This window comes from Desulfovibrio sp. ZJ369 (genome assembly GCF_011039085.1).
Classification (GTDB): domain Bacteria; phylum Desulfobacterota; class Desulfovibrionia; order Desulfovibrionales; family Desulfovibrionaceae; genus Desulfovibrio.
In genome coordinates this window covers 1-41244 of record NZ_JAAKEI010000021.1, presented here as the reverse complement: position 1 = coordinate 41244, position 41244 = coordinate 1, and the positions used below count along the sequence as shown (strand labels likewise).

33 protein-coding genes and 3 pseudogenes are annotated in these 41244 nt (G+C 58.8%); 2 read left to right on the top strand and 34 right to left on the bottom strand.

Features of this window, described 5'->3' with window-relative positions:
- The 28 genes and pseudogenes from G7Y51_RS08445 to G7Y51_RS08310 form a co-directional block, all read right to left on the bottom strand.
- Positions 1-146 (bottom strand): Arm DNA-binding domain-containing protein (locus G7Y51_RS08445; protein WP_165176464.1); only part of this gene is annotated, 146 nt, incomplete at its 3' end.
- A gap of 357 nt (positions 147-503) precedes the next feature.
- Positions 504-1145: a hypothetical protein gene (locus G7Y51_RS08440; RefSeq protein ID WP_165176462.1), complete on the bottom strand. Its 642-nt coding sequence runs from the start codon at positions 1143-1145 to the stop codon at positions 504-506.
- The gene (locus G7Y51_RS08435) at positions 1142-1546 is read right to left on the bottom strand and encodes a DUF4150 domain-containing protein (protein WP_165176460.1); all 405 of its coding nucleotides are present in this window, start codon (positions 1544-1546) and stop codon (positions 1142-1144) included. Before G7Y51_RS08435 ends, G7Y51_RS08440 begins: the two co-directional genes overlap by 4 nt.
- 10 nt (positions 1547-1556) lie before the next feature.
- Positions 1557-2192, bottom strand: a complete 636-nt coding sequence (locus G7Y51_RS08430; protein WP_165176458.1) for a DUF3540 domain-containing protein — start codon at positions 2190-2192, stop codon at positions 1557-1559.
- Complete coding sequence (locus G7Y51_RS08425) at positions 2189-3271, bottom strand: pentapeptide repeat-containing protein (protein ID WP_165176456.1); 1083 nt, start codon at positions 3269-3271, stop codon at positions 2189-2191. The genes G7Y51_RS08430 and G7Y51_RS08425 overlap by 4 nt, the downstream gene beginning before the upstream one ends.
- Positions 3268-7149 carry a DUF2169 domain-containing protein gene (locus tag G7Y51_RS08420; protein WP_165176454.1) on the bottom strand — a complete coding sequence of 1294 codons (3882 nt, stop codon included), beginning with the start codon at positions 7147-7149 and terminating at the stop codon, positions 3268-3270. The genes G7Y51_RS08425 and G7Y51_RS08420 overlap by 4 nt, the downstream gene beginning before the upstream one ends.
- 3 nt (positions 7150-7152) lie before the next feature.
- Positions 7153-8208: a hypothetical protein gene (locus tag G7Y51_RS08415; RefSeq protein ID WP_165176452.1), complete on the bottom strand. Its 1056-nt coding sequence runs from the start codon at positions 8206-8208 to the stop codon at positions 7153-7155.
- Positions 8209-8218: 10 nt separating this feature from the next.
- A complete protein-coding gene (locus G7Y51_RS08410) occupies positions 8219-8887 on the bottom strand; it encodes a hypothetical protein (protein ID WP_165176450.1) in 669 nt (222 codons plus the stop codon).
- Between the two features lie 27 nt (positions 8888-8914).
- Positions 8915-9577: a hypothetical protein gene (locus G7Y51_RS08405; RefSeq protein ID WP_165176448.1), complete on the bottom strand. Its 663-nt coding sequence runs from the start codon at positions 9575-9577 to the stop codon at positions 8915-8917.
- Positions 9577-11133, bottom strand: a complete 1557-nt coding sequence (gene tssI / locus G7Y51_RS08400) for a type VI secretion system tip protein TssI/VgrG (protein ID WP_165176446.1) — start codon at positions 11131-11133, stop codon at positions 9577-9579. The genes G7Y51_RS08405 and tssI overlap by 1 nt, the downstream gene beginning before the upstream one ends.
- Entirely contained in the window at positions 11130-11390 is a 261-nt protein-coding gene (locus G7Y51_RS08395; RefSeq protein WP_165067381.1) for a hypothetical protein, read from the bottom strand. The genes tssI and G7Y51_RS08395 overlap by 4 nt, the downstream gene beginning before the upstream one ends.
- A 33-nt stretch (positions 11391-11423) precedes the next feature.
- A complete protein-coding gene (locus G7Y51_RS08390; protein ID WP_165176444.1) occupies positions 11424-12005 on the bottom strand; it encodes a hypothetical protein in 582 nt (193 codons plus the stop codon).
- The gene (locus G7Y51_RS08385) at positions 12002-15553 is read right to left on the bottom strand and encodes a type VI secretion protein IcmF/TssM N-terminal domain-containing protein (RefSeq protein ID WP_165176442.1); all 3552 of its coding nucleotides are present in this window, start codon (positions 15551-15553) and stop codon (positions 12002-12004) included. The genes G7Y51_RS08390 and G7Y51_RS08385 overlap by 4 nt, the downstream gene beginning before the upstream one ends.
- Positions 15550-16452 (bottom strand): DotU family type IV/VI secretion system protein, encoded by a 903-nt coding sequence (locus tag G7Y51_RS08380; protein WP_165176440.1) that lies wholly within the window; start codon positions 16450-16452, stop codon positions 15550-15552. The genes G7Y51_RS08385 and G7Y51_RS08380 overlap by 4 nt, the downstream gene beginning before the upstream one ends.
- A gap of 1 nt (position 16453) precedes the next feature.
- Entirely contained in the window at positions 16454-17842 is a 1389-nt protein-coding gene (tssK, locus tag G7Y51_RS08375) for a type VI secretion system baseplate subunit TssK (protein WP_165176438.1), read from the bottom strand.
- Complete coding sequence (tssJ, locus tag G7Y51_RS08370; RefSeq protein WP_165176436.1) at positions 17842-18465, bottom strand: type VI secretion system lipoprotein TssJ; 624 nt, start codon at positions 18463-18465, stop codon at positions 17842-17844. The genes tssK and tssJ overlap by 1 nt, the downstream gene beginning before the upstream one ends.
- 7 nt (positions 18466-18472) lie before the next feature.
- Complete coding sequence (locus G7Y51_RS08365) at positions 18473-19249, bottom strand: hypothetical protein (protein ID WP_165176434.1); 777 nt, start codon at positions 19247-19249, stop codon at positions 18473-18475.
- Positions 19246-21912 carry a type VI secretion system ATPase TssH gene (gene tssH, locus G7Y51_RS08360; RefSeq protein ID WP_165176432.1) on the bottom strand — a complete coding sequence of 889 codons (2667 nt, stop codon included), beginning with the start codon at positions 21910-21912 and terminating at the stop codon, positions 19246-19248. Before tssH ends, G7Y51_RS08365 begins: the two co-directional genes overlap by 4 nt.
- Positions 21913-21998: 86 nt before the next feature.
- On the bottom strand, positions 21999-23141 hold the full coding sequence (tssG, locus tag G7Y51_RS08355) for a type VI secretion system baseplate subunit TssG (protein ID WP_165176430.1): 1143 nt from the start codon (positions 23139-23141) through the stop codon (positions 21999-22001).
- Positions 23138-24871, bottom strand: a complete 1734-nt coding sequence (gene tssF / locus G7Y51_RS08350; RefSeq protein ID WP_165176428.1) for a type VI secretion system baseplate subunit TssF — start codon at positions 24869-24871, stop codon at positions 23138-23140. Before tssF ends, tssG begins: the two co-directional genes overlap by 4 nt.
- Positions 24868-25293, bottom strand: a complete 426-nt coding sequence (tssE, locus tag G7Y51_RS08345; protein WP_165176426.1) for a type VI secretion system baseplate subunit TssE — start codon at positions 25291-25293, stop codon at positions 24868-24870. The genes tssF and tssE overlap by 4 nt, the downstream gene beginning before the upstream one ends.
- A 31-nt stretch (positions 25294-25324) precedes the next feature.
- Positions 25325-25804, bottom strand: a complete 480-nt coding sequence (locus G7Y51_RS08340; RefSeq protein WP_165067344.1) for an Hcp family type VI secretion system effector — start codon at positions 25802-25804, stop codon at positions 25325-25327.
- A 170-nt stretch (positions 25805-25974) separates the two neighbouring features.
- Positions 25975-27444 (bottom strand): type VI secretion system contractile sheath large subunit, encoded by a 1470-nt coding sequence (gene tssC, locus G7Y51_RS08335; protein ID WP_165176424.1) that lies wholly within the window; start codon positions 27442-27444, stop codon positions 25975-25977.
- Between the two features lie 9 nt (positions 27445-27453).
- Positions 27454-27942 (bottom strand): type VI secretion system contractile sheath small subunit, encoded by a 489-nt coding sequence (gene tssB / locus G7Y51_RS08330; protein ID WP_165176422.1) that lies wholly within the window; start codon positions 27940-27942, stop codon positions 27454-27456.
- A gap of 174 nt (positions 27943-28116) precedes the next feature.
- On the bottom strand, positions 28117-29664 hold the full coding sequence (gene tssA / locus G7Y51_RS08325) for a type VI secretion system protein TssA (RefSeq protein WP_165176420.1): 1548 nt from the start codon (positions 29662-29664) through the stop codon (positions 28117-28119).
- A gap of 179 nt (positions 29665-29843) precedes the next feature.
- The gene (locus G7Y51_RS08320) at positions 29844-30308 is read right to left on the bottom strand and encodes a type II TA system antitoxin MqsA family protein (protein WP_165176418.1); all 465 of its coding nucleotides are present in this window, start codon (positions 30306-30308) and stop codon (positions 29844-29846) included.
- 2 nt (positions 30309-30310) lie between these two features.
- Positions 30311-30558: pseudogene (locus tag G7Y51_RS08315) on the bottom strand (type II toxin-antitoxin system MqsR family toxin).
- Positions 30559-30627: 69 nt separating this feature from the next.
- Complete coding sequence (locus G7Y51_RS08310; RefSeq protein ID WP_165176416.1) at positions 30628-30864, bottom strand: helix-turn-helix domain-containing protein; 237 nt, start codon at positions 30862-30864, stop codon at positions 30628-30630.
- Between G7Y51_RS08310 and G7Y51_RS08305 the strand changes: the two genes are divergently transcribed.
- Both G7Y51_RS08305 and G7Y51_RS08295 read left to right on the top strand, forming a co-directional pair.
- On the top strand, positions 30863-31156 hold the full coding sequence (locus G7Y51_RS08305; RefSeq protein WP_206214285.1) for a helix-turn-helix domain-containing protein: 294 nt from the start codon (positions 30863-30865) through the stop codon (positions 31154-31156). The two genes, G7Y51_RS08310 and G7Y51_RS08305, sit on opposite strands and share 2 nt — an antisense overlap.
- Positions 31157-31412: 256 nt before the next feature.
- Positions 31413-31931 (top strand): annotated as a pseudogene (locus G7Y51_RS08295) (IS630 family transposase); the annotation flags it as partial.
- Between the two features lie 207 nt (positions 31932-32138).
- On the opposite strand, the gene G7Y51_RS08290 reads toward G7Y51_RS08295, so the two are convergent.
- The 6 genes and pseudogenes from G7Y51_RS08290 to G7Y51_RS08265 form a co-directional block, all read right to left on the bottom strand.
- Positions 32139-33386 (bottom strand): relaxase/mobilization nuclease domain-containing protein, encoded by a 1248-nt coding sequence (locus G7Y51_RS08290; RefSeq protein ID WP_165176410.1) that lies wholly within the window; start codon positions 33384-33386, stop codon positions 32139-32141.
- Between the two features lie 1030 nt (positions 33387-34416).
- Positions 34417-34716: pseudogene (locus tag G7Y51_RS08285) on the bottom strand (flagellin); the annotation flags it as partial.
- A gap of 500 nt (positions 34717-35216) precedes the next feature.
- The gene (locus G7Y51_RS08280) at positions 35217-36149 is read right to left on the bottom strand and encodes a hypothetical protein (RefSeq protein WP_165176408.1); all 933 of its coding nucleotides are present in this window, start codon (positions 36147-36149) and stop codon (positions 35217-35219) included.
- A 43-nt stretch (positions 36150-36192) separates the two neighbouring features.
- Positions 36193-38577: a glycosyltransferase family A protein gene (locus tag G7Y51_RS08275; RefSeq protein ID WP_165176406.1), complete on the bottom strand. Its 2385-nt coding sequence runs from the start codon at positions 38575-38577 to the stop codon at positions 36193-36195.
- On the bottom strand, positions 38567-39142 hold the full coding sequence (locus G7Y51_RS08270; protein ID WP_165176404.1) for a hypothetical protein: 576 nt from the start codon (positions 39140-39142) through the stop codon (positions 38567-38569). The genes G7Y51_RS08275 and G7Y51_RS08270 overlap by 11 nt, the downstream gene beginning before the upstream one ends.
- 391 nt (positions 39143-39533) lie before the next feature.
- A complete protein-coding gene (locus G7Y51_RS08265) occupies positions 39534-40181 on the bottom strand; it encodes a site-specific integrase (protein WP_241160179.1) in 648 nt (215 codons plus the stop codon).
- Positions 40182-41244: the final 1063 nt, after the last annotated feature.

The following is a 41244-nucleotide window of genomic DNA, read 5'->3' as shown; positions in this document are numbered from 1 at the left end:
TTTTGCTTGCCCGCGAAGCGGTACGCCAAGCGCCACGATTTTTTGCCCGTGGGCGTGACGTAGAGGAACAGGCCCCCGCCGTCCGAGTGCTTCTGAATCTTGCCGTTGGCTATGACATGCCGTATGAATGTGTCGGTCAGTTTCATCCGGCCACCTCCAGAGTGGTGTTTCTTGGTACGGCTGGACTGACTGCTACCAACATATTTCTGAAAAAACCTTTTGATACAAGGTAGTACAAAAAATATGCCGGTAGCTGAGAGGGGAACCCCGCTCAGTTTCCCAAGGTCGGGGGCAGCACTGCCCGACCTTGGGAAACGCCGTCATTGACAGCCCAGACCTACCAAAAGACTACCAACACGTCTACCAACGGTTTTTGTGGATTCTGGAGGATTTGGGTGGATGGCATGAAGCAAAGAGAGATATTTAACATAATGAAATAGCATGTTAAATAGATATTTTTGGACTTCTTGGGATTTATTGGGTAACTTCAAAAGCAAAACGCTCTAATCCGCCACCGCCTTTTGCCGGGACTCCTTTTGAATATGGCGGCGCAGGGCCTCCTCAGCCAAAGCGTCGCTGGCGCGAGTGCTCCGGCAGCGCCGCATGGCCGCCGGGCTTTCAAAAGCCAGGGTATAGCTCTCAAAATTTTTGATCTTGTAATAGGAGACGGTCACGTTGGGGTAGACCTTGCGGTAGGCCCGTTCCGGACGCATAAAACCGCCGGGTCCGCCGTCGGCAGGGGGAACGGCGAGATCCGTGCCTTTGATCCCGTAGCGTTCGCGGGCCCGGGCCAGGATGGTCGCGCCGTCTTCCCCGCTGGCGTAAATGCCCACGGTTTCCCCGGTTTCCGGGCAGGAGGCCAGATAGACATGGGTGAACAGGCGGTGACGCTTGCCCGCGGTAAAGGCCTCCACCAGATACGCATCCGCCCCTGTCCTCTCGGTCCTGGTGAGCAGATAGCCCTTGCGTTTCAGGGTTCGTCGAATCTCGCGCGGCGGCGTTTCCAGTGTGACGCCGAACACCTGGTATTCAAGAGGCTTGAGCTTGCTGAAGGACGCCGTTCCGGCCGGGAGCGCAACAAAGGTCAGCAGCAACGCCAGGAGCAGCGCCGGGAGAGCGCCTGCGGGAAGGCGGCGGCCCTTCATCGCAGCACCGTCACAAAGGTCTGGCTGGGCGCAATGCAGGTGGACGTGCCGTTGGGCGTCATGCCCATGGCGTTGCAGCCGCCCGCGCTGGTCAGGCGCATAACCGGCGTGCCGCCCACAATGAGCGAGGTGCTGCCGGAAATCCACATGTTCTGGCCCTTGATCATGTGTGAAACCACGCCGGTGCCCGCGCCGGGCTCGTCGCCGGAGCTCGTGGCGATGCTGGCCATCTGATTGACCGCAGGAGTGCCGCCCATGAGCACTGTGGCTACGGCCGAGGGGCACATGGAAGTCATGCCGGTATTGGGATAGGGCGTGGGCACCGGGCCCGCGGGCGTGGGCGTGAGGCAGGTGTCGGGCATGCCCATAGTCTGGCCCGTGCCCATCGTCAGGGCGAACATGGCGCACTCCTTATGAAATATGGACCTGCGGCGCGTCAATGCGCACGATTTCCGCGGCCGTCTGCTCAATGCCGCCCGCCTGCACGGCGGCCTGCCCGCTGACCGACAGGCGGCTGCTGGCGGCCTGGGTTTCATCGTGCCCGCGCACCAGACGGACGGACGAGCCCAGACGGGCCGTAAGGCGCTCAAAGGTCTGTTCCAGACGCTGGCCCGCCGCGCGCAGCGTGCGCGCCAGCAGGCCGCACTCGCCCAGAACGGCCTGGGCTTTGGCGGCGCGCACCTCAAGCCGGGCGGCGTCCAGACCGGTCTCGGGCGCGGTCAGGCGCAAGGCTGTGGCGCTGTTGAGCCGCAGAGGCAGCGGCGAGTTCAGCGTTGCGCCGTGGGGAAAATGCAGGACGGCCTCGCTTTCCCCGCGCGTGAGCACGGCCAGCACAAAAGCCCGGCCGTCGGGCAGAGGAGCAAAGAGCACTTCGTCGCCCTTTTGCGGAGCCAGCAGGCAGGAGGCGGCCGGTTGCGCGTGCCAGCGGCAGCCCCGGCCGAGCAGGATCAGGCTTGCGCGGCCGGCCTCCAGCACGCAGCCCGTTTCCAGTGTGGGCGCGCCGGGGGAGGCGGCGCGGATATGGAGATCAACGGCGGTTGTATTCATGGCTTTTTCTCCGTGAAAGAGGGGGGAAAGATCAGATGCCAGTCTTCGCTGCGGGCGCGTTCGGGATCCTCGCCGTGCGCCAGGGCGGTTTTGGCTCCGTCAAGAAGCGCGTTCTGGATCAGGCAGCGGTGCATGCGGGCCGCCGTGAAGTCCGCGCGGACACAACAGGCCCGCCGCAGGTCGGCGTGCGAAAGGTCGGCGCGAAAGAACACTGCCTCGTCGGCGCGCGCGCCGTCCAGTACGGTCCCGGTCAGAATCGCATCGGAAAAGTCGGCCCGGCGGCAGTCGGCGCCGCTGAGATCCGCCTGCATGAACATGGCCTCGAAAAAGCGGCCGTCCGCCAGCAGCGCGCCGGGCAGGGCGGCCTCGCGGAACAGGCATTGGGCCGTTTGCGCGTGGGAGAAATCCGCGCCGTCCAGCCTGGCCTTCAGAAAATTCACGCCCGTGAGCGCGGCGCGGCTGAAACTGGCCCCGCGCAGATCGGAAAAGGTGAACTGCGTGTGGCTGAGTTCCATGCCTGAAAAATTATATCCCGGCAAGGCAGAGGAAATGAGGCAGGTTTTTTCCAGACGCGCGCCCCGCAGCAGGGCCTGGGCCAGATCCGTTTCCAGAAAGGAGCTGGTGCTGAGATCCGTGCGGCTGAAATCCGCGCCCGCGCAGCGGCACTTCCGTATCATGGTGCGCACGCAGCGGGCCTGCGCGAAATCCGCGTGCGAGAAATCGCAGTTCTGAAACGAGCAGGTGTGGAAGCTGCTCCCGCCGAAGTCCGCGCCGCTGAAGTCGCCGTCCTCGACCGAGACCCGCTCCAGACGCATGTCCCGCAGCCTGCCGCCGGGCAGGCGCATAGAGTTGAAGAAAACCCCTTCCAGAACAATGCCGGAAAAGTCCGCTCCCGTGCAGTCGCAATCCCTGAAGGCCGTCCGGCTGATGTTCGCCCCGGCCAGATTGGCTCCGCGCAGGTTCACGCGTTCGAACCAGCCGCCGGCAAGATCCGCGCCGGAAAGGTCAATGCCCGACAGATCAAGGTCTTCCAGAAACTGTTCCTCAGCAATGGCGTCCAGCACGTCCTGACGGGTCATCGGCTCATCTCCGTTTTGCGGAGCAGATGTTCGGCCCCGTCCAGCAGGGTGCGGGCGAGATTGGCCCCTTGCAGCGCGGTTTCGCCCATGACGGTTTTATAGAGTTCCGCGCCGTAGAGATTGGCTTCGCGCAGATCCGCCCGCACCAGGCGCGTGCGGCGCAGGGAAGCGCCGGGCAGGCTGGCGCGGCGCAGATCGGCTTGCTCAAGATCGCTGTGCCGGATTTGCAGCTCCGGCCCGGTGCAGCCCGCCAGCACGGCGCGCGGCATTTCGCAGTGATCCACGCAGGCAGCCGCCAGGGAGCAGGCCTCAAAATGCGCGGCGGGCAGCCGCGACTGGCGGAAGGAGGCTCTGTCCAGCCGGCACTGGCGGCAGGCAAAGCCCGTCAACGCGCTGTCCAGGAGCACGCGCAGATTTTCGCAGTCGCTGCGGACAAAGCGCAGGCCGTCGCCCGTGCAGGAAGTGAAGGCCGTTTCCAGAAAAGCCCCGTCCTCGAAAGTGAAGTTGCTGATTTCCGACTTGATCAGAGCGCATTTGCGCAGACGGCAGCCGCGGAAAAACACCTCGCGCAACACGCTTTGCGTCATGGTGAACAATTCAAGGCTCAAACCCGCGAAATGCCCGCGCAGCATACAGTCCTGCATGCCGCCCAGTTTGAAGGCCGCGTCTTGCCAGTCCACGTCTTCAAAAACGCAGTCCCGCCACTGGACCAGCTCGGCACGCATACCCCGGGCGCGCGAGGCTGTGAAGCCGCATTCCGCAACGCTGCAGAGTTTGAGGCTTGCCCCGTCCAGAGCGGCCTCGCGGCAGTTGACCCTGGTGAGGGCGGCTTTTTCAAACACGGCCCCGGTAAGGTCGGCCCGGCTCAGATTCACATCCTCAAGAAACATGTCCCGGAAGGCGCAGTTGCTGAGGTCGCAGCCGGAAAGATCCAGCCCCTTGAGCGTCAGGCCCTGCGTGTCGCCCCCGCGCAGCCGCGCCAGGGCGAGATCCGGCGTCATGGCCTGGGGATTGAGCACAGCCTCGGCGCCGGGCACATCCTTCACCCAGGCCGGGGCGCGTTGGGCCGGGCTTTTGCTCCACAGGGCCCGGACTTCGGCCAGTTGGGCGCGGCCCTGGATCTGGGCGGCGCGGCCTTTTTCCAGAGTGGCCATGTAGTCTGCTTTGAGTTCCTGCATGGCCTGGGCGTCGGCCGGGCGGTTCAGGCGGCGCAGCAGCGCGCTTTTTTCGTCGAAAATCTTCAAGGCCTGCGGGTCGGGCGGCGGCACGTCCGGCATGGTTGCGGCTTCCGGCATGGAAGGCAGGGGCGGCAGGCCCCGTGCCGCCAGCAGCGCGTTGGCCTCACGTTCGCCTTGGGCCATGCTTTTTTCAAAGTCGCTCCTCACGGCCCCGGCCGCGGCGCGCAGTCTGTCCGACTGCCGCCGCACGATGCCCGTCGCGTCCGGGACGGGCAGTTTCAGGCTGAAGGCGGGTCTGCCGTGTTTGTCTTTGCCCAGGCTCAGGCCGCCCTCGCTTTCAGCCGGGGGCAGGGCCACGCCGCGTTTTTCCAGTTCAGCGCGCAGCCAGGCCCGGATGTCGAGCCCCAGCGCGCGGGCCGCCCCCAGGTGCGGCGCGGCGTATTTTTCCGGCCAGGCAAGGGCTTCCAGACCGGGCACAAGGGCGGTCCAGGGCGCGGCCAGTTGCGCGGCGCGGGCCGCATGCGCGCTTTCGCCGAAAGCGGGCGACACAGGGGGCAGCCCATCCTCCGCTTCTTCCACGGGCAGCGGCGGCACGGGCCAGAGCGCGCAGGGCGCGTTTGCGAGGGCCTCGCGCACCGCGTCCGGCGGTTTTGCGGCGGGCGAGGTGGCGATCAGCACGGCGCACAGATCGCCGGCCTGGCCGTACAGAAGCCAGGCGGCCAGCGGATCCGGAGCCAGCAGCACGGGCTTGGGCCGCGTGCCGCCCAGCAGTTGCGCGCCCTCGCGCGAGCCCGGAAACACGGTTTCCACGCAGGGCAGAAAGGCGGCGCAGGGGTTTTCAGCCGTGGGCAGGGGGCGCACCGCCAGGCGCACGCAACGCGCGCCCTGAAAATGCCCCAGCAACAGTCCGGCGGGCAGGGGGGGCGCATCGGCGGGCAGGACGTCGGCCTCCAGTCCCCATTGCGCGGGCTCCAGGCGGCAGGGCGAGGGCAAGAGCGCGGGCATGGCCTTGCCGATGTCCGCCGGACGCAGGCCCGCCCGCTCCAGGAGAGCCGCTGTCTCGTCCCCGTCCGCCGGATGTCGCGCCAGCAGGGCCAGGGCGGCCTCGCTCCAGAGTTCTTCGGGCGGCAGGGCCTCGTCCTGGGGAATATCCGTATGGCCCGCCTCTGCCAGAGCCTGGCGCGAGGCGGCGGGCAGCGCGGCGAATTTTTCGCGCAGGTCGTGCATGGCCGCGGCGCTCTGCGCCTCGCTCCCGGCTATCAGGGCGTCCATTTCCCGCATGTCCGCCTCGGCTCTGTCCAGTCCGGCCAGCATGGAAAGGACGGAGTCGCGCAAGGCGTCCATCTGGCGCGGGTCGATTTTGACCATGTGCCCGAAACGCCCGCGCATCCGCTGCATGCACTGGCGGGCGTCCTCAATACGCTCCAGAGCCGCGGCGGCCTGCTTTCTGGCCCGGGCGATGCGGCCCGCGCCGTGCGCGGGCAGAACGGGCGCGCTGCCCAGGGCGCGATCCACGGCCAGGGCCACATCCTCCTCGGCGGTGCGCACCGCGGCTTTGGCCTTTTCCACGGCCGCCAGGGCCGCGTCGGGGATTTGGGGCGCGGCGGGCCGGACACGACGCAGACGACGCTTCTGCTCCTCATACCAGTGCGCCGCGTCCGTGGGGGCGGCGTCCGCTTCCTCCACCACCGGGAAAAGGCGGATGATGTCGCTGTGCTCGTCGTCGGCTGTGGGCAGCACCGCGCGGTAGAGGACCAGACCGCGCTCAATGCCGGGGAAAAGCCAGACGGTTTCCAGGCGCGCGGCGCACTCCTCGAAAACATCGCCCGGCAGTGCGGCAAAAGGATCCGCGGCAAGGCAGGGCCTGCCCTCCCGCAGCCGGGCTGCGCGCGCCTCACGGCGCGTGGCGAAAACGCGTACCCTTTTGCGGGGCAGGCGGCTTTGCAGCACGGCTTTGCCCGGGTGCATGTGGCGGATTTCCACTTCTTCCCCGCCCGTGAAATAGCCGGCGGGCAGACGTTGCGCCGGAGCGGCGAGGTTGAAAAACATTTCGTCCACGTCTGCCGGAAAGCCGGGCCAGTGCTCTGCCAGCCAGGCCGCGCCGTAGGCGCCTGCCAGGGCCAGGCGCGAGGGCGCGTCCGGCGGAATGGGCAGAAAGCAGGCTGGAACGGGCCGGGCGTCCGGCGCAAGCATCAGGCCCGTGGCCGGATCTTCCACATTGGGCAGGGGGCGCGCGTTTTCGCCCCAGGGCGTCTCAGCCCTGGCCGCGCCTTTGCCCAGGGGATTTTCCGCGCAGCCCTCGCCGCCAAAGGCCTGGGCCCAGGTCAGGGGCATGCGTTCCGCCGGGCGTGGTTCAGAAGGGGCCCCGGCGCGCCAGAAGCGATCGCCGAAAACCGCCAGTTCGCGCCGCACCGGCCCCACCCGGATGGAAACCGCGCCGCCGGGCGCGGGCCTGCCGCCGGGCGCGCACCACTCCCCGGCGGCCAGCACTTCGCCGCGCGCCTTGGGAAAGCCCGGATCCAGGACAGCGTCCTTGCCGAGAACCGCCATGATTTCCGGCCAGAGACGCTGCTCGGAAAGCGGCACGTCCGGCGCGTCCAGGGCAAAATAGAGCAGCACGGCCGCTTGCAGTTGCCAGCGTCCGCCCACGGCAAAGGAGGAGAAAAGCAGGCCGGTCTCGGCGTCTTTCAGGATATGCATGGCTCAGTTCAGCAGGGTTGCGACGGCGTCGGCGCTGCTCTGCGCAGCAAGCGTGCTGCTGCTGACATGGGATTGAGTGCAGGAGGCCGCGGTGCGTGTGCTCTCGACGCTTGCGCTTTGGATGCTCCCCGCCAGGGTATTGGCCACGCCCACGGTTGTGTCGTTCTTTTCGGCGAGATTCGTGCTCTGCGCAGCCACGGTGTTGAGCTCCGCCACAGCCGTTGTGCACTGCTCGTTAAGCCGCTCCACGGTTGCCGTTATCTCGTTGTTCATCGCCTCCACCTCTGCCTTTGTGGCGCAGGTTTGCAGGCTGTTTTTTATGCGCTTCATATCTTCACCCGCTACTTTGATCCGCTGGCAGAGGCTTTTGTACACTTTGTTTTTTCGGCCTATGCAGGTTACTGCGTTAATCGTCTGATTTTCGTTCCTGACCCGCTTGAGCAGCCTGCTGCGGTCGGAAATGATGCTGATGCCGTAATTCACCTTGAATTCCACCGGTGCGGCCGTATAGAGAAATTTGGCTCCTGCGACCATGTCGATTTTGCTGCCTATGACCACGCTGGTGCTTTCACCCACAATGAGCTCATTGCTGGCCGAAGCCTGGAGTTTGAGAACCGGCATGACCAGGGCGATGCTGTTGGGGCCTCGTGCGGTATGCTCGTCCACATACGAAGGAGACTCGCCCGGCGGCGGTTCAACCGGAGAGGGTTCCACGGGCGGCGGTTCCACGGGCGGCGGTTCTACCGGCGGCGGTTCCACGGGCGGCGGTTCAACTGGAGACGGTTCCACGGGCGGCGGTTCCACTGGAGACGGTTCCACTGGAGACGGTTCCACTGGAGACGGTTCTACCGGGGGCTCGGCCGGAGCGCCGCCGTCTTCCGGAGCATCGGTTTCACCCGGCCTGGGATCTTCCTGAGCCGGATCTGCGTTACTCTGCCCGTCCTGATCCGGGGCATTTTGATCCGGATTGTCCGCGGCATCCGGCGCGTGATCCTGGTCAGGTTCGGCTTGGGAAGAAAAAGCCTCAGGCCGGGCGGGCGTTGCGAAATCGGAAGGCATGGGTGTTTCCTCACTTGATGACTATCTCAGCGAGAGTGGTCATTATTTCTCCGCTTTCATGCCCCTCAGCCATGATGCTGCTGGCAGTCTCCACCACTTCGTTCAGAGTGCCGAGATATTCCTCGCTTTTGCCCTGGGCGCGGATCATTTGCCCGAAGTTTTGGTTGACCGTCCCTTGCGCCCGGTTGAGATTCACCAGCGTGCTCTGCGCCTGCGTTACAGTTTGAGCGGCGGTGGCGCATACCTCTGTGAAGCGCGTGTCTATCTGCGTGGCGGCATCGGCGATCTTTTGCCCCGCGGCGCAAAGCTCGACCCACTCCCTGATGTTTTCCATCTTCTGCCCTATCGCTTCGCAAGATTCCGCCACGGTGCTTAATTTTCTCCTGCTTCTCTCCACGGATTTGTTGGTGGTGGTGATCCTGGCGCTCTGCCAGACGCACTTCTTCTTCACGTTTTCCAGCACGGCATGGGCTGACAGACGGCAGGTGACGCTTGCCCCGGTTGTGGACAGCACATTGCAGGCAAGAAAGGAGGTGCTGTACTGAGCGCCCACGATGTCTTTGTTCACCACGAGGAAGGCAACTGTGTTCCAGGCCTTGACCGTGGCGTTGAACCAGCCGGTGGTGCAGAATTCCATGCCCGTGGCAGTGGGAATGTCTTGCGGGTCGGTATTGCTCATTCCTTTTCTCCCCGGCCTTGCCCGTGTTCATTCCTGGATGTGGCTGCCTGCGGTTTCGTTGCAGGTGACGGCTGTTTGCACGGTGTTTGCGCAAGTTCTCCGGCGGACGGTCTCGGCCCGCCTGCTTTGGCTTGCCACCTCGGAAACCGTGCATGCGTTGGTTGTGCCTGTTCCGTTGATTTCCTCCCGCGCGGCGCCGGCAGTGTTGTGCAGGCCGGCGAGTTCATCCCGCAGGGCGGTCACCTCGCGGACGGAGCCGTCTACCCTGCCCTGCGAACTTTGAAGGCTCTGGCGCGTCGCAGCGACGCTGGCTTTCTGGTTCACATTGCGCAAAGAGTTGGCCGCAGTGTTTATACTGTTTTCTATCTCAGTTAAAAGAGTATCAATGCGTTCCATCTCCATGCCGATGATGTCGATCTCCGCGCCGTTCAGGACAACCAGGCGTCCGCAATTTTCCACATGCATGAAATCCTTGATCAGATCCGCGGCAAAGGCCGTGCCCTCGCACATGGCCCCCATATCCGCCAGCCAGCGCAGGCCGTTAACCGAGTCGGCCTTGAAGCCTATGGTCACGCTGCCGCTTTCGCCCCCAATCAGGGTATTGTAAAACTGCGCGGAGATTTTGAAGGCCTCTGTGGCGCACAATTCAAAGCCGTTGCCGGAAATCAGGTTTTGCGCGTCGTCGTCCATCAGATCTTCCCTATTTTGATGTAGGTGCCCCCGTCAGCCGAGGAGAGCAGGATATGCTCCTGCCCCTGGGCGTCCTCCAGTCGGATTTTCTGGCCCGTGGCGCTGTGCAGGGCGATCTGTGTGGCATTGGCGTCCGTCACCGGGCTGGGCGTCACGGGATTGGGCACTGCGCCCATAATCACGGGCCTGTCCGGGTCGCCGTCCACAAAGCCGACCATGACTTCCGTGCCCTTGTGCAGGGGCGCGTGAAAGCCCATGCCCTCGCCGGCAAAGGGCTGCATCATGCGCAGCCAGCAGGAGGCCTTGCCGCTGCCGCGCCCCGAAGCGTCAAAGGGCAGAATGACCTTGTAGCGGCCCGCTGCGTCCAGTTCGGCATAGCGGCCCGATCCCTGGCCGTCCACCCTGGCCGGCACGCAGCCGGCCACGCGCGGCCAGGGCGTCACGCGCGCGGGGCGGAATTGCGCGGAGGCCGGGATGCACTCGAAACTGTTGCGGTAGTGCAGCCTGTCCGCGTCGTCCAGGCCCTGAAGGCCGTAGGCCCTGACCAGCAGGCGGGCCTGGCTGCCCTCATGGCGCACGGCCGTGGTCAGGTAGGCGCGGTTCCAGGCGGAACGGAAGTGCCGCTGCAGGCTGAAGGTGTAGCCGGGTCGCAGGGCCGGATTGTGGGAAATTCCGGCATAGATCTCAGCCTGGCAGAGCAGGGCCTGGGCTTCGCTGCGGGCCAGGGCCGCGCCTTCGTCCGGGTCGGCGTAATTGTCGCCGTAACGGTAAAAGACGCCGCGCCCGTCGTTGCGCACCGGGGCCGTGCAGGTCAGATCCAGATCCGGCTTTTGGGGATTGTAGCTTTTGTAGCGCACCTCCCTGGGCAGAGGGCGGCAACGGCAGACAAAGTCCGCGATGACCTGCCCGGGATTGTCCGGCGCAAGCCCCGTAGGATCGGCGAAACGGCAGCTTTCATGGCCGGGCAGAGGGGTATGGGCCAGGGAGGCGTCCGTGAAGTTGCAGCAGGCCCCGGCAGGGCCGTGCGCAAACCAGTAGCAGATGCCCAGGCGTTCCAGCCAGCGGCTGATGAAGGCCAGATCCGTTTCGTCATATTGGCAGATGAATTCGCGTTTGGCGTACTTTTCACGGCATTGCCAGGCAAAGTCCGCGCCCTGGCTCAGGCCCGCCTCGGCCAGGATCTGGTTGACGGCCTCCACGGGCGAGAGATCCAGAAAAACGCGGTTCTGCCGGATAAGGGAAAGCCACCAGAGCTTGTGCCGCAGCCGGGCGCGGTACAGATAATGTTGGCCCAGGCGCTGCAACTGCTCGAATCCGCTCAGGATGCCCTTGTATTCCAGGTCGCCTTCGGGCGCGAAAGGCGCTTTGATGCTGAAGGAGGCCGCGCCCTGAAGCACGGCGGCGGGATCGATATTCTGTTCGGCAGAGAGGAGCAGCACGTCGAACTCGTACAGGCTCGAAATGCCTTCGGTGCCGGAAAAGCGCAGCACGTCAAAAGCGTCCGCAGCCAGGGCGTCGCTGGCAAAGGTAAAGACGGCCTGGTGCAGGCGGCTCACGCTTTGTCCTCCTCCGGCGCGGCGGGCCGGACCAGACCGGCTTCACGCAGTTTTGCCACCACGCCGTCCAGCATCTGCCAGGTCTGGAGCACGGAGGCCAGCGGCATGACCAGGCGGCGCGACATTTCATACTGCGGCGGCCCTTCTTTGGCCGCGTCCTGCGGGGCTTCGGGAACCTCATCGTAGAAGTCGAAGCGCACCATGCCGTTGGCAAGGGAAATGTGGCCCACAATGTCATGATATATCTGACGGTGCATCTTTTTTCCTTTTTTGGGGTTTATGCCGCCGGCTCAGCGCCTGAAGGTCACGCTCAGCCTGTCCGGCCGCAGATCCGCCTCGGGCTGCGGGCCACGCTTGTGCCTTTTGTCCGCATAATAAAAGATGAAGCGCAGATAGTCCTTGCGGGGTATAATGCGCACCTTGCGGATAAGGGGATGCTCAAAGCGGTATTCTTCCCGGCCCCGGCGTTGCCAGGCCCCGTCCAGATCCACCATCCAGGCCGCCGGCGACTGCTGAAAGGCCGTGCGGCGCAAAACGCCCGGCACGCTCAGACGAAAGACCGCGCTGAAGGACGTTTTGTCCATCTCGAACTGCGGATCGGAAACCTCTGGTCTGGCGGCGGGCGGCACACTGACCGCGGGCGCGTGCGAGGCCGGCAGAACCGGCGGCGGATTCTGCGTTGCAGTGAGGAGGTCGCGCACGTTCTGCTGCCCGGCGGCGGGCGTGGGGGCCGCCTGGCGCGGCAGGGCAGGGGACGCGCTGAGGAAGAGAAAGCGCCACTCGCCGTAGCCGCTGGCCGCGAGCATGGCCGTCACCAGCAGGAACCACAGGGCCAGCAGGCCGTAGGGGCCGCGGTAGTCGAAGCTGCTCACGGGCGCCCTCCTTGTGGCCCGGCGGAAGCCGGAGGCGGAACCGTGCCGGAGCCGCGGAGAGCGGGCGCGCCGGCCAGCGAGGGCAGCCGTACGCCGGTGAGGCCGGCGTCCTCCCCCAGCGCGGCGGAAGCCCCGGCGCGGCAGACGGCCGCCGAGCGCGGCAGGCCCACGGGCGTGTAGCGTTGCGCGGCGAGCACTTCGTCCGCGCCCTTGAAGCCGTATCGGACATGGATTTCCTCCACGTCCAGGGCCTCAAGCGCCTGCTTCTGGGCGGGAAAATCCTCGGGCCGCAGCAGCAGATCGCCGCCCGCGGCTTCCCGCAGGAATTGCTGAAAAGCCCATTCGCCCTCCCATTTCCGGGTCACGTTCACCCCCTCAAAGGCCACTTCCAGGCTCACCGCGCCGCAGGTTGCGGGTTGCCAGACGAATTCCCTGCTTACCGGGTAATTGTAGTTGTCCAGGGTCTGGGTGGCGTCGCCGCATTCCAGGCGCAGGCTCACGCGGTGCGGCTTCTGGGCCATGTCGTTGACGTTGACCGGCCTGGCCGTAATATGCACCGCATACTTCTCCTTGACCTTGTTGTTCTCATTGATGCCCAGGTCCAGGAAGCGCAGCAGCTCCGGACTCACGGGATAGCTGACGCCCAGCCAGCGCGCCGGGCTCCAGCCGTCAGGCCGGGCGCGCAGAAAGGGCTTGGCCGGGCCGGTGACAAAGGCCCGCAGGGTGCTCTGATCCCCGAAAAGCTGATCCCAAAGGGCTTCGGGCGGCAGTTGGGCGGTATTGGCCAGCACCGTCGCGTCCCACAGGCTGTTGAGCGCGCAGGCCGAACGGTAGATCGCCAGGATCGTCTGAAAGGCCAGCGGCCCTTCCACCAGAGACCAGAACAGGCTGTGGTGGCTGTAGCCCTCATCCATGCGCGCCTTGAGTTCGGCCAGGGCGGTAAGGCCCGCGCTGACCGGCGTGCCCGCCGCGGCGCTGCCGCCCGTGTAGCCCGCCGCAGCCAGGGCCAGCGCGTTGCTGTCCGTGCGGGTGCTTGTGCGCAGCTCAGTCAGGGCCTTGGCATAGGCGGCGTACAGTTTGACGCTGTCGGCGCGGCGATCCGTCTCCCGGGCTTTGCCGCTGTCCACGGCGGTTTGCAGATTTTCCCTGGTTTCCGTGATCTTCTCGCCCAGGGTCTGTGGCGTGCCCTGCGCCGCATAGCCGTCGAGCACCGCCGTGAACTCGGCCGGCAGCGTGTCCCGCGCGGCCACGTCGCCCAGGGCGGCCACCGGCTCGAAGGCATCGGCCATGGCCCGGATGAAGCGGAAGAAGGGATTGTCCGCCTGGGCCATCTGCCCGGCCAGGACGCGCCATTGTTCCGGCTGCGTGTTGTCTTCGAGGCAGGCGCCAAAGGCGGCGGCCATGCGCCACCAGGCCGCGCGGTAGGCATTGGCGTAGCGGCGCTTGTAGTCGGCGGCCGACGCGGCGAAGGAGGCTTTGTCCAGAGCCGCGTTTTCCAGCGCTTGCAGCATGCTTTCCAGGCGCTTGAAGCCTTGCGGCGTGTAGGCCGGGGGCACATGAGGATCGGCCCTGGCGCGGGGCCAGAAGGCGTTCAGCCTGACCGGCGCTATGCTGGAGCGGGCGTTGAGCCATTCGGTGAGCCAGTTCAGGTCTGTGCCCAGCAGATCGAGGTAGGAGGCCAGGCGCAGCGACTGCTGGTCGATCTGAATGTCGCGCGAGCCGGGCGTTTCCCAGCGGGCATAGGCCGAAAAGACGTTGCTCAGGTATGCGCTGCCCGCGGGCAGCAGAGAGCCCAGGGTCTCGGCGAAACTGTCCACGCTGTCCTTGGCTGCCGGGGGCGTGGCGCCGTTTTTCACCGCCGTGAGCACGCTGTGCGCCCAGGCCTGGTAGTCGCAGAGGGCCACCAGGGCGCTGCGGCGGCGCTGTGGCGGCAGTTGGGCCAGCGTCGCGCTGACCACGGCCTCGTCCAGAGTCAGCAGACCGGGCCGGACCCAGTCCGCATAGGAATGTTTGAGGGCGCTCAGGGCCAGCCTGTTCTGGCTTTTGCCGGGCAGCATCCAGGCGTGGCTCTCCACCCGGCTTTCAAAATGTTTGATTTTTTCCGCCACGTCGCTGAGCAGGGCCACGCGCCTGGCTATGTCGGCGCTCAGCACCGGAGCTTGGGGCAATTGCAGGCTGATATCCTTGAGCGCGCGCATGTTGGAAACATAACTGGCGCTGAAATAGGCGCAGAGGGTCAGCAGAAAAAGCAGCCAGACCGCGCAGCGCAGATTGCGCCTGAATCCCAGGAGGTTGAGCCAGGTGTCCACGATCCGGCCGAGCCCCCGCTCTCTGGGCAGGATCGCCGTGAAAAAGTCGTGGAGAAATAAGGCGTTGTCCGTGCCTGGCAGGGCCCGGCCAACATCTTTGAAGGTGTTCAGTTCTGCCAGCAGATTGGAGCGCACCTGGCCCTCCTGCCTGCCGCTGGAAAAGAAGAGGCCGCGCAGGCGGGGCGCTTCCGCGTAGACGCTGGGCGCGAACGCCCCGCGCACAAAGGCCCGGATGCCGGGGTAGAGGCGCTCCAGTTCCTCGGGCAGCAGCACGGCCTCGGCATTGCCCGCGCGGGCGTGGGCAATGAAAAGCAGGCTGAGATCGCTCAGGCGGCGGCGCACATGGCTCAGGGCGCGCTCCAGAAATTCCTCGGCTCCGTCTCCGGCGCTGCGGTCGAGCAGGCCCAGGGCCTGCCGCAGCTCGGCTTCGTCCATGAGGCCCGCCAGGGCGTCCAGGCCCAGCACCTTGTCCATCTTGGTTATCAGCACATAGACCGGAAAACGCGCCCCCAGAGCGCGTACCATGCTGTCCATGCGCTTGCGCAGGGCCCGCCCATAGTCGCCCAGGGCGTCGGGGCTTTCGTTTTGCAGGCGTTCGGCCGAAAGTGTGAGGATAAGGCCGTTGAGCGGTTCGCGGCGGCGGTGGGCGGCCAGCAGGGAGAGAAATTCTTCCCATTCCCGGCGGTCGGCCTCTTCGCGGATGGGCACGGCGTAGCGCCCGGCCGTGTCCAGGATGACGGCCTCGTCAAAGAACCACCAGTCGCAGTTGCGGGTGTTGGCCACATGCGCCAGCGGGCCCGCTTCGCTGGCCGAGGCCGAGAGGCGCGCGTGCGAAATGGCGGTGGACTTGCCCGATCCCGATTCTCCGAAGATCATGAACCAGGGCAGGCTGTACAGAGGGTCTCCGCCCAGCCGCGCCGTGGAAGCGCGCAGCATGGCCACGCCGCGCGTCCAGCGTTGGCGCAGTTCCGCAATACGGCGATCCTCGTCGTCGTCCGTGAGGCTGGGGCGGTCGTGCTCCACCATCTTGCGGATGAAGCGCTCCTCCCGGCGCCGGCAGTACAGGCGGCGGCCCGCCAGAACGGCGATGACCGCGGCCAGCGCGCCCAGATAGAGAGCTCCCACCTCCAGCAGGCTCCAGCCCAGGCGCGTATGCAGCATGTAGCCGCCCAGGGCCAGCAGGTTGAGGATCAGCAGCAGAAGGAGCACGCGCAGGACGATGCCGAGCAATTTGTTCATGGCCGGCTCCCCAGCGCGGACAGCCATTGGACGACAAAAGCCGAAAGCATGTGCGCGTAAATCAGATAGACCAGAAGGGTCAGGGCGGCGGGGAACGCGCCGAAGAGCAGGACGCGCCGCCAGAAATCTTTTTTGTGCGGCCTGGAGGCCTTGGGCATGTAATAGGCTTCGGGCGTGATCACGCGCTGCCCGAGCGTGGCGCGGCCCCCCACGGCCCGCTCCAGGCTTTGCGCGGCCAGGGCGTAAAGCTTGTCCCGCTCGCTTTGGTCGTAATACTGCCCGCTGAAGCCCATGCACAGGCAGGCCCCGTACAGGCGCAGCAAATCCTCTGTGACGCTCCCGTCACGGGCCGAAGCCGCGGCCTCAGCCGTGCTTGCGGCAGCCACGGCCTGGTGGGGTTCGCAAGGCACGTTGCCGGGCGGCGTCTTTTCCCGGGCCTTCCGGCGTCCCTGCGCGGACTGGCGCCGCAGGTAGGCGGAAAAGCTTTCATGCTGCGTTGCCTGCGCCTCGCCGTTCTGTGGCGGCTGCGCCCGCGGGGCGGATTCGGGCATACGCAGCGGCGCGCCCTCGTGCCGGGTCAGGAGCGCGCGGCAATGCTCGTAAAACTCCGTACCCGCGTTCACCGTGCCGCAATAAAGCCGTTGCAGGGTTTGCCGCGCCCAGGCCGCGCGGCCCTGCCAGGACGTGGTCAGCAGGGCTTCGTCCACAAAGGCGCAGGCCGCGAAGAGCGCCTCATTCCGGGCTTCTTCGCTTTCGCCCGCGGACGCCGCCTCTGCTTCGGCCAGCAGGCGCTGCACATCGCCGCGCACAATTTCATAGGGCGTCTCGGCGAGGTCGGGCCGGTCGCGGAACAGCGCCGCAAAAGCCAGCAGGGGCAGATAGTTGCGAAAAAGGCCCATTTTAGTTCTCCAGCACCACGAAGTAAGCTTCCAGATCGGCCGGCGCTTCTTCCCAGCACAAAGCCAGGCCGCCCTGTTCGGTCACGGGCAGCCAGAGGGGGGAATCCGTATGCAGGCGCAGATAGAGCGTATTTTTTTTGCGGGCCAGGCCCAGGGGCGGATGTTCCTCCACGCTGAAAGGCAGGCCGGGCAGAGCGCGGGAAAGCAGGGTGGGCATTTCACCGGCCGAGGAAAATTTGGCCCGCCGCACGGCGTCGCCGTGTGCGTCCAGCCCTGCGGTTGCGGAGTGCAGCGTCACCCAGTATTCGTTCCGCCCCGCCGGATCCTCGAAAATATGCGCGGCAAGGCGCGCCTCGAAAACGGGCGGTTTCGGCTCGAAGCGGACCATATAGCGCGGCCCGGTGGAAAGGCTGTCCAGCAGGCGGATGAGAAGATCGCGCAGGCAGCGGAAGGCCGGGGCGGGATCCGTATGTTCGTAAGGCGGGACAAGGCTCGCGCCCTGGGCGTCCTCTCCCAGAGGGTTGATGCCTGAGGAAAACACCGAGAGTTCGGCCACCAGTTCGCGCAGCAGGATGTACGCGTCCCACGGGGCCACGCGCGGCAGGGCGCTGACCGCATCCAGCCGGGCCGCGAAACGCGAAAGGGAACGCAGGATCAGGAACAGGGAGGTCATATCCCCCATGTTGCCGCGCCGCGCGAGGTTTTTGTACGAATCCAGTTCGCGGGCCTTGCCCAGCACGCGGTCGCGCACTTCGCGAACGATGGCGGCCAGCGGCGGCGAGTCTTCCAGGCAGAAGCAGGGCGGGGCATAGTCCTGATCCACGCGCCAGGCCTCGGCCGCGCGTGTCAGACGCGCCACGGGCATGAGCAGCATGTCGCTGCGTTTTTCGGCTTCCGGCCCGAAAACCAGTTGCAGCACATAGGTCAGACGGCGCGTGTGGGCCGCCGGGCCCTCCTGATAGAGGTCGTCAACCGGGGGCTGGCCCGTGAGCGCCGCGAGCCGGGTGGAGGCTTTGCTCAGTTCGTCCGCGCCGTCGCAGACGCTCACATTGGCCTGCCCCGGCTTCAGGAGGCGCAGGCCCAGCAGCACGTCCACGCTTTCGCCCATGCCCGCCAGCTCTTCCGGCGGCACGCGGCCTGCGCACACGGCGTTGCCCGGGCATTCCAGCAGAATGCCCATGCCCGGAAAAAGCACCCGGCAGGAGGTCAGGGCCACTGTGCCCGCGGCCAGAGCGCCCGGATCCAGGCTCAGTTCGCGCACGCCCCAGAACCAGGGGCGGGCCATTGAGGCCAGCGAGCCCAGAAGTTCCTCCAGCCTGGCGTCGGCCACCTGAAAATGTTGCGGCTGCAAAAACAGCCCCTGATGCCAGAAAACCGGACCTTTGGTCATTATTTTTCCCCCACGGGCTCGGTATAGCGTTGCAGCGAGGACGGGCCCAGCAAAATGATCATTTCCAGCGGGCCGGGGTAATAGTACGTGGTTTTCCAGAAAAGGGATCCGTCCACATATTGCGCCGCGGGCACGGACCAGACCCGCGAGACAAGGCCCGGCTCCAGGCGGCTGTATCCGGCCACAACGGCCACATGCTTCGCGCCTTCGGCGCGGTCGAAGGTCTGACTTTCCACCTGGCCGGGCGTGACGATCTGGCTGTTCATGTCCCTGACCGCGGGATCGAATCGCGTGCATTCCATGAGCCTGGCCAGACCGTCCGGGCTCTGGGCCAGGTTGTTGAAGGCATCCAGCTTTTCGAGCTGGTACATGCACAATTTGAGGGTATGGGCCTGGCCGTTGTCAAAGTTCATGTCCGGGGCGGCCTTGAGATGCAGCACCAGGGCCTTGGCCGCGAAATTCCAGAGCATACTGTCCGGGCTGGCGCCGGGCGTGAGCGTGGAATTGGCCGGAATCACGGGCGACTTGTCGGAGCAGCCGCCCGTTGCGGCCAGCAGGCAGAACAGCAGGATCGCCGGAAGGCGGAACCCATGCGGCGCGACCGGAATGCGTGTGCGTGTCATGGCTGCCTCAGCACAGATTGAGCGTGTAGAGTTCCGCCTCGTCGTCCGACGGATACGGGCCGAAGACCAGGGCTTCGGGGAGGCCGGCCAGGCGCGTGAAATAGCTCTGGGCCGGGCTGAGATCGTTCTGCACGCCCCAGGCCGTGTATTCCGCGCCGCTGTGAGTCAGGCGCAGGCCCTGTACGGGGTGTCGCAAGGTGCAACGGCTGGGGATCATCCCGGCCTGGCCCACGCCGTGGGCGTCGGGCCGCGCGTTTACGCCGCGCACGCCCGTGAGCGCGCCCTGCCAGGGCTCGTCAGCCGGCCCTGTTTCCAGCCAGAGCCCCAGTCCCGGCAGGGCATGAACCGTACAGCGATAGGGGAAGGCCTGTACGCTGCCCGGCGCGTAGAGGCGCGCCGTCACTTTGGCCCCCAGCCCACTGTCCACCGGTTCCGCGTCGGCCAGGGGCGCGGGCGGGCGGATCTCGCCTTGCCCGGACAGACTCAGGACAACGGGCAGGTTACGCCCTTCCCGGGCATGGGCGTGGCGGGCCGCCAGAGCCGTAAGCGCAAGGCCGATGCGGATGCTTGTACGCGCGAACGACGAGGCGTTTCCGGCAATGACCCAGACCCCGCAGGCGGGTTTGCACAGTTCGGCGATGACCGGCGCAAAAGCCTGTTTTTCGGGCGCATCTTCCCAGAAATGGGCCTGGCAGTCAGCGCCCATGCGGGAGATTTCCTGGCCCAGGGCGCGGGCGAGCGGGTCGTTGGCTTCCAGCAGGGTCAGCAGAACGCTTTTTTTCATGCCCTGTCCTCCCCCCCGGCGTCCGGGGCCGGGCCGTCCTCGAAAGCCATGTCCAGTTCGTTGTCACGCACGTCCAGAACAACGCCGCGCGGCTGTTTGCCGCCGGCCATGTGTTCCAGGATATTGCGGGCCAGGCGCGGCAGCACGGAACCGGCCAGCACATGATCGATGTTGCGCGCGCCGGTTTCCGTTTCCGTGCAGCGCAGGGCCAGATATTCCGGCACGGCCTCTGTCCAGCGGCAGGCCATGCCGTTGTTGGCCCTGAGCCGTGCGGCAAGGGCGCCGAGCTTAAGGGCCGCAATGTTGCGCAGGGCTTCCGCGCCAAGGCTCACATAGGGCACAATGCGCATCCGGGCCAGCAGGGCAGGCTGAAAATGCCGGGAGAGCAGGGGCCGCAGGGCCGCCGCGAAGGCCTCGGGCGAGGGCGCCTCCCCGCTTTCGCACATGGCCTGGATGACTTCGGAACCCAGATTGGAGGTCAGCAGGATGACCGTGTTACGGAAGCTCACTTCCGTGCCCTCGCCGTCGGTGAGCACGCCCTTGTCGAAAACCTGGTAAAAGAGCTGCATGACGTCCGGGTGGGCTTTCTCCACCTCGTCCAGCAGCACCACGGCATAGGGGCGGCGGCGCACGGCCTCGGTGAGCATGCCTCCTTCGCCGTAGCCCACATAGCCCGGAGGCGAGCCGATCAGGCGCGAGACGGAATGCTTTTCCTGGAATTCGCTCATGTTCACGGTGATCACCGACGTTTCGTCGCCGAAGAGCGCGTCGGCCAGAGCCAGACCTGTTTCTGTCTTGCCCACGCCGGAAGGGCCGGCCAGCAGAAAAACCCCCAGGGGCTGCTCGGGCGCGCGCAGGCCGGCCTTGCCGGCCTGGATGCCTTCGACCACGGCGGCCAGGGCCGCGTCCTGCCCTCTGATCCGGGCGTTGAGCGTGGCCGGCAGCCCGGCAATCTGCGCGGCCTGCTCCCGCGCCACCTTGCCCACGGGAATGCCCGTCCAGTCGGACACCACCTGAGCCACCACGTCGGGGGTCACTTCCACGGCCAGCAGCGGCGCGTCGCCCTGACGGGCGGCCAGAGCCTCGCGCGCGTCCAGCACGGCGGCCAGGGCCGCGTCGCGGTCCGGGGTGTCGCGGGCGGCGCGCAGGCGGGCCCGGGCGTCCAGCACGGCGCGGGCCAGCTCCAGTTCTTCGCGCCAGACGCTTTCCAGCTCGGCGGCCTCGGCAGCGGCCGCCGCGATCTCCGCCCGCAGGGCCTTGAGGCGCGCCGGGTCCGTCTGCACGCCTTCGGCTGCATCCCGCTCCAGAGCCGTCAATTCCCGCTGGGCGGACTGGGCGCGGTGTTGCGCGTCTTCCAGCGCGGCGGGTTTGGCCGCCAGGGACACCCTGACCCGCGCGCAGGCCGTATCCAGCAGATCCACAGCCTTGTCCGGCAGAAAACGCCCGCTGATGTAGCGGTCGGCAAAGTCGGCCGCTGCCTGCAGGGCCTCGTCCCGCACCAGCACATTGTGCGCTTTTTCATAATTGGCTTTCAGGCCGCGCAGAATAAGGGCCGTGGTCCTTGCCGAGGGCTCGTCCAGTTTGACGATCTGGAAGCGGCGGGCCAGGGCGGCGTCTTTTTCAAAATATTTCTTGTATTCTTTCCAGGTGGTGGCCGCGCAGGTGCGGATTTCACCGCGGGCCAGGGCGGGCTTCATGAGATTGGCCGCGTCCGAACCGCCGGCCCCGTTGCCGCCGCCCACCAGCAGATGGGCCTCGTCGATGAACAGGATGATCGAGGCTGTGGCGGCCTTGATTTCGTCCAGCACGCCCTTGAGGCGGCGCTCGAATTCGCCCTTGACCGAGGCCCCGGCCTCCAGCAGACCCATGTCCAGGCTCAGCAGCGTCACGCCGCGCAGGGTTTCGGGCACGTCGCCCTGACTGATGCGCAGGGCCAGACCCTCCATGACCGCGGTTTTGCCCACGCCCGGCTCGCCCACCAGAATGGGATTGTTTTTGCGGCGGCGGGCCAGGATGTCCACCATCTGACGGATTTCCCGGTCGCGTCCGAAGACCGGATCCAGTTTGCCCGCCTGGGCCTTGGCCGTGATGTCCTCGCAGAAACGGGCGATGAAGCTTTCGGCGCCGCTTTGGCCCTGGGCGTCCGCGCCCTCCCGGCCCGCAGTCGCGGCGTCGGCAGGCGCGCCCGCCTCGCAGGAGGCGCCGGTCAAACGGGCGAAGGAGCGCAGCAGCTCATCGGCGCTCACCTCCCGCAGCAGGCGGGTGTAGTCGCCCTGGGCGTAGAAGTTGGGGCGGCGCAGAAAAGCCAGCAGCACCCCGCCGGAGCACAGTTGCGCGCGCCTGAGATCCACGGACGAGACCAGCCAGCCTGCTTCCAGCGCGTCCTGAAGGGTGGGTGAAAATACGGGCCGTCCGGTATTCCCGGCGCGGAAGGAGGCCAGCGCGCGCTTGATTTCCGCCTTGAGGGCCGCCATGTCCGCGCCTGCGCCGGCCAGGAGCAGCGAGGCGTCGGAGGCGGGCTCTTCCAGGCAGGCCAGCAGAAAATGTTCGAAGGTCACTTCATAGTGCTCGCGGCTGACGGTCATGCCTGCGGCGGCGTGCAGCGCCTGCGTGCAGAATCCGTTGCATTTGTCGATGAGGCCCTTCATATCCACGCCGATCATGACGCCTCCTTGGATCTCTGGTGAGAACAATTTCCTCGTGAAGCTGCTCCGGCGGCTGCTCTAGCTCATTTCATGAGCAAAACGCCCTACTGCCCGGCATTTTTCCGCCAGCGGCAGCCCGGAATCAGGGCCTTGCCGAAGCCCTGGGCATAGGCGTGCGGCCCCTGGCCGTCCAGCCGGGGCGCACGGCCTTTTTCCGGATCGCCCAGCCATGTGTCGCAGCCCAGCCGCCGCCAGGCCGGGGATGTGTCCGGTCCCGCGCCGAGGCGTGCTCCGCGGCAGAGCCCGGGCGCCATCTCCAGATGGATATCGGCGTCCAGGGGCTCGGTGCAGTAGAAATCCATGAAAGCGCGCAGTTGCGCGCAGCCTTCGCCGTCGTGCGCAAAGCGCGGAAGATCTTCTCGCGTCAGCCCTTCCAGCAGAATGCCGATCTTGCCGTTGGCGTCGTCCACCCGGCTGCCCAGGATGGCGTCCTGTCCCAGCGCCTTGCCGCCGTCAAGGCGACATCGCTGCTCCTCGGGCAGAGCCGCCTGACGCCATACGCACTGGCGGATGCGCACGCGCACCTTGAGCCGGCTGGACAGAAAAGCGCCCAGCCCGGCGGCCGAACGCGGAAACTGGCTCAGAATCCCCGCCAGGGGCAGGAGGCCGCGCGGCTGCGCCACGCTTTGCCGCAGATCGGGATCGCCCAGGCCCGCGAGAGAGAACATCCGCTCAAGCAGCGCCGTATCCCTCTGCTCTTCCAGAGCGCGGAGAGGGTGGTAACGGAACCAGCCCCCCCAGAGGAACAGGCCGAACAGGCCCGCATTGAGCACATCCAGAAAATCGCGCCCGGCCGCGCCGTCTTCGCGGGCTTCGGCCAGCAGATCCTCGGTGTAGAAGGTGGGCAGCGGCGAGGCCGCGCCGTACAGGCCCATGACGCTGACCGTGATCCGGAAGGTATCCCCCAGGCTTTGCCCGGCCGCGCCGTCCGGCGCGGGTGTTCCGCCTGGGGAAATCCTTTCCAGGCTCACCACGTCGCGCGGGGGAAAGGCCAGGGAGAGGTGCGGACGCACACGCACGCGGGCGCGCAGAAAATCCATGACGCTTTCTCCCGCGCCGTAAGCGGCGTGCAGCACGCGCACGGCCTGCACAAAGCTGAAGGAGGAGGGATCGGCGAAGAGACATTCCAGGACGCCGCCGGGCGTCGCGCCGGTCCGTTCGGCGGGGGAGCGCGGCCGGGCGTTCACAGCAGCGTCCTTTCCCCGAGGCGGGCGGGCCAGGCGAATTCGCAGCGGCCGTAGCTGTCTGCGGCGGTGAGCTGCGTATAGGTATTGACGGCCGCATAATTGCTCAAAAAAACGTCCAGCACGCAGCAGAAGAGATACATGTCCCCGTCGCTGGCGAAATTTTCCGGCGTCAGGGTCAGGGAAATATTCTGCCCGCGCATGAGCCGATCCCGCACAAAGCGTTCCGCCGGGACCACGCACAGATCCGCAATGCCGTCCACGCGGTTGATGTTGGCCAGCAGAGCCGCGCGATCCGTGGTTTTGTTGAAGATGTAGAGCTTGAGCAGCGCGCGCAGGTTGTCGGCTCTGGCCACGGAAAGATAATTGAGGAAAAGATGCGAGAGCAGACGCCAGAGGGTATCGCCGCCCAGAGGCGGCCGCACCGTGGCTGTGGGCGCGCGCAGATTGGTGAATTCCGCCAGTTGCGGCGAGGAGGCCGTGGGTTGGGTCACGTCGCCGGCGTTCAGCTTTTCCGGCAGGGAACCGTTGGTGCAGCGCAGTTCCAGAGAAAGCACCTCGGCGGCCGGAGCGCCCTCCCCGGCATGCCCCACGGAAAGTTCCACATCCACGCTCTCGCCGCTGACGGAAAGGCGCGAGGACAGGGCATACACGCCTCCTGTTCCTGCGCCGGGATTGGCGACCATGAAGGGCGCGTATTCCCGCTCCCGCAGCGAGCCCTGCGCAAAGCCCGTGACTTTGTCCACGGCATAGACTTCATACTCTCCGGCCTTGTGCCCGGCGGGGCGCACGGCATAGCTTTCCCGGCGATGATCAAGGGTGATGGGTTCGCCGGACATGGGAAAGATATTGACCGCAGGCGTGACGAAAAGGCGCACATGCTCGTCGCGGAATGGCGGAACCTCATCCGGCAGATCGTCCAGATCCAGCTCCAGCCGGAAGGCCGCGGCGCTTGTGCGCCGGGCCCAGGCGTCGAAGCCGCTCAGGGCCAGGGTGCAGAAGCGCTCGGGCAGAAGAAAATATTCCTGGATATGCCGGAAGCCCGCGAAGGATTCCGGCGGATAGGGGATGAGCGCCTCGTCGGCCCCGAAGCCCGTGAGCCGCAGCGCCGAAGGCGGCAGGCGCAGGGGCGTGCCGCGGCCGCCTTCGGGAATGAGGCGCACTTCCCGGACGCGGGTGAGGCAGAGCATGATCCGCCGCGCCGCGTCCGCATAGCTGCCGACGAAGGAGAGGCGCAGCTCCGGCAGGGCCACGGCTTCAAGGGGCAGGCCGTTGGCGCTGAAACGCAGGCCGAGTTCGCCCTTGCGCGGCCCGGTACGGGCAAAGCTTACGCCCGCAAGGCTCAGGGGGGCCAGCCGGACATCGGCGCAGGTGGTGAAGATGCAGTGCGCGCCCTCCACTTCCACGGATTTCAGCTCCGTGCCGCGCGGGATGGTCAGGCATTCCCGCAGGGCCTTGCGGGGCGTGAAGGCAATGAGCGTGGCCGAGGGCAGGGGGCGCAGATAGTGCGGGGCCACCATGCCCAACAGGGCATGGATGACCTCGGGCAGCTCGTCTTCCAGCTTTTCGCGGATCAGCGCGGAGAGAAAGGCCGTGCCTTCGAGCAGGCGCTCCACGTCCGGGTCGGTGGCCTCGGCGGAAAGCATGGGGGCCAGCGCCGGATGCGCCCTGGAAAAAGCCGCGCCCAGTTCGCGCAGGCGATCCAGTTCCTGTCGGTAATAGCCTGAAATCATGCGTAGCCTTTGACTTCAATGCGCCCGTCGGGCCTGAGCAGGGTTTCAAAAACCACAGGCAGGAGGGTGTCGTTGCGCCGCACCTTGCCGGAAAGCGTGAAAGCCAGCGTGAACGGAGCCCCGGCCTCGGGGCAGTGGCGCACCTCCACGTCGCGCAAACGCGGCTCATAGCGGCTGATCACGGCGGCCATCATCTCTTCCAGGTCGCGCATGCGCTCGCCCCCGGCGGCCTGCACAAAATGGGTGATGTCCGGCAGGCCCAGTTCCGGGGCGGCCGGAGTGCTGCCCTGCCGGGTGTTGAGCAGGCGGCTCAGATAGACGCCCACGGACGTCAGCAGCGTCTCCGGCCCGTCGGCTTCCGGAGAAAGCCGCCTGCCCCGCTCCGCGGCCATGATGCGCTCAAGCAGCCTTGATCCGTCCATGCCCTTTCCTCATGGTCGCTGGGCGCGGCGCTTATTTTTTCCAGTCGTCCACATATTCGATGTTGCCGTCGTTGTACGTCCAGGTGATCTTGGAATAGGTGAAGGAAACCGTTTCCATGTCATGATACGGCTTGTTGTCCGGCAGGAAGGTCAGCGGAGTGTATTTGTTCATGGAGACCACAATGGCGTCTTCCATTTTGATGGTGTAGTATTTTTCTTCCAGGCCGGTGGGCGCAATACGGTAATGATCGATAGTGACCGTACATTGTTCGCCGGTGCAGCAGGCCTTGTAGAGTTTGGGGCTGGCCTGATCCAGATGCTTGGTAATGCTCAGAGGATGGTGGATGCGCTGGCCCGTGGGCAGGCCGGTATGCGTGTCTTTGGGGATCTCCACCAGATGTTCCAGGGCGTAAACCGTGATTTTGTCTTTCTTGTCTCCGCCCTGGGGGCAATCGCCCTTGATTTCGCCCTGGGTCTTGCCTTCCACCTTCATGTACGCGGTCAGTGCCATGTTTTCTTCTCCTTTGCGCGGGGGTTAGAGCATTTTCACTTTGAAAATGCTCTGCTGACGCGAAAGCGGCAGCCGCCGCAACGCGGCGTACATTCAGGCGAAAACCGCGCTTTTCGCCTGAATGCCACCTTTGACTTTCATAAAAAGTCAAAGGTAATCTGCTCTAGAGATCAGTTCTTATCCAGCTTGCCCACCAGAGAAAGGGTGAAGCTCGCACCCATGTACTTGAAGTGCGGCCTGGCCAGCAGGCTCACGGTATACCAGCCCGGCTCCCCGGTCACGTCCCTGACCTCAATCCGGGCCATGCGCAGCGGGCGTTTGCTGCGGGTAACCGGGTCGGGATCGTCCATTTCGGTCACATACTGGCTGATCCAGGTGTTCAGTTCACGCTCAAGGTCTGCGCGCTCCTTCCAGGTGCCGATGTTCTCGCGCTGGATGACCTTGATGTAGTGCGCCAGGCGGTTCATAATCATCATGTACGGCAACTGGGTGGAGAGCTTGAAGTTGAGTTCGGCCTCCTTGCCCTCGGGCGTGTTGGCGAAGATCTTGGGACGCTGGCAGGAATTGGCCGAGAAGAAGGCCGCGTTGTCGGCCCCCTTGCGCATGGTCAGGGCAATAAAGCCTTCTTCGGCCAGCTCGTATTCGCGACGTTCGGAAATGAGCACCTGGGTGGGGATTTTGGTCTGGATCTGCCCCAGGGACTCGAAGTTGTACACCGGGAGGTTTTCCACCGCGCCGCCTCCCTGCGGCCCGATGATATTGGCGCACCAGCGGTACTTGGCGAAGCTGTCGGTAAGCCGGCCCGCAAAGGCGAAGGCCGTGTTGCCCCAGCAGAAGTCGTCGGTTTTTTCCGCCTCTTCGCTGAAGACGAAGCTTTTGGCGGGCACGGTTTCAGCCCCGTAGGGCACGCGCAGCAGGAACCTGGGCAGGGTCAGGCCCACATAGCGGGAGTCTTCCGTATCACGAAAAGCGCGCCATTTGGTGTATTGCGGCATTTCGAAAATCGACTTCAGATCTTTGAGATTGGGCAGCTCCTCCCAGGAATCAATGCCGAAGAAGCTCTTGCCGGCCGCCGCCACAAAGGGGGCGTGCGACATGGCCGCCACGCCGGACATATATTGCAGCAACTGCATGTCCTGGGCGCCGGGGCCGAATTCGTAATTGCCCACCATGACGCCTACGGGCTGGCCGCCGAATTGGCCGTATTCGGCGGTGTAGACGTGTTTATACAGGCCCGAGCGCATGATTTCGGGCGAATCCTCAAAGTCGGTGAGCAGATCTTCCTTGGAAACGCTGAGGAATTCGATCTTGATGTTCTGCCGGAAGTCGGTCCGGTCCACCAGAAACTTCAGGCCGCGCCAGGCGCTCTCCAGGCTCTGAAATTCCTCATGGTGCATGATGGCGTTGACCTGAGCGGAAAGACGCGCGTCCACATCGGCCAGCATCTTATCCACCAGCGCCGGGGAAACTTTGGTTTCTGTGCTCTGCCTCACCAGTTGCTTCAGAAAGGCCTGGAGGCCCGTGCGCGTGGCGTCGAAACCCTCATCGCCCGGTTTGAGCTTGGTGGCCTCCACAATTTCGTCAAGCAGACTGGCCGTGGCCGTCTGCGCCTGCGCTGCTGTCGTATCCGTCTGACTCATGGCGCTTCCTTAGCGGTCTTCGAGGTTGAGTTCCTTGAGCAGGGCGGCCCTGATGTTTTCATCCGTCACCATTTCCTGCACTTTGCGACGAAATTCCGGCACATTGGCCAGCGGCCCCTTAAGCGCCTTGAGCGATTCGCGCAGCTCCAGCAGCCTGGCCAGTTCCGGCACCTGGCGCACAATGGCGTCGGGCGAGAAATCATTGATGTTTTCGAACTTCAGGCGTACTCCCAGCCGCGCATCGGGCTCGTTCGCCAGTTTGTCGGGCACAGTGAGGGAAAGTGAAAGATCCTGCCCCCGCATCACGTCGTTGAAGTTCATTTTGTCCACGGAAACCGGGTCGCGGTCTTCCACGGCGCGATCGTCTTCGCGCTGCGTGAAGTCGCCGAGCACCATGAGCTTGAGGGGCAGCTCCACATCTTCCTGGGCGTCGCCCGTGGCGGGCCTGTACACAATGTTGACGCGCTCCTTAGGCGCCACGGAACCTTCTTTGGGCATTGTTTCCTCCTCTGTCGGGTCAGAGCCTTTCACCGTTGCAAGGCTCTAGGGCCGCACATTCTGCGGTGCGCCGCGACGCGGCGCGGATTCCGGCAAAAACCGCGTTTTTTGCCGGGATGATCGCTTTGAAACGTATGGCGTTGCAAAGGCAATCTGCTCCGGCTCGCGCGCCGCTCAGCCGCCGGTCAGGGCCAGAGCCTGGGCGGGACGCAGGCGGGCGATCTTCACCAGCAGCGATCTGGCGCGGCGTTGCGCCTCTTCCCCGCCCAGACCGGACCAGGCCGCGTGCGCAACGGCCAGGCCGTCCAGGGCGCTTTGCGCGTCCCAGACGGGCAAATTATGGCGCGCGATTGTTTCTTCAATGCACTGGGCCACGGCCGTGGCTGCGGCCCAGTGCTGCCGCCGCATGAGAATCTCCGCTTCCTTAAGCAAAAGCGGAAAGGTTTCGGCACATTCAGCCCCGGCCGCTCCCGTGGAGCGGCGGGCCGCGTGCAGCAGTTCGAGAGCTTGCGCTGTTTGGGTCTGAGCGGCCAATCTTTCGGCTTCGCGCAGGGCTTCCTGGATGGGGCTTTCCTGCGGCGGCGCATCCACGGCCGCAGCGGTTTCGCCCTCGGCAAGGATGCTGCCCAGCCACAGGGCGGTGGCCGGATCGGCAAAGGGCGTGCCGTCATTGAAGCGCAGTTCTTCCACGCCGGGCAGGCGGTTCAGAAAGGCCCTGACCTCTTGCCGCAGGAGAACGCGCGCCGTGACCCAGGGCGGGCCGCATTCGGTGAGGGCCACATCCAGGATGCGCTGCGCATCCAGGCAAAAGGGACTTTGCGGCAGAAAGCGCACGGCCGCGAGGGCCGCATCTTCCGCCTTGCCGGCGGCAATAAGAGCCGTACAGCTTTGCAGGGCCTCGCTTGAGGGCGGGGCAATGCGGGTCAGGCCGTTTTCAGACGGCGGCACGCTGTGCAGACCGCCCCACAAGGCGAGATAGAGCGCGCGCCAGGCAGCCGCATCCTGCGCGCAGCCTTGCGCGAAACTGGAAACGCAAAAAGCGTCCGCCGCGGCGAGAAAGCACTGGCGGGCTTCGTGCGGATCGGAGGGAAGCGGTACGGAAGACAGGGGGGCCGCGGTTGTGGCCGCAAGGGCTGCGGAGGAAGACGCCGGATGAGCGTCATCAGGGAGATCGTCAGGCCGCATATCGGGCGGCGCAACGGATTTTTGGCAGCCGGGCAGGCTGCGGACGGCATCCAGCAGATCGCGCAAGGGCGGCATGTCCGGCAACTTTTCAGCCAGCGCCGCGTCCAGCTCGCTCAGGGCGTCCAGCAGATCCCGGCTCGCCTCAGGCTCGCTCGCGCTCTCTCTGCTTATGAAGTCTTTGGTTCTGTCCCGCCACCATTGCAGCATATTGCTGCGGGCGCGCAGACGTTTGAGAGGAGGAAAGCAGGAGTCCCACCAGAGCGTGACCACATCGGCCAGAATGCGGGTACCGTCGGCCAGCCCCGCAATGCCTTTGAGCTCGGCCAGGGCCGCGCACAGCCAGACCGAGGCGGAAATGTCTTTGGCCTGCGTGGAGAGAACCGCGGCGGCATTGTGAGCCACCTCTTCCCAGCGCACGGCTCCGGCTCCCTGAAGGGAGCTGAGCTTGGCCATTTCCGCCTGAAGAGCTTCATAATGGGGATTTTCTCGCGGATCGCTTCCTGCGGGATACCCTTCGCTGATAGGTGTGCGCCCCAAACTTCGCAGCTCTCCCACGGCATGATCCTCATGGGAAAAAGTCAATACCCACCCTGCGGCAGGATTCCTGATATTGATAGATTACAGTAGTCCTGCTTCTGCGGCAATGTCAACGCTTCTGCCCGCATGGCCCGGGGCTGACGCATCTAAATATTAAATGCAATAATTTTGCTATGTTATCATAAACTCTGGGAAGAGCTGCCTCGGCGGCGGAGCGTCCTATTGTCTGCCGGTCTGCTTTTGGCGCACCGGACAACATCGTCCAGCAGCTCCGGTTTGTGGTTCAGCAGTTGCAGCAACACCACCAGAGACTGTGGCGGGTTCATCTTACCTCGCTCATAGCGACTGAATGCGTTCACCCCGCCACCGAACAGCTCTCCGGCCTGCTTCTGATTCAGGCCGAGCTTTTTACGGACGGATTGGATGAACTCGGGGTCTACTGCCTGGCTGTTGACCAATCGCTTAAAATCGGCCATCTGCTTTTCCATGGCCGCTGCCTCTTCGTCGGAAAAAATCATTTCGTCGCAATCAGGGCACCAGTCGCCATGCACGTTCAGCACAGTCTCCTGGCCCTTATAGGTATAGGAAATCTTTCTGTCGCAGTCCCGGCGCAGACTGGAACCGCCGCAAACAGGGCATTTCATCTTCACAGCTCCTTGAAAGAGACAACCAGCACGTCATCCAGCACAGTCAGCTTACTATACAGCATGCCCACTGTGGAGTCATGGCGGTACACGTCCTGCCAGATTGTGGAATCCCGATAGTAGTCATGCTCTTGTAAAATTCCGCCCTTTCCAGCCGCAGGATTTCCAGTTTGATGCCCTGGCGGTCAAAGCCAAGGGCATCGGCCGCCAGCAACGCGGACGTGGTGTACCTGAGCTTCCCGGCTTCCACGAGAGCCTTCACTTGCGCGAGGGGCAGGAAGGTTTGCTCTTTTCCATGAAGACAAAATAACCATTTTGGTTAATTTGGGCAAGTCTTCTCTTCTGGGTCAACCTTACGGCTGGCCAGGTAGGCCTCAATACTGCTCACCGTCACCTGCAGGCCCTTGCGGTTGCCGATACGGAAGGCCACCAGCCTGCCGGACGCCACCAGCTTGTACGCCCAGGAATCGGTGCAGCCCAGGCGGGTGGCCGCTGTCTGCACATTGAGCCGCGGCCCTTTGGCCCGGTCATGGGGAAGATTGGCGTTCCGAGCCATGGCGATCTCCTATAGACTGCGCATGTTAGGTATAAAAATTCTCTACATTTTGTGCTATAGCCCTTTCATGAAAAAGAATAGCAGTGCCAGAAAAAATTTAAGCGAATTCAAGCGGTTGCGTGCGGTCGAGCTTCATGAGGATGGCAGGAAAGCCATCAGAATTTCCGAAGTCCTGGGAGTTACTCGTGGGGCTGTCAGTCAATGGCTAAAACGCTACCATGAACAGGGAATAGAGTCACTATTGCAAACGAATATCCAGAAAACCTTGCAGGCTTTCTCAAGAACAGATTGATAAGCTGTTGGAAATGCTTACTGAAGGGGCTGAAAATTTTGGATATACGGGTAATGTATGGACTGGTCCTCGTGTTCGGGACTTGATCGAGGTTAAATTTGGTATCAAATACTGTCTCAGGAGTGTGGAAAAGCTTCTTAAAAGTGGGGTTGGACGCCACAAAAACCAGCAACGCGTGCCAGTCAGTGTAAAGACGAAGAAGTCAAAAAATGGTGTGAACAACTCTGGCCAGAAATAAAAAAAAGCTGAAAATAGAACAATACTGTTTGCTGATGAATCGGGATTCTACCTCTTGCCATTTGTTGGAAAAACATATACGCCAAAATCTATGACGCCAATATTACGCAATCCATTGAGCCGAGCGAATCTTTATGTAATGAGCGCAATAACCTGTGATGGAAGATTGTATATACAAATTCAGGACAAATCATTTAACGGAGTAAACGTTGTTGATTTTCTACGTCATTTGCTTTGTCATGTAAAAAATAAAATTTTAGTTGTTTGGGATGGATGTTCAATACATAAAAGTAAAGAAGTAAAGAAATTTTTATCAGAAGAAAATGAGGGACGTATTCAAGTAGAGGCACTTCCAGCATATTCACCGGAACTTAATCCAGATGAAGGAGTATGGCAATATCTTAAATGCGTATTGTTAAAAAATGTATGTTGTAGTGATTTGAAAAGCCTGGGTAAAAAGCTACGAAAAGCGATTTCTTTCTTGAGAAGAAGAAAGCAGGTAATCAAAAGTTCCTTTGACAGGGTTAAATATGTTTAAATCAAAAGTTCGTAGTCTATAATTCGTTCATCACGGTTTTGGCCGTGGGGGCGGGGGTGTGATGGGATAGATCCTCCCCCCACGAGGGTTTCACTTTTGAGATGATTTTTCTTAAAAAAATTCGTTTTATTTTACATGGTTGTGAAAGAAATTTCACTCTAAAAGTCATACCCTGTGTTCAGAAATGTCTTGACAACAAGGGCGGGTCTATACATGTCTATATAATTCGTTGGCAACCTCCTGCATTGTGTATCCGGCACAGCGCATGTACAGGACGATGGCCGCGTCCAGCCGTGATTCATCCATCTTTTCAGGGAACCGTTGTTTGACCATATTCCGGTAAGCGGCATACGGGAAGGCGAGTGTGCCGACCTTGGGGAACTCGCGTTTCCTGACTTCCACGCCGGGTGTAATCCGTCTGCGGAAACGCCAGAGATTGCCAAGGTAGGGGCTGCGCTCGCCGAGCCAGTGCTTGAACCGCCTGAGCCGCTCCGCTTGTTCCGGCTGAAAGGATCTGTCCCGTAACGCCGCTTTTTCCGTCAGCTCCTGTTCTTTCAGAAAATGCCGGACAATGTTCAGTACGGAAAGCCCGTGCCGGGCAAGACGGGCTGTGACCGCCTCCCGGCGCTCCCGCTGCCGCTGTCCCAGATCTTCCCATTTTTCCTCCTTCCTCTTTTCAGCGAGGAGCCTTTCCTCGGCCAGTCTCTGCCGCTTCTTCTGATACTCCTGCCATTCCTCCCGGCAGACATGACTGACCGGCTCCGGGGCGGGCTTTTTGAATGTCCGCTGGGAGTAGTAGCCTGGCTCGAACGCTCCGAGCCATTTGCACAGCGTGGACAGACTGAAATTTCTGTCCACGCTGGACGCCTTGACTGCCATATCCCCCACAAAAATCACCGCGCCCGAACCCTTGCGGGCGAAACGCAGCCCCACGGCGTCCAGTCCGGCGTGAAGCTCTTCCCAGCATGTGGCTTTCTGGATGACGGCGCGGCCTTTTTCCTGCGCTATCCGCTGTGCGGACTTTTCTCCTGTGGCGTTTTCAAAGTCCTCGGCCTTGGACTTGGGTTTTACCTGTTCCCGCCGCAGGAGATTCCTGATCACATATCCCTGTTCATTGACGCGATAGCGGGCATTTATCTGCGGTGCCCAGCCCTGTTTGTGTTCGATCTCGGCAACAATCTTGTGTGCAGCCTCAATATCAAAACCCCGGTGCGGCTGAATTACCTTTTCAGTATATGGATGCGTTCGGTTCACAACGATGTGCAGGTGATAATTCCCCGTGTTCTTGTGCAGGGCGTAAATTGTCTGGTGTTCGGCAAGCCCCATTCCCCGAAGAAAAAGACTGACCGCCTCGTCCATCTGTTCGCGGGTGGGCTGTTCGTTTTCCTGCCATGACAGAATCCAGTGCGTGACCGGCATCCTGCTCTGGATGGACTCTTCGGCCAGAGAAATCATCTCCTGTTAGATTATTTCAAGCAATATATTGATATTATTGATATTTTTTATCTGTCACAAAATTTTATCCCCATCCCAGTACCCCATTGATTGTGGATGTCCCAGAACAACAAAAGAAGGTAAAACACGGTATGCGACAAGATACAGAGCATTGGCTGTCAATGCTTGAAGTGGGACTTGTTAGGACTATGGTCAGACTGCTATCCACAAGTTCACTGAAAGCTGCTGTCTCTGCCATCCGCCTTCCCTCTCGTCCATCACGCCCGCCACAGTGCCGAAACCGGCGGTACGGTCAAGGCCAAGCCCTTTCGGGCGGCTTCGCCGGCCTTGACCGTACCGCCTTGGTTTCGGCTTTTCAGTGTCGCGGCTGATGGACGCGAACGTCTCCGACGGGGCTTCCGAACACGAACATATCAGAGAAAGTCAAAAGGCAGAAAGGCATTTGCCCACAGCACAAAGCCCTTGCCTTCATACCACAAACCAAAGCTACTTCGGGTATCCCTCCGGCCAGCAGCTCCAGTGTTTCCGCGTGGGCTTGCTGACCTTTTCACTTCCCTGACTTTCAGACTGCCCATGCGCGCAGGGGATGGTTCAGCAGTTTACCACCACCAGCTTTTCTGTCGGCCCTCACAAATACCGAAAGCCTAAAACTCTGGCCGGATGCTCCGCTTCCCATTTTCAGCACAGACCGAGGCCAGATTCCGCAAAGGGGCAAAAACAGGAGCTTTCAGCGGCGTAGGCAGTTGAAATTTACAAGATGGTAGCTGGCTGCCGCCAGCCACGATCTTGCCAAAGGCTCGCGCCTCTGGACTCCCGGCGTGTTCGGCGCGTTGCTTCTCACACGCTGAAAGGCAGAAAGGCACGAAGAGAAAAGACAGCAGTCGTTGTACTCTGGGACGACAGGTAGCGCGTTTGGGGCAATGCCATACCCCTGCACCAACGGCGTATCTGATGCAAAAGGAACAGCCTTGATGGAGGGGGGGGCAGACACGCCCCGCCCTCTGCTACTTTCTGTCGGGTGTAAAGGGAGCTATCTGCTGATAAGCCCGACCAGCATTTCCGGCAGGGAATTGGCCTGGGCAAGCATGGCCGTCGCCGATTGGGTGCGAATTTGGTTGCGAATAAATTCGGTCATTTCTGTGGCAACATCCATATCAGGAATACGATATTCAAGGGCTTGCAGGGTTTCGGCCTGAACAGAAAGGTTGGTTATGCTGTTTTTAAACCGGTTATGTAATGCGTCAAGGTAAGCGCGTACTTTGTCTTTTTGCACAATGGCCGCGTCTATGCGTTCTAGTGCCTTTTGCGCCAAGTCCTGCGTTTTGATAGAATGGGATCGCCCCAGTAGTAGTTATAGGTGATGCCGAGTGTACTGTTACCAAGAGAGGGAGCGTACTGGTCCAAGAGACTGTGATGCCAATGGAAGCATCACATGGAAAACATAGAATTAGATTTTTTGTAACTTTGGTGATGGTAATGTATTCATTTTTATTATCCTCAAGATAATGAATTCAACAAACTGTCAGACTTGAAATTGATTGGAATAAAGATATATTTCAGCCAGCCATATTCTGAATGGGAGCGTAGACAGAATGAAAATTATAGGAGATGCTGTGAAGCTACATCCTAAAGGGAGACAAAATATAAATCAGATACTACCACAAGAGCCGGTGGTTTAACCGATTTGTAATTATTAAAATTTATATATAATGAGATTGTATGTACCGGGGAGCATCTGAAAATATTGCCGAGGCGTAACCTAGGCTCCAAATATCTAAAAAATGTTTGAGACTGCCGTTTATCAGATCTACGCTACAAAATACAATCATCCTATAAAATATTTGGAAAATGATAATTTTCTCTTTCAAATAGTATTTTTGCCCACTGTGTATCCATAATATTTACAGATGGAATATCACTTCTTAAAATATTCAATGCTTTATCATACTCATTTTCTTTTAACAAGAATCTAACTAATTCTTTCAAAAATAAAGGATGTCCATATTTATCGATGGAAAATGGATATAATGTAAGTGCATCTGTTAAAATATTTAATGTATTTTCATTATATGGTATAGCTTTGTTTATCATATCAGCTTCAGTATAATTTTTATATTTAATTAAGCGTGGATCATTTACTAGTTTTTGTTTAAAATATTCTTTAATTGCAATATGTTTTATTTTGTGTTCAATGTTTATTTTGTTTTGTTTTTGTGCATCAATATCATATATATTAAAAAAATCTCTAAAATTGCCACCATTTATTTTAAACAATTTTTTTGATAAATCTTCTATAAATACGCAAAATAATCTATTAGATATTATATTTATATAAATTGGTTCACAATTGAACCAAGATAATAATTTATCTATATCAACAGGGTCATGTATATGACTTTTGCAAATACCTTTTTTCCATTTATATGGCACTGTCACAACTATTATTTTACCTAATTTTAATAGTTTCTGTGCAAATTTTTTTACATCATCAATATGTTCCAGTACCTGGAAACATGTAACAATATCAAATTTTTTTTGTTCTTTATAAATAAAAAAATCTTCTTTAATTGATTTTACTCCATATGCAACTAATGGATTTTTTATATCTAAAGAACTTTTTTCTTTGCACAACAAGTGTGAAATATTATCAATTCCATTGCTTCCGACATCTAAAATTGAGTTTGCATTAACGCTTAATATAGATAAAAAATTGTTAATAAATTTATAATAACTAAGACTCTTTCTTTTTTCTGCATAGGTCATTTTTTCTTTCCTTTTCAAATAAATTTATGTTTTGAATGGTTATTTATAATATAATTTTTAGATAAACTGTTTTAAATGGCGACTTTAGTATACCATTTTTTATTAAGGACTTATTTTTTTCTTTTATTGTTTTTCTATAGTCACTATTCATACATGTTTCAATAGAGTGTTCTAAAGAATTTGGTAAAACAATCCGTATAAAAAAATCTAATTCGTTGTCAGTGATAATATTACTATTTAATAATTCAGCTCTACTTAATAAATCAGCATCTTGAGCTATCTTATACTCATTAAAACCACCGATGCGATAAAATTCTTCAACAGACAATAATATTTGACATTTTGTATTTATTATTGAGTCTCTAAATGTATTGTATTTTTTATTATACCTTTGCATTAATGTTGTATGTCTTGATATCATAAGTAAAATATCTCCCCAATACGATCTACACCCTTCATATTCTATTTTTTCTAAAATATAGTCATTATAACTATATTTTATTAATTCATCTTTTTTTACATTAATACAGTTTGAACGAATTATTGTTTGTTTGTGCTTTTTGTACTCTAAAATAAATCTTCTGTAATAGCAATCTATAAAATATTGAGGCATTATGTCATCTGCGTCAAAAAATAATATCAAATCGTCACGCCTTGGTATTAATTTGACTAAACTATTTCTAATTAAATATGGCCCAACATTATTTTTAACATAGTAAAATTTAACATTGCTAGATACTTTTTTTTGTAATTTTTTACATTTCTCAATAGTTTTATTACATCCATCTACGCCTATATATACATTTCTGATATAATTTCTAAATTTTTTTTGATTAATAATAGATCGTATGCATGTTTCTATTGTATCTTCAGCTTGATAAGCTGAGATTATAATATTAATTTTAGGTCTATAATTAGTTTCTATGTTTTCTTTATCGTCTCTTGATCCATAACCATTTTCTATATTTCTTTGAATAGTGGAAAGAATTGCATTTGCCCATATAGTTTTTTTTGATTCTTTCCAAATATATTTAGCTACCCTAAAATCTCCACGCTTCCATGGCTCCCAATTTACTTTTATCTTCGAAGAATGTGAAAATCCTATAGTTGAAATATCTTTTACAATTGGAATTTTTTTTTCAAAGTTTATATCTGATGGAACTATTCGTGTTGGAAATTTAACTCTCCAAAAAATGGAATCACAATTATTTTTTACTAATTTATATATATACTCTAATGAGTCAGAAGAAAATAATTTGTCATCATCATCCAAATATATTATATATCCATGATACACAAATTTTAAAAGATCATTGAAATATATATTATATGGAAACCATATGCCGTATTCATCGCTACTAGGTTTTACTGGCTTTTCTCCACTCCATTTTTTTAATGGAATTTTAACACATGGAAACTTCTGAATATACTCAAGTGACTTATTGTCATCATACCCTACAATTATATTTATATTTGAATAACTCTGATCCAATACTGATTTAATACAATCATGAAAATAATTTGGTCGATTATTTGTTCTTATCAAAATATTAAATAATGGTTTTTTTTCGATAAATTTTATTTTTATTTTTTTTAATAATTCATCATCATCACTACAAACTGTAATAACTGATGATGAAAATCTACTATACCAGCTATAAAAAGAATTTACATCGGGATGTAGTTCATGACATTTTTTTGTATATATTATATTTTCACCTCCAAAGTATGATGATAATATCCCTAATCCTCCATTTGATGATATAAATTTATTACACCCACTATATAATAAGCATTGTAGTTCATTTATTGTGAAATTTTTATATTTTTTTAGTAAATCTGAGAACTTTATTACTCCATCATAATTAATATCATTTTCAAAATTACAATCTGAAAAAGGAATGTGATCTTCATAACTTTTTGGAAAATGTGATGTTGATATATAAATTATTTGATATTCATTTTTTAATAAGTTGAATATTTTGTTTAGTAGTTTAGAATCTATATAGTTTAAAGGCTGTCCATTCCACTCATTACATATTCTGTTTGAAATTATCAGAATTTCCTTATTAAAATTAAACAATTTATTTTTGTAATATTCTTTATATTTAGGAGGTGAAAAGTAAGCCCAGTCTAATTGATTTTTATGTATGTCTATATTTGGAAAATTTTTATTTTTCATACTTAATACATTATCATAAGATCTTGATCCTTTTATTTCTTCATGACATTTTGAAAAAAAATATAATGACTTAGTATCAATGGAGGATATTGTTTTTTTTAATAATTTTTTTTCATGTAAATAATGAGCAAATGGGATTACTGATATAAGCTCGTATCCAAATTCAGGTAGGCCGCTAAATATGATAAATTTTCCATCATTATCTCTTTTGATATATGGTTCGCATGAATTAAATTTACTGTGCATTTTTTTTCTCTCCTGAATAGTATTTTTCGAGATCATTTTGTAATATCTTAATATGTTCCTTCAGAACAGTATTTTGCTTCTTGAGATCATCTATTTCATGACTTACATTTGATACTTTAATAGTATTTTTATTGCAATTGCTATATGATTGTTTTTTTATATTCTTATTACATATATCTATATTTTGTTTAAAATTTTCAACTCCAATTTTTTTTCCAAGCTCTTCATATAATTTCAATGCTTTTTCATATTCACCATTCTTGAAAGCCTTGTACGCAAGATTTACCTTGTATCCTCCACAATCAGTATCCTGCATACAATTAAAATATCTATTTCCCTTTATGCCATGTCGAACAAAATGCAATACAGGATCAATATCTGTCTGCTCAACGTCAGGGTATCGCTTCAGGTAGTCCTGCACATCAAATTTACCACAGCGACATAAAGCCGATACCGCTGCCCATTCGGGTTTTTCATCCCACCATTCAACAGGCACAAATTGTTTCAAATATTCAAGAGTTATTTCTTTGGGAAGGGCAGATGAAAATGAATCCAGAAAGCTCATGGATACCCCCCGAGTAATTCGATTATGGACGAACGAAAAGAACTTGCCGGTTTCTGGGCCGAGCTGGAGGACTCATGGGAAAGCCTTCCGTTCGTTACCGACAGACCAACTGTCGATGAATATGGCTTTCAAAGGGAAATATTTGGATATATCTATATGAAATAATTAATAATATCACATATGAAGGAAGAAAAAAATTCCTCTACCTTTAAACGACTCTTGCCAAAAAGCGCACCTGCAGGTATTGAGTTTCAAAGATTCATCGACAGTTGGTCTGTCGATGAATTTTGTTATTTGAGTCTGAAGACGGCCTAGGAAGGCCAGTCAAGTCCATTGCCGTACAGGTGAGCCAATCCCTCCTTTTCGTTTTTTGGTTTGGTCAGGTCATTGCCTACACGACTGCTGTGACACTTGGCCTTGCACGCTTGCCGATAGAGTGGCTCAGGGATGATCTGCAACCTCTTGCAGCTTTCTTGTTCCGTCCTGCATGAAGACGCGCACTTACTGTCTGGGCAGCTGCCAGTAATGAAGCCTGACCAAGGTGGGCATACCGCATGGTTGTGCGTGGATCGCTGTGACCCAGCAGCTTCTGTACTTCGTAGAGAGAATGCCCGTCATTGACCAGGAGGCTGGCAAAGGTATGCCGCAGATCATGGATTCGCACACTGTTCAGCCCCAGCTTGATGCGCAGCCTGTTCCAGAAGTGATAGATATCGGATAAGGGCTTTTCCGGATTTCGTCCCGGAAATACCCAGGGACAGCCTGCCTTTCGTTCAATACCGCCAAAGACGGCCAGCGCATCATCCGACAAGGGGATATGACATGGTTTGCCCGACTTTGAATCAGGTACGGTCAGCAGCCGTTGTTCAAAGCTCACATTCACCCACTGGGCATTCAGTATCTCGCTCTTCCGAGCCCCAGTCAGCAAAAGCAGTTTGACAACTCTGGCTTCCTGTCGTTCCGATCGGTCAAGCTCATCCAGAAGCAACTGTATCTGCTCTTCAGTGAGATAACGCTCACGCACGGTACTGACTTTCATGGTAGAGACCCTGGAGCAGGGAGACTGCCCAGAGCTGAATGCATTGTACTCCAGAGCCAGGGAACAGATCCTTTTGAGTACCGCCAGAATACGGTTGCATGTGGTCGGAGCAAGGCCTTTGGCAGAGAGTCCCTGAAACCATATCTCCACATCGGCACGCTCCATGTCATCGAGCCTGTGATCTCCAAATGTGGGTGATACATGTTGTCGGGCAATTCGTTCGTCCACATCCCAGCTTTTCTTGTACTGCCGTGCGAAGGGCAGATAAACTGAGGATACAAAATTGTCGAATCTCGCTGGTATGCCTGTCACCAGCATGCAGGTGCGCCGATGCTTTGCCCTTGGCGGTACACATGGGGATGTTTCCACCGTACAACGAGATGCCATACGTTTTTCTCCTGAAGTTGAAATGATAGCCTGCTCGGCATGTCTTCAATCCGGCATTCATCCATAAGGCGGCTACTGGGCAGCTTCTGCCGGAGAGCCGATTCGAAAAGCGTATCACGGCTTTTTCAGGAGTATGAAAATCAGGGAGGTTGCCTTTGTCCAAGGGAGTCCAACGAAACCCCTATGAGAGGCACAAGAAGGGTGTTTTTCCCTTGACAGCTTTCTGTGCCAGTCCCTGATAGGATTGCATGCCTGCGAATCTGCCAAGTCTTTACATCTGTGGGGGGGTGTGTCTTCTTTCCTTTGATCGAAAGGATACACCTCACGTCAACAGGCTATGCACATCGGTTCAGTGTCTCTCACTGCCTTTCCTGCCTTTTTGCCTTTTGGGGTTCGAAGGGGCTTTGCCCCTCGCCAGCCGTGAGGCTATACGCGTAGCGCATAGACGAAATGATGGGATGGCCCAGCCCGCTGAAACTCGGTAAACGTGGGGTATCACAACCCCAGAAGCAGGAGGCCACCATGAGCACAGCGACAATCATCAGTATCGATTTGGCAAAGAACTCCTTTCATGTGTACGGCATGAATGAGCGTGGAGCGAAAGTGTTCAGTAAGACTCTCTCGCGGGGGAAGGTATCAGAGTTTTTCGCCTGTCATCCACGGTGTCTCGTGGGCA

What these genes read in the sequence shown, in the direction of transcription:
- G7Y51_RS08440 (WP_165176462.1), bottom strand. Translation starts at nt 1,145, where the DNA reads ATGAAGGGCCGCCGCCTTCCCGCAGGCGCTCTCCCGGCGCTGCTCCTG.
- G7Y51_RS08435 (WP_165176460.1), bottom strand. Translation starts at nt 1,546, where the DNA reads ATGTTCGCCCTGACGATGGGCACGGGCCAGACTATGGGCATGCCCGAC.
- G7Y51_RS08430 (WP_165176458.1), bottom strand. Translation starts at nt 2,192, where the DNA reads ATGAATACAACCGCCGTTGATCTCCATATCCGCGCCGCCTCCCCCGGC.
- G7Y51_RS08425 (WP_165176456.1), bottom strand. Translation starts at nt 3,271, where the DNA reads ATGACCCGTCAGGACGTGCTGGACGCCATTGCTGAGGAACAGTTTCTG.
- G7Y51_RS08420 (WP_165176454.1), bottom strand. Translation starts at nt 7,149, where the DNA reads ATGCATATCCTGAAAGACGCCGAGACCGGCCTGCTTTTCTCCTCCTTT.
- G7Y51_RS08415 (WP_165176452.1), bottom strand. Translation starts at nt 8,208, where the DNA reads ATGCCTTCCGATTTCGCAACGCCCGCCCGGCCTGAGGCTTTTTCTTCC.
- G7Y51_RS08410 (WP_165176450.1), bottom strand. Translation starts at nt 8,887, where the DNA reads ATGAGCAATACCGACCCGCAAGACATTCCCACTGCCACGGGCATGGAA.
- G7Y51_RS08405 (WP_165176448.1), bottom strand. Translation starts at nt 9,577, where the DNA reads ATGGACGACGACGCGCAAAACCTGATTTCCGGCAACGGCTTTGAATTG.
- G7Y51_RS08395 (WP_165067381.1), bottom strand. Translation starts at nt 11,390, where the DNA reads ATGCACCGTCAGATATATCATGACATTGTGGGCCACATTTCCCTTGCC.
- G7Y51_RS08385 (WP_165176442.1), bottom strand. Translation starts at nt 15,553, where the DNA reads ATGAACAAATTGCTCGGCATCGTCCTGCGCGTGCTCCTTCTGCTGCTG.
- G7Y51_RS08380 (WP_165176440.1), bottom strand. Translation starts at nt 16,452, where the DNA reads ATGGGCCTTTTTCGCAACTATCTGCCCCTGCTGGCTTTTGCGGCGCTG.
- tssK (WP_165176438.1), bottom strand. Translation starts at nt 17,842, where the DNA reads ATGACCAAAGGTCCGGTTTTCTGGCATCAGGGGCTGTTTTTGCAGCCG.
- tssJ (WP_165176436.1), bottom strand. Translation starts at nt 18,465, where the DNA reads ATGACACGCACACGCATTCCGGTCGCGCCGCATGGGTTCCGCCTTCCG.
- G7Y51_RS08365 (WP_165176434.1), bottom strand. Translation starts at nt 19,249, where the DNA reads ATGAAAAAAAGCGTTCTGCTGACCCTGCTGGAAGCCAACGACCCGCTC.
- tssH (WP_165176432.1), bottom strand. Translation starts at nt 21,912, where the DNA reads ATGATCGGCGTGGATATGAAGGGCCTCATCGACAAATGCAACGGATTC.
- tssF (WP_165176428.1), bottom strand. Translation starts at nt 24,871, where the DNA reads ATGATTTCAGGCTATTACCGACAGGAACTGGATCGCCTGCGCGAACTG.
- tssE (WP_165176426.1), bottom strand. Translation starts at nt 25,293, where the DNA reads ATGGACGGATCAAGGCTGCTTGAGCGCATCATGGCCGCGGAGCGGGGC.
- G7Y51_RS08340 (WP_165067344.1), bottom strand. Translation starts at nt 25,804, where the DNA reads ATGGCACTGACCGCGTACATGAAGGTGGAAGGCAAGACCCAGGGCGAA.
- tssC (WP_165176424.1), bottom strand. Translation starts at nt 27,444, where the DNA reads ATGAGTCAGACGGATACGACAGCAGCGCAGGCGCAGACGGCCACGGCC.
- tssB (WP_165176422.1), bottom strand. Translation starts at nt 27,942, where the DNA reads ATGCCCAAAGAAGGTTCCGTGGCGCCTAAGGAGCGCGTCAACATTGTG.
- G7Y51_RS08320 (WP_165176418.1), bottom strand. Translation starts at nt 30,308, where the DNA reads ATGAAATGCCCTGTTTGCGGCGGTTCCAGTCTGCGCCGGGACTGCGAC.
- G7Y51_RS08305 (WP_206214285.1), top strand. Translation starts at nt 30,863, where the DNA reads ATGGCGATCTCCTATAGACTGCGCATGTTAGGTATAAAAATTCTCTAC.
- G7Y51_RS08310 (WP_165176416.1), bottom strand. Translation starts at nt 30,864, where the DNA reads ATGGCTCGGAACGCCAATCTTCCCCATGACCGGGCCAAAGGGCCGCGG.
- G7Y51_RS08290 (WP_165176410.1), bottom strand. Translation starts at nt 33,386, where the DNA reads ATGATTTCTCTGGCCGAAGAGTCCATCCAGAGCAGGATGCCGGTCACG.
- G7Y51_RS08280 (WP_165176408.1), bottom strand. Translation starts at nt 36,149, where the DNA reads ATGACCTATGCAGAAAAAAGAAAGAGTCTTAGTTATTATAAATTTATT.
- G7Y51_RS08275 (WP_165176406.1), bottom strand. Translation starts at nt 38,577, where the DNA reads ATGCACAGTAAATTTAATTCATGCGAACCATATATCAAAAGAGATAAT.
- G7Y51_RS08270 (WP_165176404.1), bottom strand. Translation starts at nt 39,142, where the DNA reads ATGAGCTTTCTGGATTCATTTTCATCTGCCCTTCCCAAAGAAATAACT.
- G7Y51_RS08265 (WP_241160179.1), bottom strand. Translation starts at nt 40,181, where the DNA reads ATGAAAGTCAGTACCGTGCGTGAGCGTTATCTCACTGAAGAGCAGATA.